At 44.7% G+C, this 56,933-nt stretch carries 59 protein-coding genes, 3 tRNA genes and 2 pseudogenes (1 of these 64 running past the window's edge); 37 read left to right on the forward strand and 27 right to left on the reverse strand.

The genetic code is table 11. The annotated features are described in order from the left end of the window. Positions 1-231: 231 nt before the first annotated feature. Positions 232-1,596, forward strand: a complete 1,365-nt coding sequence (locus PN466_RS13385) for a sensor histidine kinase (protein ID WP_271940143.1) — start codon at positions 232-234, stop codon at positions 1,594-1,596. A gap of 158 nt (positions 1,597-1,754) precedes the next feature. On the opposite strand, the gene PN466_RS13390 is transcribed toward PN466_RS13385, so the two are convergent. Both PN466_RS13390 and PN466_RS13395 read right to left on the reverse strand, forming a co-directional pair. Beyond that, positions 1,755-2,372: a hypothetical protein gene (locus PN466_RS13390; protein ID WP_271940144.1), complete on the reverse strand. Its 618-nt coding sequence runs from the start codon at positions 2,370-2,372 to the stop codon at positions 1,755-1,757. A 232-nt stretch (positions 2,373-2,604) separates the two neighbouring features. Further along, complete coding sequence (locus PN466_RS13395) at positions 2,605-4,767, reverse strand: PP2C family protein-serine/threonine phosphatase (RefSeq protein ID WP_271940145.1); 2,163 nt, start codon at positions 4,765-4,767, stop codon at positions 2,605-2,607. A gap of 270 nt (positions 4,768-5,037) precedes the next feature. On the opposite strand from PN466_RS13395, the gene PN466_RS13400 reads away from it, so the two are divergent. Then, positions 5,038-6,321: a hypothetical protein gene (locus tag PN466_RS13400; protein ID WP_271940146.1), complete on the forward strand. Its 1,284-nt coding sequence runs from the start codon at positions 5,038-5,040 to the stop codon at positions 6,319-6,321. 86 nt (positions 6,322-6,407) lie between these two features. Here PN466_RS13400 and PN466_RS13405 read toward each other — a convergent pair whose 3' ends face one another. Next, positions 6,408-7,199 (reverse strand): pantothenate kinase, encoded by a 792-nt coding sequence (locus tag PN466_RS13405; protein WP_271940318.1) that lies wholly within the window; start codon positions 7,197-7,199, stop codon positions 6,408-6,410. Between the two features lie 113 nt (positions 7,200-7,312). Between PN466_RS13405 and PN466_RS13410 the strand changes: the two genes are divergently transcribed. After that, positions 7,313-7,900: a glyoxalase-like domain protein gene (locus PN466_RS13410; RefSeq protein ID WP_278003089.1), complete on the forward strand. Its 588-nt coding sequence runs from the start codon at positions 7,313-7,315 to the stop codon at positions 7,898-7,900. A 24-nt stretch (positions 7,901-7,924) separates the two neighbouring features. Next, entirely contained in the window at positions 7,925-8,368 is a 444-nt protein-coding gene (locus PN466_RS13415; protein ID WP_271940148.1) for a DMT family transporter, read from the forward strand. Positions 8,369-8,378: 10 nt separating this feature from the next. Here the strand turns inward: PN466_RS13415 and pip are convergent, their stop codons facing one another. Further along, a complete protein-coding gene (pip, locus tag PN466_RS13420) occupies positions 8,379-9,323 on the reverse strand; it encodes a prolyl aminopeptidase (protein ID WP_271940149.1) in 945 nt (314 codons plus the stop codon). A gap of 97 nt (positions 9,324-9,420) precedes the next feature. Here pip and PN466_RS13425 point away from each other — a divergent pair, with 97 nt between their 5' ends. After that, positions 9,421-9,945 (forward strand): alpha/beta hydrolase, encoded by a 525-nt coding sequence (locus PN466_RS13425; RefSeq protein ID WP_271940150.1) that lies wholly within the window; start codon positions 9,421-9,423, stop codon positions 9,943-9,945. Between the two features lie 381 nt (positions 9,946-10,326). On the opposite strand, the gene PN466_RS13430 is transcribed toward PN466_RS13425, so the two are convergent. Then, on the reverse strand, positions 10,327-12,171 hold the full coding sequence (locus PN466_RS13430) for an NAD(P)H-quinone oxidoreductase subunit F (RefSeq protein WP_271940151.1): 1,845 nt from the start codon (positions 12,169-12,171) through the stop codon (positions 10,327-10,329). Between the two features lie 456 nt (positions 12,172-12,627). On the opposite strand from PN466_RS13430, the gene PN466_RS13435 reads away from it, so the two are divergent. The 7 genes from PN466_RS13435 to yghU all read left to right on the forward strand — a co-directional run bounded on the left by PN466_RS13435 (position 12,628) and on the right by yghU (position 18,328). After that, a complete protein-coding gene (locus PN466_RS13435) occupies positions 12,628-12,939 on the forward strand; it encodes a carbon dioxide-concentrating mechanism protein CcmK (protein ID WP_271940152.1) in 312 nt (103 codons plus the stop codon). A gap of 104 nt (positions 12,940-13,043) precedes the next feature. After that, the gene (locus PN466_RS13440; RefSeq protein ID WP_271940153.1) at positions 13,044-13,382 is read left to right on the forward strand and encodes a carbon dioxide-concentrating mechanism protein CcmK; all 339 of its coding nucleotides are present in this window, start codon (positions 13,044-13,046) and stop codon (positions 13,380-13,382) included. Positions 13,383-13,400: 18 nt separating this feature from the next. Further along, the gene (locus PN466_RS13445; protein ID WP_271940154.1) at positions 13,401-13,703 is read left to right on the forward strand and encodes a EutN/CcmL family microcompartment protein; all 303 of its coding nucleotides are present in this window, start codon (positions 13,401-13,403) and stop codon (positions 13,701-13,703) included. A gap of 162 nt (positions 13,704-13,865) precedes the next feature. Beyond that, a complete protein-coding gene (locus PN466_RS13450; RefSeq protein ID WP_271940155.1) occupies positions 13,866-15,515 on the forward strand; it encodes a ribulose bisphosphate carboxylase small subunit in 1,650 nt (549 codons plus the stop codon). Positions 15,516-15,750: 235 nt separating this feature from the next. Then, positions 15,751-16,494 carry a carbon dioxide concentrating mechanism protein gene (locus tag PN466_RS13455; RefSeq protein WP_271940156.1) on the forward strand — a complete coding sequence of 248 codons (744 nt, stop codon included), beginning with the start codon at positions 15,751-15,753 and terminating at the stop codon, positions 16,492-16,494. Between the two features lie 80 nt (positions 16,495-16,574). Then, positions 16,575-17,315 (forward strand): carbon dioxide-concentrating mechanism protein CcmK, encoded by a 741-nt coding sequence (locus PN466_RS13460; RefSeq protein ID WP_271940157.1) that lies wholly within the window; start codon positions 16,575-16,577, stop codon positions 17,313-17,315. Between the two features lie 134 nt (positions 17,316-17,449). Continuing rightward, positions 17,450-18,328: a glutathione-dependent disulfide-bond oxidoreductase gene (gene yghU / locus PN466_RS13465; protein WP_271940158.1), complete on the forward strand. Its 879-nt coding sequence runs from the start codon at positions 17,450-17,452 to the stop codon at positions 18,326-18,328. 124 nt (positions 18,329-18,452) lie between these two features. On the opposite strand, the gene PN466_RS13470 is transcribed toward yghU, so the two are convergent. The 5 genes and pseudogenes from PN466_RS13470 to PN466_RS26340 form a co-directional block, all read right to left on the reverse strand. Continuing rightward, positions 18,453-18,884 carry a DUF29 family protein gene (locus PN466_RS13470; protein WP_271940159.1) on the reverse strand — a complete coding sequence of 144 codons (432 nt, stop codon included), beginning with the start codon at positions 18,882-18,884 and terminating at the stop codon, positions 18,453-18,455. Between the two features lie 61 nt (positions 18,885-18,945). Beyond that, positions 18,946-19,293, reverse strand: coding sequence for a type II toxin-antitoxin system PemK/MazF family toxin (locus PN466_RS13475; protein ID WP_271940160.1), 348 nt, complete (start codon positions 19,291-19,293; stop codon positions 18,946-18,948). A gap of 2 nt (positions 19,294-19,295) precedes the next feature. Then, a complete protein-coding gene (locus PN466_RS13480) occupies positions 19,296-19,760 on the reverse strand; it encodes a hypothetical protein (RefSeq protein WP_271940161.1) in 465 nt (154 codons plus the stop codon). Between the two features lie 459 nt (positions 19,761-20,219). Beyond that, a complete protein-coding gene (locus PN466_RS13485; protein ID WP_271940162.1) occupies positions 20,220-20,408 on the reverse strand; it encodes a hypothetical protein in 189 nt (62 codons plus the stop codon). Between the two features lie 142 nt (positions 20,409-20,550). Next, a pseudogene (locus tag PN466_RS26340) lies at positions 20,551-20,667 on the reverse strand (type II toxin-antitoxin system PemK/MazF family toxin); the annotation flags it as partial. 151 nt (positions 20,668-20,818) lie between these two features. Between PN466_RS26340 and PN466_RS13495 the strand changes: the two are divergent. From PN466_RS13495 to thiS, 3 genes are all read left to right on the forward strand, one after another. Next, positions 20,819-21,226 carry a hypothetical protein gene (locus PN466_RS13495; RefSeq protein WP_271940164.1) on the forward strand — a complete coding sequence of 136 codons (408 nt, stop codon included), beginning with the start codon at positions 20,819-20,821 and terminating at the stop codon, positions 21,224-21,226. Between the two features lie 206 nt (positions 21,227-21,432). Further along, a complete protein-coding gene (locus PN466_RS13500) occupies positions 21,433-22,518 on the forward strand; it encodes a thiamine phosphate synthase (RefSeq protein ID WP_271940319.1) in 1,086 nt (361 codons plus the stop codon). Between the two features lie 9 nt (positions 22,519-22,527). Then, positions 22,528-22,737 carry a sulfur carrier protein ThiS gene (gene thiS / locus PN466_RS13505; protein WP_271940165.1) on the forward strand — a complete coding sequence of 70 codons (210 nt, stop codon included), beginning with the start codon at positions 22,528-22,530 and terminating at the stop codon, positions 22,735-22,737. Between the two features lie 31 nt (positions 22,738-22,768). Here the strand turns inward: thiS and dnaG are convergent, their stop codons facing one another. Then, positions 22,769-24,694 (reverse strand): DNA primase, encoded by a 1,926-nt coding sequence (gene dnaG / locus PN466_RS13510; protein WP_271940166.1) that lies wholly within the window; start codon positions 24,692-24,694, stop codon positions 22,769-22,771. A 59-nt stretch (positions 24,695-24,753) separates the two neighbouring features. Here dnaG and tftA point away from each other — a divergent pair, with 59 nt between their 5' ends. Both tftA and PN466_RS13520 read left to right on the forward strand, forming a co-directional pair. Further along, positions 24,754-26,127, forward strand: coding sequence for a hormogonium tapered terminus morphoprotein TftA (gene tftA, locus PN466_RS13515; protein ID WP_271940167.1), 1,374 nt, complete (start codon positions 24,754-24,756; stop codon positions 26,125-26,127). Between the two features lie 273 nt (positions 26,128-26,400). After that, the gene (locus tag PN466_RS13520; protein WP_271940168.1) at positions 26,401-26,748 is read left to right on the forward strand and encodes a hypothetical protein; all 348 of its coding nucleotides are present in this window, start codon (positions 26,401-26,403) and stop codon (positions 26,746-26,748) included. Positions 26,749-26,854: 106 nt separating this feature from the next. On the opposite strand, the gene PN466_RS13525 is transcribed toward PN466_RS13520, so the two are convergent. From PN466_RS13525 to PN466_RS13545, 5 genes are all read right to left on the reverse strand, one after another. After that, positions 26,855-28,036, reverse strand: coding sequence for an LptF/LptG family permease (locus tag PN466_RS13525; protein WP_271940169.1), 1,182 nt, complete (start codon positions 28,034-28,036; stop codon positions 26,855-26,857). 27 nt (positions 28,037-28,063) lie between these two features. Then, entirely contained in the window at positions 28,064-28,792 is a 729-nt protein-coding gene (lptB, locus tag PN466_RS13530; RefSeq protein WP_271940170.1) for an LPS export ABC transporter ATP-binding protein, read from the reverse strand. A gap of 147 nt (positions 28,793-28,939) precedes the next feature. Next, on the reverse strand, positions 28,940-29,404 hold the full coding sequence (locus PN466_RS13535; protein ID WP_271940320.1) for an LptA/OstA family protein: 465 nt from the start codon (positions 29,402-29,404) through the stop codon (positions 28,940-28,942). A 368-nt stretch (positions 29,405-29,772) separates the two neighbouring features. Then, positions 29,773-30,459, reverse strand: coding sequence for a hypothetical protein (locus PN466_RS13540; RefSeq protein ID WP_271940171.1), 687 nt, complete (start codon positions 30,457-30,459; stop codon positions 29,773-29,775). A 7-nt stretch (positions 30,460-30,466) separates the two neighbouring features. Further along, complete coding sequence (locus tag PN466_RS13545) at positions 30,467-32,278, reverse strand: eCIS core domain-containing protein (protein WP_271940172.1); 1,812 nt, start codon at positions 32,276-32,278, stop codon at positions 30,467-30,469. 147 nt (positions 32,279-32,425) lie between these two features. Here PN466_RS13545 and PN466_RS13550 point away from each other — a divergent pair, with 147 nt between their 5' ends. Then, on the forward strand, positions 32,426-34,456 hold the full coding sequence (locus PN466_RS13550; RefSeq protein ID WP_271940173.1) for an ATP-binding protein: 2,031 nt from the start codon (positions 32,426-32,428) through the stop codon (positions 34,454-34,456). 21 nt (positions 34,457-34,477) lie between these two features. On the opposite strand, the gene PN466_RS13555 is transcribed toward PN466_RS13550, so the two are convergent. Then, positions 34,478-35,305, reverse strand: coding sequence for a SirB1 family protein (locus PN466_RS13555; protein ID WP_271940174.1), 828 nt, complete (start codon positions 35,303-35,305; stop codon positions 34,478-34,480). Between the two features lie 198 nt (positions 35,306-35,503). On the opposite strand from PN466_RS13555, the gene thrC reads away from it, so the two are divergent. The 10 genes from thrC to PN466_RS13605 all read left to right on the forward strand — a co-directional run bounded on the left by thrC (position 35,504) and on the right by PN466_RS13605 (position 43,422). Beyond that, positions 35,504-36,808 carry a threonine synthase gene (thrC, locus tag PN466_RS13560; RefSeq protein WP_271940175.1) on the forward strand — a complete coding sequence of 435 codons (1,305 nt, stop codon included), beginning with the start codon at positions 35,504-35,506 and terminating at the stop codon, positions 36,806-36,808. Positions 36,809-36,896: 88 nt separating this feature from the next. Continuing rightward, positions 36,897-37,169 carry a MoaD/ThiS family protein gene (locus PN466_RS13565; protein ID WP_278003090.1) on the forward strand — a complete coding sequence of 91 codons (273 nt, stop codon included), beginning with the start codon at positions 36,897-36,899 and terminating at the stop codon, positions 37,167-37,169. A 759-nt stretch (positions 37,170-37,928) separates the two neighbouring features. Beyond that, complete coding sequence (locus tag PN466_RS13570) at positions 37,929-38,129, forward strand: hypothetical protein (protein WP_271940176.1); 201 nt, start codon at positions 37,929-37,931, stop codon at positions 38,127-38,129. Positions 38,130-38,205: 76 nt separating this feature from the next. Next, on the forward strand, positions 38,206-38,442 hold the full coding sequence (locus PN466_RS13575; protein WP_271940177.1) for a hypothetical protein: 237 nt from the start codon (positions 38,206-38,208) through the stop codon (positions 38,440-38,442). 222 nt (positions 38,443-38,664) lie between these two features. After that, positions 38,665-38,736, forward strand: a tRNA-Lys gene (locus PN466_RS13580). A 123-nt stretch (positions 38,737-38,859) separates the two neighbouring features. Beyond that, positions 38,860-38,935, forward strand: a tRNA-Leu gene (locus PN466_RS13585). A gap of 325 nt (positions 38,936-39,260) precedes the next feature. Further along, positions 39,261-40,691 carry a vWA domain-containing protein gene (locus PN466_RS13590; RefSeq protein ID WP_390890003.1) on the forward strand — a complete coding sequence of 477 codons (1,431 nt, stop codon included), beginning with the start codon at positions 39,261-39,263 and terminating at the stop codon, positions 40,689-40,691. Positions 40,692-40,920: 229 nt separating this feature from the next. Next, on the forward strand, positions 40,921-42,618 hold the full coding sequence (locus PN466_RS13595) for a hypothetical protein (protein ID WP_271940179.1): 1,698 nt from the start codon (positions 40,921-40,923) through the stop codon (positions 42,616-42,618). Positions 42,619-42,727: 109 nt separating this feature from the next. Next, positions 42,728-42,970 carry a hypothetical protein gene (locus PN466_RS13600; RefSeq protein WP_271940180.1) on the forward strand — a complete coding sequence of 81 codons (243 nt, stop codon included), beginning with the start codon at positions 42,728-42,730 and terminating at the stop codon, positions 42,968-42,970. A gap of 2 nt (positions 42,971-42,972) precedes the next feature. Beyond that, positions 42,973-43,422, forward strand: coding sequence for an HNH endonuclease (locus tag PN466_RS13605; protein ID WP_271940181.1), 450 nt, complete (start codon positions 42,973-42,975; stop codon positions 43,420-43,422). A 328-nt stretch (positions 43,423-43,750) separates the two neighbouring features. Here the strand turns inward: PN466_RS13605 and PN466_RS13610 are convergent, their stop codons facing one another. The 3 genes from PN466_RS13610 to PN466_RS13620 form a co-directional block, all read right to left on the reverse strand. After that, entirely contained in the window at positions 43,751-44,125 is a 375-nt protein-coding gene (locus PN466_RS13610) for a DUF433 domain-containing protein (protein WP_271940182.1), read from the reverse strand. Between the two features lie 148 nt (positions 44,126-44,273). Next, complete coding sequence (locus tag PN466_RS13615) at positions 44,274-44,474, reverse strand: HepT-like ribonuclease domain-containing protein (RefSeq protein ID WP_271940183.1); 201 nt, start codon at positions 44,472-44,474, stop codon at positions 44,274-44,276. Next, the gene (locus PN466_RS13620) at positions 44,464-44,784 is read right to left on the reverse strand and encodes a nucleotidyltransferase family protein (protein ID WP_271940184.1); all 321 of its coding nucleotides are present in this window, start codon (positions 44,782-44,784) and stop codon (positions 44,464-44,466) included. The genes PN466_RS13615 and PN466_RS13620 overlap by 11 nt, the downstream gene beginning before the upstream one ends. A 94-nt stretch (positions 44,785-44,878) precedes the next feature. On the opposite strand from PN466_RS13620, the gene PN466_RS13625 reads away from it, so the two are divergent. Next, positions 44,879-45,103, forward strand: coding sequence for a DUF4926 domain-containing protein (locus PN466_RS13625; RefSeq protein ID WP_271940185.1), 225 nt, complete (start codon positions 44,879-44,881; stop codon positions 45,101-45,103). A 28-nt stretch (positions 45,104-45,131) separates the two neighbouring features. On the opposite strand, the gene PN466_RS13630 is transcribed toward PN466_RS13625, so the two are convergent. Both PN466_RS13630 and PN466_RS26345 read right to left on the reverse strand, forming a co-directional pair. Beyond that, positions 45,132-45,485 carry a XisI protein gene (locus PN466_RS13630; RefSeq protein ID WP_271940186.1) on the reverse strand — a complete coding sequence of 118 codons (354 nt, stop codon included), beginning with the start codon at positions 45,483-45,485 and terminating at the stop codon, positions 45,132-45,134. Further along, a pseudogene (locus PN466_RS26345) lies at positions 45,452-45,845 on the reverse strand (XisH family protein). The gene PN466_RS13630 and the pseudogene PN466_RS26345 overlap by 34 nt, the downstream one beginning before the upstream one ends. Positions 45,846-46,058: 213 nt before the next feature. On the opposite strand from PN466_RS26345, the gene PN466_RS13640 reads away from it, so the two are divergent. From PN466_RS13640 to PN466_RS13665, 6 genes are all read left to right on the forward strand, one after another. Next, positions 46,059-47,066, forward strand: a complete 1,008-nt coding sequence (locus tag PN466_RS13640; RefSeq protein ID WP_271940187.1) for a hypothetical protein — start codon at positions 46,059-46,061, stop codon at positions 47,064-47,066. 63 nt (positions 47,067-47,129) lie between these two features. After that, on the forward strand, positions 47,130-48,401 hold the full coding sequence (locus tag PN466_RS13645) for a hypothetical protein (RefSeq protein WP_271940188.1): 1,272 nt from the start codon (positions 47,130-47,132) through the stop codon (positions 48,399-48,401). Between the two features lie 484 nt (positions 48,402-48,885). Continuing rightward, positions 48,886-50,691 carry a PDC sensor domain-containing protein gene (locus PN466_RS13650; RefSeq protein ID WP_271940189.1) on the forward strand — a complete coding sequence of 602 codons (1,806 nt, stop codon included), beginning with the start codon at positions 48,886-48,888 and terminating at the stop codon, positions 50,689-50,691. Between the two features lie 114 nt (positions 50,692-50,805). Beyond that, positions 50,806-51,744, forward strand: a complete 939-nt coding sequence (locus PN466_RS13655; protein WP_271940190.1) for a TIGR04168 family protein — start codon at positions 50,806-50,808, stop codon at positions 51,742-51,744. Between the two features lie 2 nt (positions 51,745-51,746). Then, positions 51,747-51,834 (forward strand) — tRNA-Ser (locus tag PN466_RS13660). Positions 51,835-51,871: 37 nt separating this feature from the next. After that, complete coding sequence (locus tag PN466_RS13665) at positions 51,872-52,150, forward strand: cupin domain-containing protein (protein ID WP_271940191.1); 279 nt, start codon at positions 51,872-51,874, stop codon at positions 52,148-52,150. Positions 52,151-52,153: 3 nt separating this feature from the next. On the opposite strand, the gene PN466_RS13670 is transcribed toward PN466_RS13665, so the two are convergent. The 3 genes from PN466_RS13670 to PN466_RS13680 all read right to left on the reverse strand — a co-directional run bounded on the left by PN466_RS13670 (position 52,154) and on the right by PN466_RS13680 (position 53,859). Continuing rightward, entirely contained in the window at positions 52,154-52,552 is a 399-nt protein-coding gene (locus PN466_RS13670; protein WP_271940192.1) for a VanZ family protein, read from the reverse strand. 80 nt (positions 52,553-52,632) lie between these two features. Continuing rightward, complete coding sequence (locus PN466_RS13675; RefSeq protein WP_271940193.1) at positions 52,633-52,893, reverse strand: hypothetical protein; 261 nt, start codon at positions 52,891-52,893, stop codon at positions 52,633-52,635. A 45-nt stretch (positions 52,894-52,938) separates the two neighbouring features. After that, a complete protein-coding gene (locus PN466_RS13680; protein ID WP_390890004.1) occupies positions 52,939-53,859 on the reverse strand; it encodes a prohibitin family protein in 921 nt (306 codons plus the stop codon). A 136-nt stretch (positions 53,860-53,995) separates the two neighbouring features. Here PN466_RS13680 and xseA point away from each other — a divergent pair, with 136 nt between their 5' ends. Together xseA and xseB are read left to right on the forward strand one after the other, a co-directional pair. Further along, positions 53,996-55,228, forward strand: coding sequence for an exodeoxyribonuclease VII large subunit (gene xseA, locus PN466_RS13685; protein ID WP_271940195.1), 1,233 nt, complete (start codon positions 53,996-53,998; stop codon positions 55,226-55,228). 334 nt (positions 55,229-55,562) lie between these two features. Beyond that, the gene (xseB, locus tag PN466_RS13690) at positions 55,563-55,802 is read left to right on the forward strand and encodes an exodeoxyribonuclease VII small subunit (RefSeq protein ID WP_271940196.1); all 240 of its coding nucleotides are present in this window, start codon (positions 55,563-55,565) and stop codon (positions 55,800-55,802) included. Here the strand turns inward: xseB and PN466_RS13695 are convergent. Together PN466_RS13695 and PN466_RS13700 are read right to left on the reverse strand one after the other, a co-directional pair. After that, entirely contained in the window at positions 55,799-56,473 is a 675-nt protein-coding gene (locus tag PN466_RS13695) for a tetratricopeptide repeat protein (RefSeq protein ID WP_271940197.1), read from the reverse strand. The genes xseB and PN466_RS13695 overlap by 4 nt on opposite strands. Positions 56,474-56,765: 292 nt before the next feature. Further along, positions 56,766-56,933, reverse strand: partial view of a DNA double-strand break repair nuclease NurA gene (locus PN466_RS13700; protein WP_271940198.1) — the 3' end only. It continues 1,032 nt past the right edge of the window; 168 of the gene's 1,200 nt are visible here — the last part of the coding sequence; its start codon lies beyond the right edge, outside the window — the gene reads right to left on this strand; the stop codon is at positions 56,766-56,768.

Below are 56,933 nucleotides of genomic sequence, written 5' to 3' on the forward strand. Positions count from 1 at the left end.
CTGACTTTTCCCCATTTTTCGCGACATCTATCAGTTCTTGACGTTGCTCTGTACTCAATTTAATGCGATACTTAAGCTTGGGGTTACTCATAGGTACCTCCGATAACTCTTACCCACAATTTTAAGCTTGCCAGTCCACTAGTCGCTATTTATAGACGATTCAAGGAAAAGGTAAAAACGGTTTTTCCTATTGCCTATTGCCTATTGCCTATTGCCTGTTGCCTAGTATCTATGTTTCAAAGGACTCGTCGCCGTTTAGCCTTATGGTACACTGCCGTGACTGCGGTGCTATTGCTGTGTTTTGCTGGGGGGATTTATGGATATGTGCGAGCGACGTTAATTGAGCGCATTGATGATACCCTGAATCATGTTGTGGAAGTAGTGGAGCGATCGCTCATTTTTGATGCTTTGTCTACCGCTAATCGTCAATCTCCCCATTTTCAGATTAATCTAGAAGCGAGTTTTCAAGACCAAGTGGAACCGGCAGAGGACGATCGCATTGATTTAGAATGGTTTAGTCCTACAGGAGAGTTATTATGGTCAACTTGGGAAACGCCCCTCAATCTTCCTCTCCATTTTAATCGTATGGGGGAAACGGTACGAATTGCGCGATCGCCCCATGGAAATCTTTGGAATTATACAGACTCGGATGTCCTCTTGCGACAAGTGACCGATCGCGTACAAGTGGATCGTGAAGTGTTAGGATACTTGCGCGTGAGCCATCCTTGGTTTGAAGTCACTAAACCCACACGCCAGTTAATGGTGGATTTGGCGGCTGTTATTAGTTTAACCATTATTGCAGTCGCGGCGATTGGGTGGTTTTTATCCGGTTTAGCGATGGAACCAGTTAGAGTCAGTTATCTCCAACTGAAGCAATTTACCTCCGATGCTTCCCATGAATTAAGAAATCCGATTGCTACGATTCAAACGAACGTTCAAGTGGCTCTTGCCGATCCCAGTTTAGATCCTCAACAACATCAACTTTTACAAGTGATAGAACGACTCACGCGCCGTATGGGACGGTTAGTTAACGATCTGTTATTTTTAGCTCGGCAAGATAGTGGTATGGTTGAACAGCACTGGCAATCTATTCCCTTAGATGCCTTGGTGATGGACGTGATTGAAGAACAGCAGTTAATTGCGCGATCACGTAATTTAACCTTAGACTTTAACCTCGACTCTCCCGATTTTCCTCCGGATCTAGACCCTTTTACCGTTGCTGGAGATTGGACTCAGTTAACCCGTTTATGCACCAATTTAATTAGTAATGCTCTGCAATATACGCCTACGGGAGGAACCATTAGCGTCTGCTTAACCCAGGGTTCTGAAGTCCAATTGCAAGTCAAAGATACAGGGATAGGCATTGCTAAAGCGGATTTACCCTATCTCTTCGATCGATTTTACCGGGTTGATCCGTCTCGGAGCCGAGATGTGCGAGATCCTGAAGGTCAAGTAGCGACAGGATCGGGGTTAGGATTAGCGATTGTAAAGGCGATCGTTGATAACCATGATGGCTGCATTAAAATAGAGTCCCAAGGCGATCGAGGAACCACTGTTACAGTAACTCTACCTGAATATCAATGCGATCGAGGATGATCTCGTATCCAGAACTTTTAATTGTACTTTAGTTATATTTCATGTCTGCTATTATTTTCTAATATTCCAATCATCGTAGGTTGGGGAGAATCAAATCTCGAAATAGCGCAAAGTACTGTATAATTTACTTACGCTAGCAAGTTCACTAAAACACATTACTAGCTATACGTTTCTAAATAAAATTCCTTCCATTGATAGCCAGTTGTGAAGTTACTGCCCATAACGACTGATTCATAATCATCGTAGTGATCTCCAAGAACATCATCCATAAAGTCAGTTAAGCCTTGATGCTCTAAAAGTAACTTCCAGAATACATTTGCAATTCTCAAACCTTGTTTATAAGGTGTCGTAGGATAAAATTCAAGTCCTGCCTGTAAGTCTTCTTCAATACAAGTGAAAGGATGAAGTGATGGAAAGCCTCTAGGATCATCTAGAATAACTGCTAAGAACGGAATATCTAGAAGATTATAACGGCAATCAATCTTAGAAGGGGATAGGTACCTGAAAGCACTGGGAATTTTAGCGCGAACCCAAATAGCATCACATGATGCATCTAATATATCTAAGTAATTCTTTGAGAACTGATAGAAGGTATGACATATTTCAGACATATTGTAGCCATTTTCATCCATGTAACTCCTAAGAGAAAAATCAAATTTGAGCGCATCTCTGTTAAAGCTAACAAATAGTTCATAATACGCTGGGATTATAACAATATTATCAGTAGATACTGATTCCCCAGCAATCCCGTATAAGACTAATTGCTCTCGTAGCATACTATAGTTTGATGAGGTAGTTTCAAGCGATTGATATTTAACTTATAATTAGACTATGTTTTGGCGGTAAGGTGACACTTTCTTTACCTGATTTTCTGACACTTTGGGCATCGGGCTGTTTGAAATTCGGATTCTATTTCTAATACTGCGAAACGTGGGATAGGACATCCTAACTCTTCTTTGCTCTGCTAGACAAGTGACCCTACTCCTTCTCCAGTGGACATGCGATATCTTATCGTTGCTTCAAAACCAGCAAAGTAATATCATCAAATATTTTTTCCTCCCTAATAAACCTCCACACATCTTCAATCACCCGTTCCCGAATCTCATGGGCAGTTTTATCTCGGTGTTCTTGCACCACTGTACACAAACGTTCTAACCCATAGTGTTCTTTCTCCCTATTTTGCGCTTCTGTAATCCCATCCGTGTATAATACCATCACATCAGAAGGATTTAACTGAATATCCTGTTGACTAATAAACTCTAAAATCTGTTCATCTAACCCAATAGGCAATCCCAAATCTATTGTATCAATCAACTCAATATCTCCGTTTAATCGAACCACAATAACTTGCTCATGTTGACCACTGAGTTTTACTCTACCCTGGTGATAATCCAAAATTGCTAGCGTTATATGTTTATCACATTTCATCCGTTGCAAATTGTCATAGAGTGTCTGATTCAATAGATCTAAAAATCGTACTGGATCGGTTTCATTCGCATTTTGCAGAGTACGAATCACGGTTTGAGTCATCAGCATTAACATCCCACTTTCTAAACCATGTCCGGTTACATCCCCAATCCCAATTTTGACTCGCTCTCCTTGCTTGAGAACGTCATAATAATCTCCACCCACTTCATTTGCGGGTTCCATATATCCTGAAATTTCTAAACCCACAATATTCTCTAATTCTTCCGCGTTTGGTAGCACCATCTTCTGAAGCTTTCTTACAACATCTAATTCCGAAGTCAAGCGCAAGTTTTCCACCTTGAGTTTGTCATTTAATATTCCAATTCTCTGATTGGCTAAAGCTAAGTCTGCGGTGCGTTCTTGAAGTTGTCGAAAAGTGTTGAGAATTCGGTCAGCCATATGATTGAAATTGTCGGCTAAATGACCAATTTCATCTTTTCCCACGATCGGGGCACGAGCACTTAAATCTCCTTGAGAAAAGGATTGAGTGGTTTTTTGTAGACGTTTAATGGGGCGAGTAATAGTGATTCCTAATAAAATAGCTAAAATAATATCAAATCCTAACGCTAAAGAGGCAACGATTCCTTGCAAAAGAAGACTTCCTCTTGTTAACTCTTCTAAGGCAGTTTCTGGAGTCCCTCTCACCAAAACACCAATGGGTTCACCTTGGTAATTATAAATTGCTTTAGCAGCAAACGTATAGTGTTTTTCTTCGAGCTTCATTCGTTGGGTGACTAGGCTATTTTCCGGGAGAGTAATTGCTTCTTGTAAAAAAGTTAGATCGGGTATTGAGAGATCTAAAATATAGGAGCCATGAACGGCTGCATAGGCAGATTGATTTGCTTTTATATCAATGGGTTTAACTGAGGTGATTAAGTTAAAGTTTTGCCTGTTTTCATCATAAAGGTAGATCCCACTATATCCGCCATCGAGAGCTTCTAGAGTAGATTGGACAATTTCTCTTTTTTTATTCACTATATCTCCCGAAACTAGAACAGCAATGGGTTGATCGGTTTGGGGATCTTTAACTGGAGTAATAGTATACCGAATCAGGATTTGTTCTCCAGGCGTTAAGAAGGAAAGATGTTCGGGAGATTCAGCTTCTAAATCTTGCCAATGGATTATTTCACTGGTTTTTATTTGTTCGCCGGTTTTCAGAGCGATCTGAACGAGATTTTTTGGATTAAATACTTCTCCGGCTCGGTTCTGATTACCATTGATAATGATTTTTAGATTCTTTCCAACCAAGGTTGCATATTCAATTTGGCGTGCTTTGATTTCATTTTCTAATATTGTTTGAACTTGCCCTTTAAAGTCCGGAGGAATGAGTTGACCGTAACGGTGATATTGGGCTACTTGAATAATCGCTAAGTTGTCAGCTTGTCCTCGAAATCCAAATCCCATTTGATCGATCTTGATATTATATTCTATCTGAGTAACTGCTAATTCGGATTTGGCTTGATGTTCTAATTGATTCCGTCCGGATTTAAAAATCAAGTATGCACCGACACCCACGAGTCCGACAATGGAAATAATTTCTGAGGTAAAAAGGCCAATGAGCTGTTTTTGACGAATGGGTAGATCTTTAAACCACTGAATTGCCCCAGGTTTAGTAATCAGAGATTGGTTAGAAGATAGCTCGGAAGATGGTTTGGTTAATGGACTGTTAGATACTCTTAATTCAGAAGAGTTGGGATCGTTCATCGTGAGTTAGGTACTTTAAGTTTCAAGGGAAGGGTTATATCAATTAACAAATTAATAATGGGTTTGGGTTGGGAACAAATTGCTTCTAGCGACGCTAATACGGCGCGATCGCCGGGACGGTGTGTTACTGCAACAAGTAACCGATCGCGTACCAGTCGGTCGCGAAGTGTTAGGATACTTGCGCGTGAGCTATCGTTAGTTAGCCATGGAACGGGTAATTGTAAAGGCGATCATCGATCAATTTTTAATTTTTAATTGAAGGTAATGGTTATGTCTTTTATTCGGGATCAATCTTATCATCAGAGGCGTTCCCCGAAGGGGTCGCGGAGCGAATCGCCCCATTCTCCTCAATTTTGGTTGCTTTTAGTTTTGGGGTCAATCCTGCTACATGGATTAGTGTTATGGATAGTGCAGCCCCTATTGCGTCTGAGGATGACGGAGCAGGATTCTGTATCCTTTATTCCTATTGAGATGCTTGAGGCTATTGTTGAGGAAACTTCAGCTCCTGAAGCCGCACCTTCTCCAGTCAATGAGACAGAACCTGAACCCCCATCCCCTTCTCCTAGTCCACCTCCAGTTGTTCCAGAGGTACAGCCTGAACCGGAAGAGAGAGTCCCTTCCTTAGAAGCTTTTCCTGAACCCTTTCCTTCTCCTACGTTTTCCCCTTTTCCGGTTCCCGAACTTTCTCCAACCCCAGAACCTTCACTTGAACCGTCTCCCACTCCAACACCTAAAGCCTCACCTGAACCGACTCCAACCCCCAAACCTTCACCTGAGTCATCTCCAATTCCAACGCCTGAAGCCTCACCTGAATCAACGCCAAGTCCAGAACCCACCCCAGAACCGACTCCAGAAACCTCTCCAACTGCAACCCCCGAACCTTCACCTGAACCCTCTCCAACGCCAAGTCCAGAACCTTCACCTGAATCATCTGTAACACCAGAACCTACACCAAGTCCAGAAAGCACTCCGGTTCCTACGCAGAGTGTCGTTCCTCGTCCTTTGGTGACTCCTTCACCGGATCTCGAGTCTGTTCCTGTAAGATCTCCACTTCCCTCTCCTCCTCCTCAAGTGTCTGCCTCTCCCGTTAACCCCTTGCCTGAAAATCCGGCTGTTGCAGAAGAAGAATTACCCAATATTGGCGATATTAAACCGGAAGAATTTTCTCCTAAACTTTTAGGTATCCAACCCCCTCCCCCAGAGCAACAAATTGATATTCCAGATGAATGGGCTAAAGCTAAATCTTTAGAAACACCTCTAATTTTAGACTCTGATAATCCCACTTGTCCCCTAGAGTCAGGTACGCGGGAATACTTTGGTCAAACCATTACTTTATTCGTTACTATTGATGAGAATGGGAGGATTTTACCCAGTTATACGCGGGTTTTAAATCCTCAAGATACCAGCATTGCCTATCAAAATTTAGTCCAATGTTTGGTCAACGAGCAAACTTGGAGTTTTGAGGCGGCGATCTCAGGCGATCGCCGAGTTGTCAGTAATGCGCAGTTAGAAGTTACCCTCGATCCCATTCTTCCACAACCCAATCTTGAATAAAAGCATATAGTGCTTCGTGCTAATAGCTTATATGGCTTAGGTTCTAAGACTTCAATCTGTACCTCACTAATTCGATAACAGCTATATCAGATTTTGTGGCTCATGCTACACCGTATCCCTAAAAAGATTAAATCGGGGTCAAAATAGAGATGAGAGTACAATTGAGGAAACTCTTGGATCAGGACTTTGGTGAGTAATTCTCCATCCCCACCTGTGAGAACAATAGGACTTTGGGGATAGTGGTTGTGCCAATTTTGAATAAAATCGTGCAAACCAGCTAAGACGGTATACAGAATACCACTGGCGATCGCCTCTTGCGTCTCCAAACTCCAGCGTTTGGGCAGTTGCTCAGATAAGCTAATTTGGGGTAAGGTGCGGGTATGTTCGGCTAATAGACTCGTTTGCAAACCTAATCCGGGTAAAATGGCTCCACCGACTAAATGGCGATCGCCATCTGCTCCCGTTAAGGTTAATGCCGTTCCTCCATCAATGACTAATACTGGCGATCGCCATTTTGCCCCCGCACCAACAACCGCTAACCCGCGATCGATGCCAAATGTGGGATACATTCCCTTCAGAGGTAAATCGGCTAACTCAATCACATGGGTTTGCGAATAGGATGTCCAGAGGGGAGTAACTTCGGGGATTACGGATGCAAGCCACAAGGGAAGAGTATTAAATAGTCTTGAATAAAATTTATCCTTGAGAGGACATCCGTCCAAGATCTGTTCTGGAATCCTTCCCTGTTCTAGTTCAGGGATGATTTTCTCTATTTCATTTACGGATAAGCTGGCTGTATTCCAGCAAGAGAGCAATGAGTGGCGATCGCCTAATCCCCAATGAAATCGCGAGTTTCCCATAACCAATGCTAACCACATCACCGTTAACTCCTCTTCCGATTGAGCGCAAAGTTGCTAGAATGATGGGCACAATGGGACATTTTCCCATGTATGCCATTATTCTTAAATAACATTGCCCTTATTTTGAGTCCATGGTCTTAGAAACACAATCGATCGCAGGTTTCACCTTCCCTTTACTCGGGTCTCTGTTTTCTTTCTTACCGATTGATTCCCTTTTTTCTACTCAGGGAATTATGGTAATGTTGCTCATGGCGTATGCTGGAGCGATGTGGATGTTCCTCACCAGTGCCCCTAAAGTTTATACGATTATGGTATCGGACTTAGAGATTGCTAGAGTATTGTACGAGGATTTACTGCAATTACCAGAAGCCGATGTACCGCTTCATTATTATTACAATTACGAGCAAACCTTGGGAACTACAGGTTTAGATCCGCTCTATCTCTCCCCAGGAATAACGCAAACAGTGCAAAAAGATATCCCGGAAGGACTGTGGTACCAATTGAAAAAAAATGCCCAACTGCATGTGATTTCTGGGGCAAGTTTAGGCCACAACGATCGCCAACGCCATGTTTGTTTCGATCGCGATTGTTTAGAACAGGTGTTAATGCGGGTACAATTGCGAGGAGTAAAGAATAAAATTCGCCGCAATAAACCCTTGAATTTTTTGGTGAAAGACCTCCACGATCGCGTAATTGAAATTACGGAAATTTCTAATTAATCCTGTCCCTATTTTAAGATCATTATGACCCAATTCGTCACTTTATTGGTCGTCGTTGCTGTCGGAGTTGCGGTAACACTTCAAGCCCAAGTTATGGGGATTTTAGAACAGAAAATCGGTGTATTTGATAATATTGTGATGACCTATGCGGGAGGGGGGCTACTCATTTTAGCGATCGCCCTATTGCGTACCGTATTGGCAGGGTATAGCTGGAGTAACTATAGCCTCTTACCCGGATATGCTATTGTGCCAGGAATCTGCGGTTTAGTGATTGTGGGTGGTATTTCCTATTGTGTATCGCGGGTCGGTCTTTTGGCGACTTTTTCCTTGAGTTTAGCCATTCAATTTTTTCTCGGTTCCCTATTGGATAGCTACGGCATCGGACTTGACCCCCGTCCGATGACCTTATCCCGTTATTTGGGGGTGGGACTCGTGCTTGCGGGTGCAATTTTGTTTCTGAAAAAATGAGGTGAATGATCTAAACTGGGAAGCGATCGCTCATTTCAATCAATGCACTACGGATACCCGGTTCTGCCATGGAATGACCCGCATCAGCAATCACCTGAAAATCAGCTTCTGGCCAAGCTCGATGGACTTCCCAAGCCGTTTTCATCGGACAAACGAGATCGTAGCGTCCTTGGACAATAGCAGTGGGGATCTGGCGAATGCGATCGAGATTTTGAAAGAACCAATCTTCGCTATCAAAAAAGCCGAGATTGATAAAATAATGGCATTCAATCCGAGCAAAAGCATCCGCAAACCTATCATCAGCAAACTTTTCCATTAAATTCAGATCCGGAAAGAGCTTGCTGGTACTCGCTTCCCACACTGACCAGGCTTGAGCCGCTTCCCGTCTCACCTGTGGGTCATCGCTAGTCAGTCGTCGATAATAGGCAGATAAAAAGTTATCCCGTTCTTCGAGTGGAATGGGTTTAACATACTCTTCCCAAGTATCCGGGAAAATATAACTGGCTCCTTCCTGATACATCCAGTTTAATTCTTGGGAGCGCAATAAAAAGATGCCTCGCAGAATTAACCCTTGACAGCGCTCTGGATGGCTCTGAGCATAGGCTAAAGATAGGGTACTCCCCCAACTCCCGCCAAATACAACCCATTGTTCGAGACCTAGATGAGTGCGTAAGCGTTCAATATCGGCAACTAAATCCCAGGTGGTATTATCTTGTAATTCTGCATGGGGGGTACTTTTACCGCATCCCCGTTGATCGAAGAGAATAATACGCCATTTCTGGGGATTAAAATAGCGGCGATAATCGGGTAAAGATCCTCCTCCTGGGCCCCCATGTAAGACCACTACAGGAGTGCCTTCTGGATTGCCCGATTGTTCATAATAGAGGGTATGTAAGACACTGACAGATAGATAGTCTTGGTTGTAGGGTTCAATGGGGGGGTAAAGCTCTCTCATGCGATGGTAATTGGTAACTTAGGGAATTGGATTAGTATGGAAACTAAAGTCAGGCTGAAATTGTCCTGAATGATTAGATTTTAATTCCATTGTACTGATGAAATCCTGGATAGCCATTTTTGCGATCGCTCTTACCTCTCCCTTGATCTCCCTTCCGGGTTGGGGTGCAGAGCGCGTTGTCTTTAAGTATTCTGTCTTTCGGCGATCGCTCTCTGTCGCAGAATTAACCACGTTTGCTGAAACTGGAGAAATGACTCCTGCTCTACAACGTAACTTACAAACCCTCGGGCAAAACCCTGAAGATTTTCGTACTGTGTTAACTGCACCTATCAGTGTTGATGTTTTATTTCTCGATAGAGCTTTAAATAGCACCATCGGGCGTAAAATTCTGGATCGGGTAGCGGAAATTGTCCATACACCTTCCCAAGGTGCAAATACTCAAGCACTCCGAGCTGCTTTAATTTTATCAGCTAGTGAAGATGGTGAAATTACTTTATTGGAAACCCTACAAAAATACCCAACACCGGAAATCGAAGTTGAAGGGGCACGGCTTATAGAAGCTTACAACGAATTGAATCGATTTGCTAAACCTGCCCAAATTTTGATCGATTTATTCAAATAAAGGCAATCTATGGAAGCGATCGCTCCTATGTTAACGTATTCTTCAACTTTCGACCCGGATTTAGTAAATCTAGCTACTGTCTTGCCCGTAATCTTATTGGTAATCTAGAGTGTGCATTTAATTATGTCAATCCAAATATCTTGTAGCAGTAGATCTCTGAGCGGAAAGTGCTGTAACCGTTTTGCGCTATGCAATAGGGAATAGGCAGTGTTCTACCGGAACAATGTAGGAGTGGAAACGCACTGTACATAATTAAACTGATTACTCGGACTTGATATTATCCTTGCGTCTGGAATACAGCACTTTGCTTGCGTTATGAAACACATGCTTGAATCCTCTCTCTCCATGTACCAAAACCCTATTCCCCAACGCTGTGCGCTGTTAAGGATGCACATAGACGAACCAACCGATCAGTGTGACCAGAAAGCCAACGCTAAAGATAATGGTCAGAACATAAAGTTGGCCAATCCCAACTGAACTATACTTTAGACCTTCTCCACTAAACAGGGTAACCACACCCACTAGGTTGACTAAACCATCGATGATATAGCGGTCGAACCAAGAAGTGAGTCGAGCAGATTGTTCTACAGCAAAGACAACGGTCATGCGATAGAGGCGATCGATATAAAAATCATACGCTAGTAGATCCTGGATAAATTTAAGCGGTTTGATAATTGATCGGGCTAATGTTCTGGGTAGGGAAATGATGGCACCAACGAGACATCCGGCTAAACCTGATATAATCACCAGCATAACTGTAATTTTGTGAACATAGCCCCAATTGGGAATCAGGGATAATTGATGTAAGAGCCAGGGACAGACTAAGGTGATGATGATTAAACTCACCATTGGTACGGCCATGGGCCAAGCCACTTCAGGTGCCCGTCGGCTTTTGGGTTGGGTTTCTCCAGCAAAGACGAGACGATAAACGCGTGTTAAATTCAGGGCGCTCAAAGCATTGACTAAGAGCAGGACGACCAATAACCAAGGTTCGTAGTACCAAAAGTTATCCGCACCCAAGCGCAAAGCCCAAAAACCACCGAGGGGTAAAATTCCGATTAAACCTGCACTACCAACCAGAAATGAAGTGGTGGTCACAGGCATTTTCGACTGTAGTCCCCCTAGCTCGGTTAAGTCTTGGCTATTGGTGGTGAGGATAATCGAACCAATACTCATAAACAATAAGGCTTTGGCGATCGCATGGGCAAACAGTAGCATCAATGCAAAGCCTGTCCACTGCGTTCCCACGGCAATAAATACCAATCCCAAATAAGCACTCGTGCTGTGGGATAGAGCGCGTTTAATATCTACTTGTGCTAAAGCGACTAAAGACGAGCCGATCGCCGTTAAAATACCAATGACGACTAATGTAGCTGAAGCCACTGGAGAGAGCGCTAAAATCGGTTGTAGCTTAATTAACACATAAGCCCCACAGGCCACCACTACCGAATTCCTCAAAATCGAAGCCGGGTTTGGCCCTTCCATGGCCTCATCCAACCACATATGCAAGGGGAACTGGGCGCATTTTCCCGTTGGCCCTGCAATCAAAGCTAATCCTAGGAGAGTGGCAAACCAAGGGGATAATTCAGCCGTTTCAGCCCAGATATAGAGGCGATCGAAATCCAAGGTTCCTGCGGTTGTTCCCAAAGCGACCAAGCCCATGAGTAATAAAATATCACCCACTCGTTTGGTCAAAAATGCATCTCTTGCCGCCGTAACCACCAAAGGTTGAGCATACCAAAAGCCCACTAAGAGATAGGTTGATAGGGTCAACATTTCCAGCAAACCATAGGTCAGCAAGAGAGAGTCACTCAGGGCAATTCCACTCATCGCTGCTTCAAAAAAGCCCATTATGGCAAAGAAACGTGCCAGCGCCCAATCTTTTTCTAGATATCCCAGAGCGTAGATTTGGGACAATAGACTTAATCCCGTAATTAAGGACATTGCCCCTAAACTCACGGCAGAAATGGTCAAGGTTAGGGAAAAATCAATATCAATCACCTTTAACCAGTGAAAAACAATTAAATGGGGTTCTCTATCCCAAACCAGATTAAAGACAATTAATCCATGCACGAAGGCTAAAACTGTCATCAGCAGATTAAAGTAGGCTGCTGGTCTAGGCCCAGTACGACGGACCATCCGAGTTGACCAAGGCAAGGTGAGAATGCCTCCGATCAAACCATAGAATGGAATGTACCAACTTGTTTCTAGGAAATATTCAGACATAGGTTACGTTAATGGTCTAATTGGCTGTATTTTAATAATTTGGTTAAACTTTTAATCTGAGTTTCTTGACATTTGCAGACTCTTGATCCCTGCCTTACCTTACAGCTAAGAGATGATCCCATCCCTTAGCCTACCCCAAAATGCTGTTGCGATCGCGTGGCTCATCACTGGCACAATACTTGTCCCTTGCCAACTTCCTTAAGTATATTTACATATCTTATCTCGTGAATTAAGTTGGTCTATCATTGTATCTTAAGTTTTTTAATAAAAAATTAATTTCTGTTAAGACATCACAAAAGTTAATTAATCAAATCAAGGGTTATTATGATTAATTCTATTGCCAGGAGAGTCATGCTTCCCATATCCTTAATAGAGAAGCAAAAAACTCTTTTGCTTTCCTAGGAAAATTGGGTGTCCTAGTGCTATCTTTCGCTTTTTCAGATCAGGAGATTAACAATGCCCATAGCCGTTGGAATGGTAGAAACATTAGGCTTTCCTGCCGTCGTCGAAGCTGCTGACGCGATGGTAAAAGCTGCTCGTGTGACCCTTGTTGGATACGAGAAAATTGGGAGTGGTCGGGTAACCGTCATTATCCGGGGAGATGTATCGGAAGTTCAAGCTTCAGTTGCTGCGGGGATTGAATCCGCCAAGCGGGTTGATGGAGGACAAGTTTTATCGACTCACATTATTGCCAGACCCCACGAAAACCTAGAGTATGTTCTTCCAATCCGTTACACCGAAGCGGTGGAGCAGTTCCGAAGCTACTAGCACCGTTGAAAGCCAAAACAGGACGAAGTTGAGTTAGTAATTATTACTCAACTTCACCCTCACACTTACCCATCTCTGTTGAAAACATTAGGAGTTTTGAATCAATGTCAATTGCAGTTGGAATGGTAGAAACCCTAGGTTTTCCTGCCGTTGTAGAAGCAGCCGACGCAATGGTAAAAGCCGCTCGTGTCACCCTGGTTGGATATGAGAAAATTGGTAGTGGTCGAGTAACCGTGATTGTTAGAGGTGATGTATCTGAAGTACAAGCTTCTGTCGCTGCGGGAGTAGATAATATCAAGCGCGTCAATGGCGGAAAAGTTCTTTCTACCCATATCATTGCTCGTCCCCACGAAAACTTGGAGTATGTACTCCCCATTCGTTACACCGAAGATGTACAGCAATTTGCCGAAAGTACCAATGCTATTCGGTCAAGTCGTTCGTAAGGATCTGATATTCGATCCATGCAAGTTGCTAAAGTTTGTGGCACAGTCGTTAGCACCCAAAAAGATCCGAGTCTTAGAGGGTCTAAATTTTTACTGTTGCAGTTGATAGATGAGCAAGGCCGCCTTCTTCCTGAATATGAGGTAGCCGCAGATCCAAGTGTGGGAGCTGGGTTAGATGAATGGGTTCTGGTGAGTCGTGGTAGTGCAGCTCGCCAAATTGAAGGAACCCAAAATCGTCCTATAGATGCAACCGTTGTCGGAATCATTGACACGGTCACAGTGGGAAATTCACGAATCTATAGCAAAAAAGATACCTATTAATGTTCAGTCCTCAAGGGTCAGGGTTGGTCGAGGGCGGTATCCATTGTATCTATCTCAGTTTAATCAATCAGAACCCTTTTGAGGTCGGATAACATCCGAAACTCGACCCAATTAATCCCATGACACCAGAGACAAAATCGCTATAGGAGGAAAATCATTATTATGGTTGTGCTTAACCAGACACGGAGCAGTGCGGCTCCCCCCACCCCTTGGTCGAAGGACTTAGCGGAACCGCAAATTGATAGTAGTGCTTATGTCCACTCTTTCTCGAATCTAATTGGTGATGTCCATATTGGAACGAACGTCTTAGTAGCGCCCGGCACTTCTATCCGAGCCGATGAAGGCGCTCCTTTTTATATTGGGGATTATACCAATGTACAAGATGGTGTGGTCATCCATGGTCTAGAGGAAGGCCGAGTGGTTGGCGATGATGGCCAGAAATATTCCGTTTGGATTGGTAATCATTCTTCTATTACCCATATGGCGCTGGTACATGGGCCAGCCTACGTGGGAGATAATTGTTTTATTGGTTTCCGCTCTACAGTATTCAACGCCAGAATTGGTCACGGATGCATTGTGATGATGCACGCTTTGATCCAAGATGTGGAAATCCCTCCAGGAAAGTATGTGCCTTCTGGATCGGTGATTACCAATCAACAGCAGGCCGATCGCCTGCCAGATGTGCAAAAAGGTGATGTGGCCTTTGCCAGCCATGTGGTCGGTATTAATGATGCTCTCAGAGCTGGGTATCGATGTGCCGACAATATCGAATGTATTACGCCCATTCGTGATGAATCGGGTGATTTATCGGGCAATTCTAGTAATGGTCAAGTACAAAGCAATATGACAACTCTTAATTCAGAAACCGTAACCCAAATTAAAAGTTTACTCGCCCAAGGCTATAAAATCGGGGCAGAGTATGCCGATCAACGCCGTTTCCGGACTAGCTCTTGGAAGAGCTGCCCGGTAATCGATTCAAATAATACTACAGCCGTATTGTCAGCAGTTGAATCTTGTATGGCAGAGCATGGGGGTGAGTATGTGCGCCTGATTGGTATCGATCCGAAAGCAAAACGGCGTGTCCTAGAAACAATTATTCAAAAACCAGGCGATCAACCCGGTACTCCTAGCACCAGCGCTCCAGTCACCTCAAGAGTTCCGGCCAGTCAAAATGGTTCATCCTCCAATGGTGCAGGTGTGCCTGCTGATTTGAACTCAAAAGTGAAACAATTGGTTAATCAAGGCTACCGAATTACAACAGAACATGCGGATAAACGACGCTTCCGTACCAGTTCCTGGCTGACTGGCGCTCCGATTACAGGAACGAGTCCCACAGCCGTTTTGAATGGCATTGAAGCGGTCTTGAGAGATTGTGAAGGTGAATATGTACGCTTGATTGCGGTTGACCCCAATGCCAAACGTCGGGTTTTAGAGGAAATTATTCAACGACCGGATGGTCGAGTTACTGCTAGCAGTAATGGAACCTCTAGTATTGCAAGTTCCGCTGCTCCAGTGGCTCGCGCGAGTAGTCCGGTTGCCTTTGGTTCTGGAAAACTGAGCGCTGAGGCGATCGAGCAAGTGCGTGCCTTGCTGGCCCAAGGCTACAAGATTGGTACGGAACATGCAGATAAACGGCGCTATAAAACGGGATCTTGGAAGAGCTGTACCCCAATTGAATCAAACCGTGAGTCAGACGTAATTGCTGGTTTGGAAGCTTGCCTTGCGGAACATGCAGGGGAATATGTACGCATGTTGGGCATCGATACAACGGCGAAACGGCGTGTAGCTGAATCGGTGATTCAACGCCCGTAAGTCCGGATTGAATAGGCTTCTTGCAGAAGTCAGGCTAGCAATGGTCATAAAAATTATGATGATGACCGCATTACTATTGACTAGCTGTCAATTGATGCAAGAGGTCTAATGTACTGAAGAGAATCAGCAGACGGAAAAATGGGGGAGGTTTTTCTCCTCCAAGGAATGGATTTCGGACTGAGGTTCGATCTAAAAATGTGCTGCAACGATGAGGTTCAATAGTATTATGGCGGTTATGCCTTGGCAACCTCTTCATAACCAAAAGTCTTGTATTGATGGGGAGGTGAGCATTGACCCTAGCGCGGTGGTAGCTCCTGGTGTGGCCCTGATTGCCAATCCTGAAAGTCGGATTGCGATCGCCGCAGGTGCTTGTATTGGTATGGGGGTGGTTCTCCATGCTGATGGGGGAACCTTAAGGGTTGAGGAAGGAGCGATCTTAGGCGCAGGAGTCTTAGTGGTGGGTTCGGGAACCATTGGCGCTAGAGCTTGTATAGGCCCGGTTTCAACCGTGTTTAATTGCTCAGTGGACTCAGAGCAGGTGGTTCCTCCAGGTTCGTTATTGGGAGACCAGGGACGTTCGGAAACGGAGAATCGGCAGATGGAGGAGCCAGTCGAGGCTGAACCTGAAGTTGAAGTTGAACCTGAACCAGAGGTTAAACCTCAAGCTCAAGAGTCTAAAATTACAGGTGAAGTGCCTCAATCTAATCCTTCGGCAACTCAAGCTTCGATTCATTCGGCGATCGCCCGTAATTTAATTGCTAATCCACCCACAACTCGTACGAACGGTAACCTGGATACTCCTAACTCAGACCAACCATCACCCGATTCCTCGACAGAAGACTCGACTTCGGGATCGGTCAATTCCCCGGTTTATGGGCAGCAGCATCTGCAACGGTTAATGGCGACCTTGTTTCCCCATCGTCAACAATTGGATGGAAATATACAAGATTCTCCAGTTTCTGAGGATAATGGTAAATAAATCGATGGAGTTCCACCATTGGGCCTCTATACTAATAGTAGAGGAGTGCAGATGATGGATATCCCTCTCAAGTCAAGAGCATGAGTAGATTCGATACTCTCAATGGAAGTGCATTAGGTTTGGTGTCAACCCGGAGCTTTCCGGCTGTAATTGCGGTTGCCGATGCCATGATTAAGGCGGCAGAAGTGGTTTTGGTGGGCATTGAAAAGATTGGTAATGGATATTGTACGGCGATCGCCAGGGGAAGAATCGCAGATATTCGATTAGCCGTAGAATATGGTGCGGAAAGAGCCAAGGAATTTGGCCCCGATCAACTGGTCACCAGTAGCGTCATTCCCAGACCTTTACCCAATCTGGAAGTCATTTTTCCCATTAATCCCCAGTTTATGGAAGTGACGGCTCATAACCGAGAAAACCGGTATAGCCGTCAAGCCGTAGGATTACTGGAAACCGTTGGCTTTCCTCCCATGGTGGGTGCGGCCGATGCCATGCTCAAATCAGCGAATGTGGAACTGATGTCTTTTGAGACCATTGGCTCTGGACTTTGTACCGCAATTATCCGGGGTTCAGTGGCTGATGTAGCCATGGCTATTGAATCTGGAGTCTATGAAGCTCAACGGATTGGAGAACTTCATGCCATTTACATTATTCCTCGACCTCAAGACGACTTAGAGCAAATTCTCCCCGTTGCCAGTGCTTTGATCCAAGAAGAATCAGAACCGTTGATGTTACCGGTGAGCATCGAGCAAGAGGAAATGGAAGAAGAATTGGTCAAGTTACCAGAGCTGGAAAAAGTGCCGCTTAAAATTGAAGAAAAGTAAGAACGACAGTACAGATATGGTGGGGGAGGGCGGGTTTACTTGCAATAGTTGTCAGTCTACAAGATTTGGGTATAACCCGCCCCTACAACAATATCTCATTGTTAATCCCATTCACTATAATTGTTAATTGACTTATGGACACACCATCATCTTATACCCCTCCCAAAGTCTGGCAACCGGATACCGACAGTGGCGGAACTTGGTCAAAAATCAATCGTCCCATTGCCGGGCCTACCCATGAGAAAGAGTTACCGGTAGGCAGTCATCCCCTGCAACTCTATTCCCTGGCCACGCCCAATGGTCAAAAAGTAACTATTCTGCTCGAAGAATTGTTGGCCCTGGGTATTTCTGAAGCCGAGTACGATGCTTATCCGATCAAAATTCAGGACGGAGATCAGTTTGGCAGTGGTTTTGTGGCCATTAATCCCAATTCTAAGATTCCGGCTCTGGTTGACCGCAGCACTACCCCGGAAACTCGGATCTTTGAATCTGGCTCTATCCTGCTCTATCTGGCGGAAAAATTGGCCGCGTTCCTACCTACTGAGGCGGCTGCACGCATAGAATGCCTATCCTGGCTCTTTTGGCAGATGGGTTCAGCGCCCTATGTTGGCGGTGGGTTTGGGCATTTTTATAGTTATGCACCGACGAAAATTAAATACTGCATTGACCGTTTTGCGATGGAGACGAAGCGTCAGCTTGATGTCCTCAACCGGCAATTAGCAGATAAGCCGTATATTTGCGGTGAGGATTATACCATTGCTGATATTGCCATCTGGCCCTGGTATGGGTCGTTGACCTTGGGCAAGCTTTACAATGCAGGTGAGTTCCTAGAGGTACAGTCTTATACCCATCTGATGAGGTGGGCCGAGGAAATTGCCTCCCGGCCAGCCGTGCAACGGGGACGCAGGGTTAACCGGACATGGGGGCCAGAGGAGGAGCAACTCCACGAGCGACACTCGGCAAGTGATTTTGGAAGGCCTAGTGCTTCGCCTGTCCACAAAACATCCTTATAATAAGGGACAAAGATGACAAATAATAATCCACAAAAACCATTATGGGAGAGAATTAGCACAACAACAAGTGTTTTACTAGTCCCTATTGTTATTGCATTCGTAGGTAATGCTTATACTCAAGCTGTCAAAGAACGAGAAATTCAAGGAAGATTTGTTGAACTTGCTGAAATACCTCAGAATGAAGTTCAAACTCCGTCCGAATAACCGTAATTCCAATGGCTCTTTCTCTGTTTAACCGAAGTGGCCGTTTTACCAACTTTTTCCGATACTCCCAAGGTGGAACCGAGTCAGGCTGACTCCAAATCTCCTTACCCTGCTCCTTGGTGATCGCCTCTCCATCGGAGATCGCCTCTCCATCGGAGATCGCCCCTTTCTCACTTTTACCCATATCTTCCAGTTCTTCTGCGAGATGCTCCAAATCGATGCGATCGAGTTGGCGATCGCGCAACAACTGTGATGTCGTTTCCAACCACAGGTAATAGTCGCGATCGTAGAGATCGGGTAGAAGAGAGCGATCGCGCCAGCGATGCGGAGCATTATCGGTTAAGGCTTCCATAACGCTTGTGTTGTTGTATTGTGCGCTACTCTAGCACAGGTTTGGCGATCGAAGGGTAAACTTATAAACCCAGACAGTAGCGAACCGTCTCTTCAACTTCCAGCATTTTTGCAGAGGATAAACGACCTGTCGGTTGTTCTGGAAAGCGATCGCGATCGAGAGAACGGATTTGAAAACACAGAAAAACAGTTTCTAACGGAAGTCCACTCTCTTCTGGAGATACTCTAACATTGGTTGGGAAGTTACGAGTAATATTTTCTCCCTTTGTCCCCACAATTACAGTTACCACTAAAGGGAGTTGGTTAATATCGTCTACAGAAAGGACTAAAACAGGTCTCTTTCCCGCTTGTTCCTTCCCTTGTACTGGGTTGAGATTAACCAAATAAATTTCCCCTCTATGAATGGTCATCTTTAAGCTAAACCATCCCATTCAACTCCATTAAATTCGCGATCGATAGCGGCAAGCTCTTGTTGAATTTCCGGGTCATATGCCATGATCTCCAGTTGCTGTTGAATCATCGCTTGATCGGAAAACTTACTGTCATTTTGCATCTGATATTGACCCAGGGTTTGATAGTCTCCCGTTCGGTAAGCCATTCTAGCTCCTTCGATTTCCTGAAGAACTGTTGGATCATCTTCTAATTGGTCTTCTTCTAACTGAGATATTTCGGTTTCTAGAAGATTGAAAAGTTTAACTTTTTCTTCAATTTCCAGGGCGGTAATCGCATTCACTAAGGAATCAAAGGGAATGTTTAATTGAATGCTTTGTTCTGTCATTTGAGAATTAATGAATTGCTCTTGCTTTATTATACATTGAAAATGAGAGGCGATCGCTTCGATCGCCTCTCCATCCGTGATCGCCTTCCATAACTTCATCCTCCATTCTATACCTCATTCTCTGGCCAATACTCGCTATCCAAGGTTTCGGTGATCGCAAAGGGACACAGTTCTGGAAACTCATCCCTGTTCATTCCCGTTTCTAGAGCTGCGATCGGTTAAGGCTTCCATAACGCTTGTTCTGTTGCATTTTTGGCTACTCTAGCACAGGATGAATGGTTATCTTTGAGCTAAACTATCCCATTCAAGTCCATTAAATTTCGAGATCGATAGCTGCAAGCTCTTTCAGAATATTGCTGTGGGCTCGATTTATTGTAGCAAAACCTTCTGCATGGATGCGATCGCTCTTGATTAAGCTATTCTGAAGTGGCTTAAGTTAGCTCAAAACCGATTGATAAATTGATCGGGAGTAAGAATTTCTATAAAGCACTAATGACAATATTAGTATCGATCGCCAATCTATTCGTCATTGTCACCCGCTAAAATCTCTTGCAAAATTTATGACGTTAAGCCTCTCTGTTGCGCTTTGTCAGAAATCTCCGCCATCACCTCAGTTAAGCTCTTGCTGTATAACTGCTCGCGCAAGAATAATTGAACGAGATCGCTTAATTGTTTTTGAATATCGGGATTCGCCCGTTCAAATGCTGCTTTTATCTCCGCATCAACTTCTAGGGTAATACTAGCCATAGTTTATTGAGTCAAGATGATATTGCCTAATGAAATCATCGCATAATATTATTGGCTTGTTAAATAGACTAAGTTTGCGATCGCACTAGCGATGGGTCGCATTATGTTCTCCCTTTGTCCCTACAATTATAGTTCCCACTCAAGGGAGTTGGTTAATATTGTCTACAGAAAGCACTAAAACAGGTCTCTTTCCGGCTTGTTCTTTCCCTTGTACTGGGTTGAGATTAACCAAATAAATTTCCCCTCTATGAATGGTCATCTTTGAGCCAAACCATCCCATTCAACTCCATTAAATTCGCGATCGATAGCTGTAAGTTGTTGTTGAATTTCTGAGTTATAAGCTACGATGCTCAGGTGCTCTTGTAATGACATTGAGGTGGGTTTCCAGACAGAGCAAGATCGCGCCCTCGTTGGCATCTGCCTTTACAGTGCTTTACGATAGTGTTTTCCATATATGTATAGAGGCGATCGCCATGAAACTCCAATTGAAACAGCATTTATCTTTGCTCATCTTTAGTGGGGTATCTACCTTTGCTCTGCTCTATGGTTGTGCGTCATTATCCCAGCCTCAACCCTCTCAAGAAATGCTAATGGACGTTGCGACAAATCTAGTTACCCAAAAATTCGTAAATTCCTCTTGCGAAGATTTATCACAAATAAAGTCTACCGATCCGAGTCAGGCTACAGGCCCGGAAGCTGCATTGCAAAAGAAAGCAATAGAAATGCTGCGGAACAATCCACAAGTGCGCGAAGAATTTATTAATCGTGTTGCTCCACAAATTGCTAATCGGATGTTTGAATGCGAGCTGATTCCCTAGTTGGGGTAAAACCAGCGATCGCCCATTATTTTTGCTGAAGCCAAGGTTGAACATTTTGATCAAAATACTCTTCTGGGGGTTAATCTCAAGTCAGTATAATCAGCTACAATAAAAAGGCATTGATTATCCAGACTTGAGATTACCTATTACCAGCGCTTCGCGCTATATGGCAGGATATCCTAATGGTGAATCATCAAAACGGGGTAATGGCGGAGCTATACAACGGTCAAGTTATGGAAAAATCTGTTATCTATCGCATTTTAGATGCCAATCTAGACCGCGCCAGGGAAGGATTGCGGATTATTGAGGAATGGTGTCGGTTTGGGTTGAATAACCCAGATCTGACCCAGGAGTGTAAGCGGTTGCGCCAGGAGTTGGCCCAATGGCATACAGCAGAAATTCGGGCAGCTCGGAATACACCAGACGATCCGGGAACCCAGTTAACCCACGAACGGGAGGAGTATCGAGGAACGATTCATCAGTTGCTCCAGGCCAATTTATGCCGGGTTGAGGAGGCACTGCGGGTTCTAGAGGAGTATGGCAAGCTCGAAGATCGGCAAATGGGCCGAGTGTGTAAGCAAATGCGCTACCGAGTGTATACTCTGGAGAGCCAATTAATGGCCTATAGTCGCCATCAGCAGCTTTTAGAGGCGCAATTGTATTTGGTGACTTCTCCAATGCCGGAGTTGTTGGAGGTGGCCGAAGCGGCTTTGCAAGGCGGGCTGAAACTGATTCAATATCGGGATAAGAATACAGAGGATGGGGAGCGTCTGGTTTTGGCTCAGAAGTTGCGGCAATTATGCGATCGCTATGGCGCTCTGTTCTTGATTAATGACCGCGTAGATTTGGCGTTGGCGGTCGATGCGGATGGGGTTCATTTGGGACAACAGGATCTCCCCATTGCTGTAGCGCGGGAAATTTTGGGGCCCCAGAAAATTATCGGCCGTTCGACGACGAACCCGGAAGAGATGAAACGGGCGATCGCCGAAGGAGCAGATTATGTCGGTGTGGGGCCGGTGTTTGCGACTCCCACGAAGCCGAATAAGGCGGCTGCTGGCCATGAGTATGTGCGCTATGCAGCCCAACATTGTCCCATTCCTTGGTTTGCGATCGGTGGCATCGATGTGAATAATTTTAATGAGGTGCTAGAGTCGGGCGCAAATCGCATTGCTGTCGTGCGAGCGATCATGGAAGCAGAACAACCCACACTGGTGACCCAATATTTCCTCTCCCAATTGATTCGGATGGAAACGATGAAAGCAATTCAAAAGCCTCAAGCAGTGAGGGGGTAGAGGTTGAATATGACAGACGTAACCTTACAGGTCAATGGGGAATCCCAAGCTTGTACTACAGGCATGAGTTTACCCCAGTTCTTAGAGTCCATAGACTTAAATCCGCGCTTGGTAGCTGTGGAATATAACGGCGAAATTCTCCATCGCCAGTTTTGGGATACCACTGAGATGAAAGAGGGCGATCGCCTGGAAATCGTTACCATTGTGGGTGGAGGATAGGAAGATAGGGGGATGGAGTCCCCTTACTTCCTCAACTCCTGCCAACCAATTCAGTAACTGTGGCACCCCGTAGGCGCTCGCATTCTTTTTCTCGTTGCTTATTATAAACTAACTGCTCCGTAAAATATTCATAACCTCGCTGATCGAGTTTAGGATCGATCTTAGCCAGGCGCTCGGCAGCGTAACTTCTGCGCTTACTACACAAAATTTGCTCTAAAGTTAAGGCGGCTTTGTTAATCGATAAAATGGGTTTTTGAATATCACGAATATGCTTTTCTTGCAAATAAAGTAAGGGATGAAATTGAGTACTATAATTGGGAAATTGCCCGACTCCATCTTGCAGTTTAGAGACTAAATCCGAAGAATCTACAGGTAGGCTTTCCCGTAAACTTTCAATTTGCGACCAGAGAAACCGATGGGGGGCACATTGGAAGAGGAGATTGCGATCGCCCATAATCTGCAAAAAATACTCTCTTGCCTCGGGTGCATGAAGATAAATGCGTAAAATCAGGCTCTCTGTCTCAAACAGCAAGCGGTCTTCTGGGGTAATCTTGACCTCAATTTTGGGAATTTTGGGAGGGGTCTTGGTTTTGGGGGTGCGCCGCAGGCGTTGTATCTGTTTGACTAAGTCTTCGGCAATGAACTTGAGGCGATCGCTATTTCCTTGACTAAGATATTCGGCACAGAGATTAATGTAGTAGGTGCGCGTGGTTGGATCTTCAATTTTACTCAGGAGTTTCACCCATTCTTGAGCAACCTGTTGAAAGCGATCGGCCGCTTTGAGGTCTTTTCCCTTTAAGGCTTGTTCAATTTTCCAATCGAGCCATAAAGGAGCTTGTTGGACTAAGTCTAAATAGGGTTCTGGACTCCCGGCTGATTTCAGGAATTCATCGGCATCCTTGCCTTGGGGAAGATTCAGGATTCTCAGTTGAATTTGGCCTTGATAAACCAAATCGGAAATTTCAGAAATCGCCCGCTCTGTCGCGGTGGTTCCAGCTTGGTCGGCATCAAAATTAAGGAGAATCGATTTAGAGGGTGTATAGCGCACCAGTTTCTTTACTTGAGAAGCACTTAAGGCCGTTCCCAGAGAGGCGACCACTTCGGAAATACCGGTGGCATGGAGGGCGATCGCATCAAAATAACCCTCAACTACGATCGCCCGATCCTGCTTAGAAATGGCTTTTTTGGCCCGATCTAAGCCAAATAATAGATTGCCCTTATCAAAAATGGGCGTTTCTGGAGAGTTGAGATACTTGGGTTGTGCTTCGCCGAGCGATCGCCCCCCAAACCCCACCACCCGTCCCTGAACATCGCTAATGGGAATCATCAGGCGATCGCGAAAGCGGTCATAATAACTCGCTCCTGACTTACGCTCGATCGCCAACCCCGCTTGCTCCACAACCTTCACCGAATAGCCCTTAACCTCCACCAAATAGCGATATAAGGTCTGCCATCCAGCCGGTGCATATCCCAACCCAAACCCCTGGATCGTCTCCTCAGATAAGCCTCGCTGCTCCTTCAGATAGGACATTGCCTCCTGTGCTTCCGGTTGATGGAGGGCATGTTGGAAAAAACTAGCGGCGATCGCCACCACCTCATACAATTGTTCCTGAAGTGATAACTGGCGTTGAAACTCTTCCCGTTCCTCAACATCCAACGTGCGGATCGGCACTTCATAGCGCCGCGCCAGATCCAGCACCACCTCCGAAAACGAGCTATTATCCAACTGTTTCAGAAAACTAATCGCATTTCCCCCCGTTCCACAGCCAAAGCAATAAAACATCTGCTTCGTGGGACTGACGGTAAAACTAGGACTTTTTTCCTCATGGAATGGACATAACCCCACAAACTCCCGTCCTTTCTTCTTCAGAACCACCCGTTCCGAGATCACCTCAACAATATCAACTCGTTGTTTAATCTCTTCGATCGTATCTGGATGGAGTCTTGGGGTACTCATGGCTGGCAAAACCAACGATAATATTCACAGTTTAGTGGCAATAGAGAACGTAAAGGATTATGGGAAGAATCTTTCTATCTGCGGGTCATGGAGGATTTGAAAACGGAATGCGCGATCCAGGGGCGATCGCCGGAGGAACCACGGAAGCGCGGGAGATGATCCAACTGCGAGATTTAGTCGTGGCCGAATTGCGATCGCGCAATCTCGAAGTTCTCAGCGTTCCCGATGACCTCAGCGAGGCGCAAACCATTACTTGGATCAATAGTCGCGCTCGCTCTGGAGATATTGCTCTCGAAATCCATGCTAACGCCTTTTATAATCCTTCCGTTCGTGGAGCCAGCGTCTTTTACATCGCCAATAACGAAGAACGCCGGGCCCATGCCGAATTAATGCTCTTAGCTCTGTTGCGTCGCGTTCCCCAACTCCCCACCAGAGGCGCGAAACCCGATAGTAATAGTGGTTTAGGTAGACTCGCTTTTATTCGTAATATTTATATTCCCTCACTGTTCATGGAAGTTGGGTTAATTACCAACCCAGAAGACCGCGCTCTCCTGCAAAATCGTCGCCGGGATATGGCCTTGGGAATCGCCGATGGCCTATCGGCTTGGAACCGTGGGGTTAATCCTTCTCCGAGTCCTGCGCCCAGTCCTTCACCCACTCCGTCATCCCCAACCTATCCCCCCATCAACATTAATATCAATGGTCAAATTTACGGGGAAGAAGGCATGATTATTAACGGAAACTCCTATATTCCCATTGATCTAGTTGACCAATTAGGCATTGATTTAAGCCAGGACCCCGATGTACGCCGGATTAATTATCGCAACATTGTTTATATTAAGGCGATCGAGCTACGAGACTATAACATTTCTGTAAGCTGGGAAAACGCAACTCGGACTGTCGTTTTGCGATCGATTTTGAAGCTCTGTCCGGGTGAGCTAGACCGGATTATGGGCCACGGTAAAACCACTGAAGTTCAACTGATGATGTTCCTCAAGGCTAATGATGAAAAAGGACTCCAACAATTTCCCGATCTGCCTCGTCTCTATCGAGAGGAAGGAAGCATTGAAGGAGTCAATTATGATATTGCCTTTGCCCAAATGTGTTTAGAAACTGGGTTCTTAAGATTTGGCGGAGAAATTCAACCCAATCAGAATAATTTTGCTGGTTTAGGGGATGTGGGGGGGAATGCTGCGGGTGCATCCTTTCCTAGCGCTCGGATCGGTGTAAGGGCACAAATTCAACAACTCAAAGCCTACGCGAGTACGGAACCTTTAGTCCAAGAATTAGTGGCTCCCCGATTTCGATTTGTTACCCGTGGTATTGCTCCTTTGATTGGTCAACTCAGTGGCCGTTGGTCGGCTGATCCCCAATATGGACAGAGAATCCTAGCCATTTTGCGTCGGTTGTATGAATCCGCTGGTTTGATTTAAATCACAGACAAAAATAAATTAATTACGTAGAATCCTAGGGGGTTTTCACAAATATTTCAGGAAGATTAAGAATACATAAACAAATACGGAGATACCGCAATGAATCACGATAATTGAATCATTCAAGGGATCGTAACACTTGGATTAAGTATTGGATTAAATAGTAGTGAATAACACAATTTTCACAAAGTTAAATTGCTAAAATAACACAAAAATTAACAATCTGTAAGATTGCTCAATCCAGGTGCAACATAACTCAATAGAGGTATAAACATGTTAAGTATTGAAGACAAAAAAAAACTAGAAATTCTTGGGTGTAAATTTAAAGCATCTAAAGCGCCCTATCACATGATGATCGACAGTTTGCTCAGTCCAGATACAACATTGCTGTATATGGCTTGCTTACATGATGATGGTCACATAACCGAAGATGAAAGATCGCTCTTAGATTGGTTTAAGCGGTTTTCGGTACAATCGGCTGAATTATCTCTTTCAGATCAAAGAGAAATGATCAATGCTGCTTTCCATGGTTATTATTCCTACCGCTATCAAGGACAGAAAACTAAAGCAGTCAGTTTAGAAGCAGCAGAAGTAGAATCTAATCAATCTTCTGTGGCTTAACTCTAGTGCTTCGCGCTAGGGAATAGGGAATAGGTTATTTCCCAGGGTTTCTGTGTCTTTGCATCTCCACGTCTCCACGTCTTTGATCCCTACATCTTTCGTTCCCCTAGCGGACAACTCGCCAGAGGAGTAGAACCCCTACACTGAAGGCGGATAGGGTGGGTAACCATCCAGCTATGACGGTAGGCATCGCTCCGCTTAAGCCGAGAGCATCACCCACAGACATCAGGAGATAGTAGCTAAAGATAATTAAAACGCTTATGCCAAAACCGGTGGCTCGTCCGGCTGTGCGTTGGGGACGAGTCCCTAGGGCAGCTCCCATTAAGCCAAAGGCAATACAGGCAAAAGGAATGGCGAAACGCTGTTGAATGCGGATTTGCAGTTTGCGAATTTGCTTTTGATCGCCACTCGTTTTAACAATTTCTAGGTAGTTGAGGGATTGGGCAATGTTCATTTCTTCATAGTTTGTCCCAATGGAAGCGAGATCGAGGGGAGCGCGGGGAAGTTTGAGTTGTTGGCGATCGAATTTGACGATATTTTTGAAGGAGCCGGATTGATCGACGACGTAGATCGTGCCGTTGAAGAAGTCCCAGGTACTTTCATCTTGGTTCCAGGAGGCGGCTTCGGAGATGATGATTTGTTTAAATTGGGATTGGGATCGATCGAGGATAGTCAGTCCTTTCATTTCTTTGCCGTCGAAAAATTCGGCATAGAATAGGCGGGTTAAAACACGTACTCTTTTCCCATCAGCGAGTTCTTTGCGCTGGTATTCGGGATAAAAGATGTTCATCGCCTCTTGTAGAGGCGTTTCTTGTTTGAGCGCTCGCTCTAGGGTGAGGGTGGCTTCTCGTTTGGCAGCAGGAACAACGAGTTCATTGAAGGTGAAGGTAATACCCGTGAGAAAGATACTAAAGATGAGGGTGGGAAGAAGGAGACGGTAGAGGCTTACCCCACAACTGCGCAAGGCGATCAGCTCGCTGTCGCTGGAGAGGCGACTGTAGGCGATGATGCATCCGAGAAGGAGGGCAGTCGGGATGGCGAAGGAGATGAAGTAGGGCAGTTGGAGAAAAAAGACTTTGAGGGCGATCGCCACGGGGAGTCCGGCTTCACTCACTTGGCGGACGAGATCGAAGACAGTACCGATCGCCACTCCTACGGAAGTAAAGGCTCCGAGTCCAAAGAGAAACGGGGAAATCAGTTCCTGGATCAGATACCGATCCATAACGGAAACGAGGGAAAATTTGGGGCGTTGGAGTTTGATGTCTTCCTGAGAAACGCTTGAAGTCATATAGGCGGTTAGGAGTTAAGGATGAGGTTACCGTTGGAAATTATCACCTAAATAATATTGTCGCACTCTGGGATCTTCATAGAGTTCTTCCGCATTACCAGAGGCAAGGATTTCCCCATCGCGCATGATGTAGGCTCGATCCGTAATGGCGAGGGTTTCGCGGACGTTGTGATCGGTGATCACAATTCCCAGATGGCGATCGCGCAGCTTGGCGACGAGGGTTTGAATTTCGGAGACGGCGATCGGATCGACACCAGCGAAGGGTTCATCTAAAAAGAGAAATTTAGGCCCATCTTTACCCGCCGCTAGAACTCTAGCTAATTCGGTGCGTCGGCGCTCTCCTCCTGAAACCTTAATCCCTTTAGTCTGGGCAACGGTTTGTAGACGAAACTCTTCGAGCAGTTTTTCCGTGCGCCAGTGCCATTCCCGGCGCGGGACTTGGGTTTGTTCCAAAACCAGTAAGATATTCTCACGCACGGTGAGATAGCGAAAAATACTCGCCTCTTGAGGCAAATAGCCAATACCGAGTTTAGCGCGTTCGGAAATAGAGAGGGCGGTAATATCGCGATCGCCGAGCCAAATTTTACCTTGACTGGGTTTTTCTAAGCCGGTTCCCATATAAAAGGTGGTGGTTTTTCCAGCTCCATTGGGCCCAAGTAATCCCACAACTTCTCCTTGTGCTACAGAGAGATAGACGCGATTAACCACCATTCGTTGTCCATAGGATTTATGAACGTTATCCAATACCAACTTCACAATATTTGCCCATAAAACTTGTTTTGAATTGCCAGCACTGACCGATTAACTATACCAGATCGGGTTAAAGTATCTGTACAGAAGCTTTGTGTACTCCTAACTCATAATAGAACCCATAACCTATTCCCTATTCTCTAGCGCATAGTGCTACAAATCGGGAGTTGGGGGTAGGGGAGCCGGATTACCTGCGTTATCGGTGGATTCCGGAACAATATAAATTGCTTCGACTTGTTGCCCTTGGCTCTGGGGTAGGGCGACAAAACGACCTTCATCAATTAGATAAGTAACCGTTTCTCCTCTGATGCTATTGCCTTCTTGGAGAACATAGACGTTACCACTCAGGACAATCCGCCGTTCGCGGCTAAAATATTGAGCTTGGGCGGCTGTCGCTTGAATATTGCGGGCTGGATAGAGGACTTGTACATTACCCCTGGCGGTAAGGACACCGGTTCTAGCATTGGCTTCTTGGATGTCTGCTCGCAAAGTGATAGCCCGATTTTGGCTATTTTGGGAATAGGCAGCCGGTAGGCGAGTGATTCCTAGAGCAATGGGGATCATTAGGGCTAATGTGCCCACTAAGTGACCCCAATGGGGCGATCGCAAGGTTTTCATAAGCACTATGTTCTCTTGGCTGGGTTGGTTTCTCTTTTTCTTTACCTAGGATACTGTAACCGGAAAGGGAGTGTGGAGTTTCGGGGGTTCACATCAATAGGGAGAGGGTGCAAAACTCAGTTACGCTGAAAACCTTGACTCGAACTTTTGGGCTATCCCCATTTGAACTGAGTATTTTACTCAGTTGTACTGGACAAGCTATTAACGGGACTTGAACAAACACTTCATCTAAAATCACCTGTAATCCTTGCCCTGACTCGATGGGTACTCGATCGATGTGAAAGCCTTGTTCTGTAAGCTTTGAACCAGATATCAGCGCTGATTTTTGTCTCAGTTCTGTTAGATGAAACAGCCTACTACGGACTCACTCAATCCAAATAGTCAGGAATATAGGCCAAAGACGGAGCGCCTAAGCTGCTCATCAGTAAAGCTTGCGAAATCGGCAAGCCTCCCTCGCACAGCTCACTGAGTTCGGCAAAGCATCTTTCACTATATGTTCTACTTGAGTCATCAATTGCACCCGAGCAGGCGGCTTGGTAAATAAGGTCAAGTGCCTGTTGAACTCCAAAGACTTTGACTAAAGCGACAAGGGCATTATGGCGCAGTAAGTCATCCGGTTTGTTCAATTGATCGAGTAACTGTTCCACATCTTCAGGTTGCAAAAGTTCCAAAACTGAGACGCTCGCACGAGCTGCAAGCACTTGGCTGCCCTCTTGGATTTCAGAGATCAGCAGTGTTTTCAGCTTAGTGCGATCTGCTGACTCTAGGTTTTGGACGTTGATGTCTTGCACGCCAACGATCGCCGCCAGTCTTAAGTAAGCGTCTTCATCCTGTTCGAGACCTCGGATTAAGGATTTGACCTGATCCTCTGTAGCCAGTAGCTCCGGGTGAAACAAAAGGTTCGCTACAGCTTTAGAATCATCCCAACGGTTCATAATAGAAGCGATCGCCGCTCGATCATCCGGGTCTGGATTGCCCAAAGCTATACGAGCATCTACGGCTGTGGAGCGATTTTCTGCTGACAAGAAAGAATGCAATACTGTTGATATAGCCACTAGGGTACTACTCCTCGTTTCCATGCATAGACTCTAAGAACTTAGGTAGGCCTGTGTACTTATTACCATCTTTATCTTCAATGGTTACGTTCGTCATGTCGATCCCACGCGCTTGCATCGCCAGACATAGCCGGGCAAGATGGGCCGTTGTTGGTTTATAGTGTCCGCTGAAGCCCCGCACCTTTTCCAGTGTCCCTGCGTTTGCTACGATCATTCCAGCCGTATCTACAGGCAATCCACTGAGGAATGATGAGTGTTGAATAACTTTTTTCACGTTATCCTGAACACTAACGTCGCCCTTCTTAGCCGAGAAGAGTTCTCCATCCGACATAACGATTGCATCGCCACCGCCATCAGTTGTAAGGAGCGTTTGCTCGGTCCCTTTATAGACCATTCCACCCCCGAAGTGAAGCTGGGTGTCCGCACGGGCTTGGTCATCTAGATATTCAGTGCTATGGGCAGTTGTGTTAGGATTGAATTTCTTGCGCTTTTCTAGAGCTTGTTCCATCTCCCGATCTACATACTCGTTTAGGCTCAACTCTGAATCGGACGCAACCCAATTTTTCACATACCTTGTTGCCCCTTGCCATTGCCGAGTTAGTACAGCCTCCATCACATAGTTGAGGTTTGTCAGCCTCAACTGTCCCCCTTGGTTTCCAAGCACCTCACAAATTCGAGAGCGCAGCGTCTCTTCTTTATTCCAAATGCCCGCCATCGTACTCTGTTCATCTTCCTTGAGGTGCGCCCATAAAACAGCAGCTTCGTCGGCTCCACTTCGCGGCGTTACCTCCGGTGCTTCATCTGTGGACAAACGAACATGCAAGATCTCGCCAACAAGCTTCATTTCTTGTATGAGTTTAGCTTCGAGGGGCCTGAAATATTGCTCCTTGAGTCGGTTACTCTTCCAGTAGTTATCTCCTTTTTTATCGAGTTCGGTGAACCTCTTGCGAAGCTCGAGGAGAATTTTAAAAGCACCTGCGTTATCGTTGTCTTGCCTCTTTTGTTCGTAACTGTTTTTCTTCTTGCCATAGTTCTTGGCTGAAAGTGTTCCAGACCACGTAGTTTTTTCTTTACGGGCATTCGCTTTCATCGTCGTGTATTCTTGGGTGGTAGCCAGAGCGCGTTGGATGGTGGGCTTTGTACTACTTTGCTGAACTACATGGGTTAACTCATGGGCAATTAGCTTTTGTCCTCTCTGGCTCCCTGGTTGATATTCCCCACTCTTAAAAAATACATCTTGCCCTGTTGTAAATGCTTTGGCTTGAATCGATTCATTTAGGCGATCGGCACGACTATCGGTATGAACACGCACCCCAGAAAAATCTGCGTTCATAGCGGTTCCCATAGAGCGCTGTAAGCCTTCCTGTAAGGGTTTTCCAGTTCCTCTAGCTCGATGAATGGAAGATTCTAATTCTGTTGATGCTTCTCCTGTAGCGATCGCCTCTTGCCGTTGTACCATCGGTTTCATTTGCATCTCCTCATCCCCTTCTGGTCCCATTTCCCGTTGCAGAGTGGATGGGGTTTGAGGCGTATGTATCGTTTCTACTACATCTTGCGCCACTTGATCGGCTTGTTGTTCATAGGGATCGTGGGGTTGTCCGATCTCTAATTTGGCTTGTACTCCGGCTGAGTACCGCAGTCGCTCTAGAGGACTAGATTTGCGACTCTCACTGGGTTTCCACTCCGGGAGTTCGCTGCCTGTTTTCCTCTGTATCTTGGGTTGTACAACTGGGGGAACAGCATACTGAGGCGCTTTTTCTTTTTGTGCCAATAGAGATTGGCGGGGCGAAATTCGGGTTTGGCGGCGGCGAGGATTCATGATGAAGATGAAGACAGAGGAGTTTACCCTTTAGTATAAGGGATGATTTAAGCATTCTCCAAGATGCGAAATTCATCGATTGTGTGTCGAGCTATTAAGTCAATGCAACAGATATGATGGGAAACAGATAAGACTGCAATCTGGATTATGAAAGTTGAGCCAATGAGCGATCTCCACCCCCCCCTTACAGACGCTCAAGACCTGGAAACCCAGGTCATTAAGAACCCAGAATCTCTGATCGATCCTTTGATTGAAGCGATCTCCATTATTCGATCTTTTCTCCATCTCTACATTGCCCAGAAACAAGGGGAAGAGGGGGTGGAGTTTCTCGATCCTCTCCCGGATCTCGAAGCAATCAAACGAATGGTGCAAAACTTAGGTACTCTCAAAAATTTAAGCCAAACGTTTGCCCTATCCCCATTTGAAGTCAGTATTTTACTCTGTTGTGCGGGACAAGCCATCGATCCAGACTTTCCGAATCTGTTGGCGATCGCCCACAATAATCCTGACTGCAATTATCCCACATTTCAACTCGCCCTAGAGTGTTTGCCCCAACCCCATTGGGATGCTTTTACCGAAACTCGTCCCCTGCGAAAATGGCAACTGATTCATTATGCTACCAGTCCAGAAGTAACCCGTGCCTGTTTGCAAATTGATGAAGCCATTTTGCACTATTTAATGGGAGAATCCTATCACGATCCCGTTCTGGCAGCAGCCCTTAACCCAGTTCAAACCTTAACCACAACGGTTCTGCAACCTTCTTATGAGACGATTATCCATCAAGTGGTGTCTGTATTTGAGGGGAATTCTAGGACTCAACCGATTATCCAATTATGTGGCCCGCTCAGGGAATCACAGGCAGAAATAGCGACCCAGATTAGCCAATCTTTAGACTTTCCCCTCTATCGTCTACCCAGTGATGCTATTCCCAAAGAGCGGCAGAATCTGCAACGGTTAGTGATGCGTTGGCAGCGCTGGTGTGCCCTTTCACCGAGTTTGTTATGGGTAGAGGTGAATGAATCGGAAACAGCAGAAAGCCGCCCCTCACTTTTGTCTCCCTTTTTACAGTCTCTTCAAGTCCCAGTTCTCGTTGCTACCGATGAACGGTTACCCCTCCCCCATACCATGAACTTTGATGTAGAAGCCTTGCAATATGGGGAACAACTGGGACTGTGGCAAAAAGCATGGCAAGATTATCCAGAAGATTTAGAGCCATATTTGTCATCCTTAGCGGCTCAATTTCGCTTATCGGCAATGATGATTGAAACCGCTAGTGCAGTCGTGCGATCGCAGCTCGATTTATCTCCTAAAGTCATCAGTGAGAGACTTTGGGAGTTTTGTCGGTTGCAAGCCAGACCGGAATTAGAAGGATTAGCGCAACGTATTGACGTGAGAACCACTTGGGAAGACTTCGTACTTCCGGAGCGAGAAAAAGGGCTTTTGCAGCAAATTCTGATTCATGTGCGCCGACAGGCAACCGTCTATCAAAATTGGGGGTTTGCGGCCAAAAATCAGCGCGGGTTGGGGTTAACGGCGTTATTTGCCGGAACCAGTGGCACAGGCAAAACAACGGCGGCTGAAGTGTTGGCGCATGAACTACATTTAGATTTATTTAGGATTGATTTAAGTGCGGTAATGAGCAAGTATATTGGCGAAACGGAGAAGAATTTACGCCGTATTTTTGATGCCGCAGAAAAGGGGGGAGGGATTTTACTCTTTGATGAAGCGGATGCCCTATTTGGTTCGCGCACGGAAGTGAAAGATAGCCACGATCGCCACGCCAATATTGAAGTAAGTTATTTGTTACAGAGAATGGAAGCTTATCAAGGATTAGCGATTTTAACCACTAACTTTAAGGATAACTTAGATCGAGCTTTTATACGTCGCCTACGTTTTATTGTTAATTTCCCCTATCCAAAAGCGCCAGAGCGCAGTCAAATTTGGCAGCGTGTTTTTCCCAAGCAAACTCCGACAGAGGGCTTGAATTTTAAGAAATTGGGACAATTGGATGTTACCGGCGGAAATATTAAATCGATCGCGCTAAATGCAGCCTTTTTAGCTGCTGATGCTGAAGAACCGGTAAAAATGAAGCATATTTTGGAAGCGACGAGAACAGAATATTTGAAATGGGGGCGATCGCTCACTCGTGCTGAAACTCAGGGTTGGGATCTCTCTTGAGCTAAGGTTCATTTTGCTCCATTATCCCTGATTGGCTTCCATTTTGGCTAAAATTTGTCGAATCATCATTTTATCTTGGGCTTGGGGGAGATAGTACAAATAGTCTTCTAAATCTTGGGTGGCTAAACTCCAGTTGCCTAATTCATAGGAGATTAAACCGCGATCGCGCAATTCCATAGGCGCTTGGGGAAATAACAATAAAATCCGTTCAATGGCAGCCAAGGCGCGATCGATTTGATGATTGTGCAGATAAATCACTTTCAGATTCGTCAGCATTCGCGCTAAAAACTGTCGAGGACTGACAGGGGCTAGATATTTAGGTTTTAATTCTATCGGTTGTCCATAAATCTGGGCTAACCGCTTGGCACAATCTTCAGGAAATAAGACTTCTCCTCGATCAAAGGCATCAACAAAAATTCCTACCTCTTCAAAATCAGGACGAATCAAAAAATGACCCGGCATTCCAATGCCCACCATAGGAAATTCTAGCCGTTGGGCAAGTTCTAAATAGACTAAAGCCAGGGTGATAGGGATACCCGTACGTCGGTTAAGGACTTCATTTAAGAAGCTATTGCGCGGATCGTAATAGTCTTCGGTATTCCCTCGAAAACCGAGCTGCTCATACAGATAATCGTTAATCGTTTGGATAACACGCAAGGGATAGCGCTGACTCGGTAGCTGGCTTTGGATCTCTGCTGCCATGCGATCGAGTTGTTGCAGGTATTCAACCGGGTTGAGTTCAGGATAGGCTTCAGCAGCAATGTAAAGGGCTGCCTTGGCTAGGGAGATGGAGGCTTCTGGTTGCTGTATTTCCTGATAGAACTGTTGTCTGGTTCTAGAAAAGTCCATGATCCAAAATTTATTTTTTTCATTTTGTCCTAGTGTGGCATACCTGCACCCATCTGTTGTCTGAAATGCTTGCTAATTATAGGCTTTGTTAATCCAGACTAAAAAAGTCTGGATTGTTTGACGACCCTTGACCCCCGGTGATACGATGCCAATCGAGGATCAGAAATCGCACGTTAAACAAAGAGGAAGACAAAGCTTATGACCCTTGCCACTGAAACCCTAAATCAGAGTTCCCAAGCTGCCTGTGAAAAGTTAGTCTGTAAAGAGTGCGGCACAACCTATAAACTCGAAGCCAAGCATGTGTGTGAAGAATGCTTTGGCCCCCTAGAAGTAAGTTATAACTATGACCGTTTGCGCCAGCAAGTTAGCCGTGAAACTATTGAAGCCGGCCCCAACTCCATTTGGCGTTATCGTCAGTTCCTTCCTCTACTGAGCGATAACGTGATTGATGTGGGTACAGGGATGACTCCTCTTCTGAAGGCGAATCGCTTGGCGCGGCAATTGGGTATCAAAAATCTTTATATTAAAAATGATGCGGTAAACATGCCGACCCTGAGTTTTAAGGATCGGGTGGTCTCGGTTGCCCTATCAAGAGCGAGAGAATTAGGGTTTTCCACCGTATCTTGTGCGAGTACCGGAAACTTAGCGAATTCTACTGCGGCGATCGCAGCCCATGCTGGTTTAGACTGTTGCGTATTTATTCCTGCCGATCTCGAAGCCGGTAAAGTATTGGGAACCCTAATTTACAATCCCACCCTCATGGCCGTCAAAGGCAACTACGATCAAGTCAATCGCCTCTGTAGCGAAGTTGCCAATACCTACGGCTGGGGATTCGTCAACATTAACCTGCGCCCCTACTACTCCGAAGGCTCCAAAACTCTAGGCTATGAAGTCGCCGAACAGCTCGGTTGGCAACTGCCCGATCATGTCGTTGCCCCTCTAGCCTCCGGTTCCCTCTACACCAAAATTTACAAAGGCTTCCAAGAATTTATCAAAGTCGGCTTAGTTGAAGATAAATCGGTACGCTTTAGTGGCGCTCAAGCCGAAGGCTGCTCTCCCATCGCCTCCGCGTTCCGGGAAGGACGGGACTTTATCGCCCCAGTCAAACCCAACACGATCGCCAAATCGATCGCCATTGGTAACCCCGCCGATGGAGTCTATGCCCTCGATTTAGCCCACAAAACCAATGGTAACATCGAATCGGTTACCGATCCTGAAATCATTGACGGCATTAAACTCTTAGCAGAAACCGAAGGCATCTTCACCGAAACCGCAGGCGGAACCACGATCGCCGTCCTCAAAAAACTGGTCGAAGCCGGTAAAATTGACCCCGATGAAACCACCGTCGCCTACATTACCGGCAACGGCTTGAAAACTCAAGAAGCCGTTCAAGGATATGTTGGCGAACCCCTCACCATTGACGCAAATCTAGAAAGCTTTGAACGGGCAATGGAGAGGGCGCGCACCCTCGATCGCCTAGAATGGCAACAAGTATTGGTCTAAATCCTTAGCCCAATGATTCGTTAAATCCGGAACGGGGAAATTATTTTCCCCGCTATCTCCAAATCACAAAAAGAACAATACTGCAATCATGGTTAAAGTTTTAATTCCTACCCCTCTACAAAAATACACCAAGGATGAGGCAACCGTAGAAGTACAAGCAGCAACAGTTGCCGAACTTCTTGACGCTTTAGAAACAAAATGCCCAGGGATTAAACCCCGTATCTGCGACGACTCTGGAAAACCTCGCCGCTTCTTAAATATTTATGTGAAGGAAGAAGACATTCGCTTCTTAGATGGCACAGCAACACCACTCAACGAAGGGGATGAAGTAAGCATTGTCCCCGCAGTTGCTGGTGGCTAATCTTCTTCTGATCTCACGTGCATGAACTCAACTCCATTTTCCACAGCCTAAAAAGCTGTGGTTTTTTTATATAGGGTTTGCTGAACAAGTGATCTATGGAGGCTCAGGAACAGGAAACGATATGTATAGCAGAAAAGGAGTTGGTTCGGACAGTTAGATGATGGTTTAAGGCAATAGGCAACAGGCAATAGGCAACAGGCAATAAGCAATAGGCAATAGAAAATGTCCTAACTCTCCTTTTCTCTACTATACGAAACGGTCACGGTGTACTCTAGAACAGCACTTCGCAGTCTATAGCAAGGCGAGATGGCATTCTCCTGTATTACCGATTGCCTATTGCCTAGCGCGAAGCATAATCTTCAAACCCTTATAGGCAAAGCTTTTTAGCTAAAGCGATAGAGCCATACAAAAATTTTTTTGCCATAACCCTTGACATTCTTGTATTATGCTGTGTAGTATAGTGAATGTAGAGAGCAAGGAAGTCAGATGTGTCCCACCTGAACCCTTGCTGTTGAACCTTGAAAACTGAATAACCGAAATTTTTCTTTAAGGGTTTGTTAATGACTGTTTAGGAGTCAAAACAGTGTTCCTATTGTATCAACGACTGTCGAAAACAGTCAAAAAAGATCCACCGAATCAATCAAACTCTCCGGCTCGAACAAGCAAGCCATCGGAGGGTTTACAAACCAAAACTCAACTTATATCCATCTATTTTTTAGAACGTCGATTTCTTTTGTAATCCCCAAAGGAGGTGTCAAGATGGTACATATTCGATTTGAAGGACGCTCCTATGATGTGACTGAAACCCAACTAGAAATTAACGGTAGTATGAATGATACAGTCCTCAAGGATCGAATTGCACGTCATCTTGAAGTTGGAGTTTATCGCTTAAATGACTATGTTATCGATCGCCGCCCTAGTGGTGACATTATTATCCGTCCTGAAGCGGTTTATGGGTAAAGTTTAAATCTTCTCAACTCCTGAACCGCAGGCTTTGGACAATCTACTCCCAAACAAGAATCGCCAGAGGTGAACCATGAAAGCACCAAACTGTAACGAAATTTGTCCCTGGGTTCGCAATACCCAAAACCTAGATCACTACGTTTGCCTCAAGTGCGGTCAGGAGCGTTTCTTAAACGAAATCCAATCGAATAAACCGCCATTAGGGTTACTGGTTCTGATGCTAATGGCGATCGTTCTAACGATCTTTGTTCAAGAAGGAAAAACCCCCGAACAACCAGCACCCCAACTGGACGCACTCAGCACCCCTTGAAAAACAAGATTTAGAGGGATATAACTGTACCGTACCCCAACAGGTTCAGCATACATAAATGGTGTCTCTTAAAAAGACAATGTGGGTTCGATTCCCACCATCCGCCCTTCATCTTGGCGGATGTCGCTCAATTGGTAGAGCAACAAAACAAATATTGCTGAGTTGACTTGTACGGTACAGTTTTGAGGAATAAATTCGCACCGCGCCCTAACTCAAAAAGCTTACATATTAGCTCATTGGTAGAGCATTCGACTCTTAATCGACTGGTAGCAGGTTCAAATCCTGTATATGTGCCCCAACGCTTTTTGTGACTTGCGCGGTGTGCTCTTCATTCCTTCCCATTTTTCTTTCCTCCTCCCCTATTTACAGGGTTACAAAATATAAAAATTATCATTTCGCGCCCCGACTCATCAAGCTTACATATTAGCCAAATGGAAAAAGGCGCTTGATTTAGGCTCAAGAACATGCGGGTTCGATTCCCGTGTATGACCCAACAGCTTGTTGAACTTGCGCGAAATGACCTTTTTTTTAAGCGCTGTGCGCTGGTAATCGGTAAAGCGGTTTTACCTTACAAATCATTATTAATTGTTTAATTACAATCGCGCCCCAACTTAAATCGCCTACATACTCTCCACCAACTAAACCGGTGCGTACTTGGAGTTGTACGCTGCGAGCCTGAACCGATATTAGCAGGCATAAAAAGCGATTTTAACTTGTGCGGTAATGTTATTCTTAGAAACCCGGTTTCTAGCGACAAGTTTATACGAATTATCTATAAAAGTTTGTCTTATATGTCTAGGAGATGAACCATGGTAAACGTGAAAAATGCAGAGCAAGATCTGCGTTTGGAGATGCTGAACTCCTTGCTCACCACTCCCCACCGGAAATTGCAAGAAGTGGCTGAACTCCATGACCTTTTAGTTCAACTTGACCCAATTTTTTATGGCCACTTGGCCGTATGGTATCAGCACAATGGGGATGTGCGCGACCATAAAGAAGTGTTTGTGGGTTCTTTGCTCACCAGCCAACTTCCCGAACACCGTAGTGCTGGCTTTGTGATGTTGCAACAGTTCCCTCCTTACCAAGTGGCGCGGATTGTGGACTTTATGAAGCAATTTCAAAAGAAAGTGCCCCGGTGTGCGCGGACGGCAGTGACTCGCTATCTGCGGAAGCGGGAAGGCAACCCGAAACAATTCGATCGCGCCGCTCTGCGAGGTCGCAAAGCGATGAAGCATCTCTATGCTACATTGCACATTAAGCCCAATGAACGGGCGAATGCGGTGTTGTTTAAGGACAATCCGCCAGATGATAGTTTGGCGTTTGCCCTGAAGCAAGTGGCAAAGGCGGCAACTCCCACAGAGCAAGCACAACTGATTGTTAAGCATGGCATTCCCTATACCATTGCCATTGGTGCGGTAAAACAAGTTACCCCGACGGTGTTGGTGGCGCTGATTCATGCCATGTCTCCTCAAGAGACGATCAATAACCTGAACTCTCTGAAACAACGGGGAGCCATGAATCACCCAGAGGTGAAGGCGCTGATTGATGAGAAGCTCGAAGCGGCTCAAAAGGCGAATCGGGTTTCGGCACTGAAGGCGCAGGTGGCATCGGATGCTACGGAACTGGATGGGGAAACTGTGGAGAAGCTGGAGGCGATCGCCAACACCCAAGTGAAAAAGCGGGGCAGCATTGTTAAACCGACGGCTTTACTTGTGGACAAATCCGGCTCTATGCATCGCGCGATCGCAGTCGGTAAGCAGCTTGCCGCCTTGATTTCCGGCATTACCACCGCCGATTTGTTTGTTTACGCTTTTGATACCGTACCCTATGCGGTCAAAGCGCAAGGTAAAGAACTCACCGACTGGGAAAAAGCCTTTAAGCACATTAACGCTGGAGGTGGAACCAGTATCGGCTGTGCGGTGGAAGCCATGCGGCGCAACCGTCACCGGGTAGAACAAATCATCCTGGTCACTGACGAAGGTGAAAACAGCCATCCCTACTTTGTAGATGCTTTAGATGCCTATCGTCGAACCCTGGAGATTCTCCCCAATGTAATCATTATGCGCGTGAACTCTAGCTATGATTTCGTAGAAGCGCAGTTGAAGAAAAAGCAGTTTCCTGTAGAAACCTTTAACTTCAAAGGGGACTACTACTCCTTGCCGAACTTGGTTCCCCTGTTGTCTCGTCCCTCTCGGTTAGAGCTGTTGATGGAAATCCTTGAAACCGCTCTACCGGTACGTCAAGACTAATCGGAAAACCTCCTCATTCACTGGGGAGGTTTTTTTATGCCATTGTGAGTTTTTGTAAAATTTAAATCCTGTTCGTTAAATCACTATGATACGGTAGTGAATAACGAGAGAGCATTTTTAAATGATTTTCAACTGTGTGCCCCTTCTCGATTTTGATTCACCTCACTTATAGCGCTTTGCGCTGTAACGGATTACAGTATTATTAAGATTAAATCAAGGATTAATAGATATGCCACTTAAATTAAAAACCAAAAAACCTATATTAATAGACTCTGAAGGTTACGCCTCTGGGAAAATAATAGCGATAGAGTTTAGACTTAACACAAAAAGGTATAACCCTTTAGAAGGTGTAGAATACGAAACCGGCGATCGTTATAATTGGTTAGTGAAAACTACAACAAAGAGTTTGAGTTTCCGTAGGAATCTAGACTTTTTTACGCAAACAAGAATAGACCATAAAAAACATACATACACTGACTCATGTAATTATAATAAAGAGAGAGAAGACTATAATGAATTAACAAGGGTTTTACTTAATTCAGGGGCGTTTCCCGAAGAATTTTTATTTTCTGAATTGATCGATATAGCGACTATTAAATATGATTCATATGGATTTGAGTACAAGGAAGAGATAGACTTTTATAGGTTGAATAAAGATTTAATAGGAAGGCGTATTAAATTTCAACTTTATGATTGTTTAAACCCCAAAATAAAAACCTACTCAATTAAGCTAGACGAGCGCTACGATAACCCGACCATAATACTCCATAAAAAGTCTTATTCAATGGGAAAATTAGTCAGCGATCGCTTACCTCATGAGTCACCTCAACGCACTGAAGACGATATCAAGAATTTACAACTACTCACCTTCGGTGTAGACTCAGAAAATCTCAAACGACAGGAAACTCAAATGAACCCCCAAGCTAAAGAACGTAAAAAAACCATCAAAGCAATACAAAAGCGGGAAGACTATAAAGAATTAATCAAGCATACCCCACTTAATAAATTGGAGTATCACCAGGTTGACGGATACTATCCTTTTAATGAGTTTAAGGATGATTTTTTGTTTTATTATTACACCCAAAGCAAAGGCATTATAGATTATGCAACTTCGTTAGCGAATGAGGATATAATATCTCTGCGGTTGGGTATTGATAGTATCATCGCTACTGACTGTAAGTTCCTCTGGCTTAAGGATGAACTACTATCCGCATTTAGGCAAACCTCAATACCACCATTAGCGGAAATAAAAGAGGTTGTGCCCATTATTTGTCTTTTTCCTCCACTTGATTCATTTTATGAGTACCGCATCCGCTATATTAAAATCTTGACTACTAAGCTCAATAAAACAAATTACGCTCGACTTTATGATAAAGAAAGAGTTCATTTATTTCCCGACCCGATACCACCAAGCGATCTACAAAAAGATGTATTGGCAACTACGATTAGAATCTACACCACGACTTACGACTTCTTTACTACATTTCGAGTAATTGATGGGGTCTTACATAAGAACAATAACCAAATAGAAACGGGTGTATACTACGAAGAAAAAGATAAAGCGTTTATTAACTCAGTCAATGATATATTTTTTAATCTTTTGCTTTATCTATCTACTAAGCCAGAGCTAATTGAAGCGCCACTAAAAATCTCCACTAAAGCAGGCGGGAAAGGGTTTGGCAAGACGCAAAAACGCTTGTTTGATCCTCAAGTTATCGGCTCCGATTACCGTCAAGTTTACGATTACGAAGCCCCACCAGACGTATACGATATCACAGAAAGACACCCTACACCCCGTACCCACTGGAGGATGGGACACTGGAAAAGAGTAGCTTACGGCAAGGACAGAACAGAGAGACGCTGGCAGTGGATCAAGCCCGTTCTTGTCAATCCTGGCGCTTACCCCTCTCAAGATCGATTGTTTTGAGACATTATGGCAACCATCACCTTAGAAGTTCCCGATGCACTCGTTCCCCATCTTAATGCTTTAGGCGATCGCCACTAACACAGCAATAACATAGCCTCTGAGGTAAACCATGAATGCACAATTGATGATCCAACCCTCCTCTTTTATTGATGCTGGTATTCAAATTAAGCCAGTTCGAGGGTTATTCTTATTCAAATTTAGTGAAGACCTGCAAGAGCGACTGGAGGGCCTGAACGAAAAACAGCGAGAGTCACAGCTATCACCCGATGAAGCAGTAGAATTGACTGGAATGTTGGAACTAGACCGAATTTTCACGCTGCTTAATGCAAAAATTATTGCTGAGTACGAATAAATATGGCAATTTCAAAAGAGATTCGGCAACAGGTTCGAGAACGAGCTAAATACCTGTGTGAATACTGCCATTCCTCTGAAGAAGCCAGTGCAGCACGGTTTGAAATCGATCACATCCAACCGCGATCGCGTGGAGGGGCAGATACATTTGAAAATTTGGCTTTGGCTTGTCAGCGATGTAATGGCTACCGTTACAATTTCACAGAAGGGACTGACCCAGAATCTCAAATTTCTACTCAGTTGTTTAACCCACGGCTGCATCAGTGGAATGAGCATTTTGTTTGGCAGAAAGGCGGTCTAGTAATTCGAGGCAAGACTTCCATGGGGCGTGCAACGTGCGATCGGTTAGATTTGAATGACCAAGAGCATAATGATGGGGCAATTGTTAAAGCCCGTCGTTTTTGGATTCGGGGCGGTTGGCATCCACCATCAGATGACACCATTGAATCCTGACGAACTCGTTCCCCATATCAATGCTTTAGGCGATCGCCTTCCCACTGTACTACAACAAAGCTTACAAGCCCCACTCCCCAACCACGTCTATCACTACATCCTCAACTTCCTTTCATTGAGGCGAACAGAGTTGGGGACGATCTCTGAGGTTCATGGTAGGATTAGGGAAACTATCTCAATTCCCCTTAAAGTGTTGAAAAGTGTAATACCATTTCTCTATGATACTGCGCTTAATGAAATGCTCCAGACCGTTTCTTCTAGAGAAATTATTAGTTGCAAGATTAAAGAGAAAGAGCCTGTCCATTGAGATTATGGTCGATCAAAAAAATCATGCTTTAACTTCACGTTTGGCTTTGGCTGCTCGCAGTTTTTCCCATGCTGCTTCAGTTCCGAGTTTCGGGGGCATGGCAGCAATTTTCGCAATCAGATCCCGATTTTTTTCTTCATAATATAGACGCAGTTCTTCCGCTTCCTTAAGAACTTGCTGATATTCCGCTTCCACCAGAGCGCAATTTTCTTCAATGTACGTTAAAGCGCTGTTTATTTGTGCTTCTGTTAGGTCAAATAATCCCCGGATAAACTTAGACGGATATTGAGCAGTCACATAGTCCATGATATCGTAGATCGTGATCCGTGTTCCGGCGATGGTCAGTCCTCGTTCTGTACGGATAATCCCAGTTTGTTCATCGGATGGGTTGGTCATGATTTTTTCCAAAAAATCTAGTGCCTGAAGGTCAATTTCATTCTATCCCTTTATTCGTCTGCAAACTCTGCCTCTATCATTCGCTGTACCACTTCCAGTAAAAGTAAGCATGAGCCAAAATATCGCGCAAGCCAGCAATTTTACGCCATTAAGCTTCTGGATGTTGCGATCGCATTTCTTCAGGAATATTTTTGACCGCTTCTCCGATAATCTCCAAATTCCGTACCACCGCATCATAGGTGCGTTCATCGGTTGGGAACTCTTCAAACGTCATTCCTTGGCTGTATCGCTTGACTTTAGCACAAGACGTGAGGATATCTTCCAAGTACAGACGCACACTACGCGACATAAATTGCCTCCTGTTCTACCGTAGAACGAATCAGAGGTTTGAGCATTACTCTACTCACCAAATCTACTCGCGTTCCTAAACGATCTTCCAGATAAAACTTGACATCCATATAGCGATCGAAGCTCACCAATCCATCAAATTCTACTAAAATATCCACATCACTATCCGGTGTGGCTTCATCCCTAGCAACAGAGCCAAATATCGCCAGCGAAGTTACGCCAAACTCTTTTAAGGCTTGCTGGTGTTGTGCCAAAATCCCTAATACTTTGTCACGGATAATCCCAGTGGGTTTGTTGGATGGGTTGGTCATGATTTTGTCAAAAAAACATGATGGCTAAAAATCAATTATAGCCCTTCTTCCTTGGGACAGGTTATCAATATAGAAATTCCTCAAGTTATCGAAAATGATTAGTGAATTAGATCGAGTTGTTTTAACCACAGATTTACCAGAGTATTATTTCAAAACTGGCGATATTGGCACGGTGCTGTTAGTCCATCAAGAAGGTTTGGGCTATGAAGTAGAATTTATCACCATCACCGGAAAACCGCTTGCGATCGTTTCTTTGTTTAATTCTCAAGTTCGGGCGATCGGTGACAGAGAAATTGCCCAAGCACGAGTTTTGACCTAATTATTCATTTATATTTTAAACCAACAAATTAAGCTGTGGCAAATTCGGTGAAATGCCGTTTGCTAGGATGATGGAACCCTAAAACAATATCATTTTGAGGAATGCCCGCAGCGAGTAAATCATCGACAATGCAGAAATTCGTTACGTCTTGTTCCACCCAAACTTTGCTATCTTTAATTTTCAAATAGATAATGATATGCTGCACTAGCTTTTCAGCCTGCCAGCCAAAGCGAAACCAAAGATATTCATCTCTAATTTCATCTAAAGCTAGGCGATCGCTGACTTCACATTCAGGATTTTTCTGAACTTGATGGATCTTCATACCATAATATTCGGTCAAAATTCGTTTTATGATCGAGCGGTAATTTTCCAAGTCAGCCATTTGACCAGTTCCTCCTTCACTGTATCTACTACCATTAAAAAAACTCGATTATCTTTAATCACTGCTTGCACAGATTTTCTTTGAAAAAAATCTTCATAGATCAGACGATCAATCGCTAAATACAATGTATTGTCCCAATGCCCCATGAAAGTCATACATTAGGGATTTTCCCACAAAACTTTTGACTTCAACAACTATTTTTTTGCCTTCTCGTTCTGCGGCAATTGGTTTTTCGGCTGCTAGATCCGCATAAAGTTCAGCATCTTCATATTTGATGAAGTAAGGATCAGCGGTAATGAGCCAACCTTCTTTAATTAAGGCGTTCTTGACCGCATCATGATAAATGTCTTTGGCAGGCATAGTGTAAGGGAATCCATAGTAATTTTAGTTTACACTACATAGGGTAGTTTCAGTGTGGCGATCGCTAATTTACCCGCACCCGAATTAAAACCTCCTCATTCACTGGGGAGGTTTTTTGGGGCCATTGCGATCTTTTGTAAAATTTAAATCTTGTTCGTTAAATCACCGTGATAAAGTAGTGGCTGAAGAATTCAGCTAGTCCAAGCTACAATCATGCAAGAATTTGGTTTAACTCTACCCCAAACCCAACTCATGTATAGCTTAGAATACAATTTGGTACTCACGGATATTAAACTAGAGGAACATAACCACAAAAAGCTGTTAAAGATTACTTGGCTGGAAAAATGGCGAGATTCCATGAATCTCATCCTGCAAAACCAGCAACTGAGTAACCCCTCTACAGAAGTTGTAGAATTAATAACTAATTTCGACCACCTGAAAGTCAAGGCTAGAGAACAAGCCCAAGAAGTTGAACCTAAATTTTCACTCTATTTGATTTTATTAGAATCAACTCTATTTGTCCCTTATTATCCTATCCTCGGAGAGGCTAGAGATGGACAGTTTAAGGGTTTGAAGTTTGCGAATCCAAACCTGATTGAAGATAAGCTTAAATCCTTTGCCCAACTGTTTAATCTAGATTCCCAATGTATTAAACGCTTTCAATCTCATCACAAAGAAGCGCTTGACGGGATTAAGGGAGGATTTAATCCATGGATTACCGGCACAGTCGGAGCGGTGTTTTTAGCCGCAGTTGCTGCATTGGGAACGCCTATTATTGCTGGTATTCTTGCCCCCATTATTGCCCCTGGTTTGTCAGGAGCGGCGGCAGTTTCTTCGGTATTGGCATTTTTAGGTGGAGGGGCGATCGCCGCCGGAGGCTTCGGAATGGCAGGTGGTGCTGCTGTTATTGCCGGTGGTGGAGCCATCTTGGGCGCAGGTTCAGGAGTAGGCTTGGGGTCATTATTTGCCCAATCTCCCACCACTGCGATTAATGAAGCCGCCAAATTAGAAGTGGTAATGAAAGAGCTAATTTTTATCCAGAAAGATATCCGGTTAGCTCAAGAAATCATCAAAGAACAACGGCAAGGCATTCGCGCCCTAGAAGATGAACGAGATGAATTAATGTACAATAAGCAAGCGAATGAGGAGAAAATCAAGAAATTAGAAGAAGCCTTAGATTACTTGAAACGAGCCTTACAGCGCAACCAAGATTTGTTGTGATTCTATGACTTCAATCCATAGGATTTGCAATTAAGTGATTACCGATTCCCAGCGCATAGCCCTATGTCAGACTTATTTAACTTCAAAGATGATTTTTCTGTATCCCATCAGAAAATGTCAGGTATTCATCATGATTTCAATGCTCTTCGCCAGATTCAACAGCAAGAATCAAAACATTTAGAGCGTCTCAAAAAAGACATGCAAGACATCGCCGACATTTTAGGGGTTTCAGTCGATGAAATTTCATCCAACAATTCTCCCAAGTCTCCCCCTCTTAAGTCTGCCAGTTGGGACGATCAATTTTTCCTCAATAATCCTCTGGTTACCCTGGAAGAGCGGGCTAAACAAGAGGTATTGAAAAAACCAAATTTATTACCGCCCCTGTCTCAATTAGATTATGCAGTGGTGGGGATAACCGGTTTGGTAGCGACGCTCCTAGATTTCTTCGTGGTAGCCATTCCCAAAGATATCAATTATTTGGGAAAATATCAGCAAAAAGGTAGTCAATTTACTCGATGGTTGAGAACGTTGGGAATGGACAATGGAAAGTTACACCCATTTCTGAAATGGTGTGAAAAAGTCTGTAAGGTTCCCTATGATAAAAGTATTAGCTCCGATATTCCCGGATTAACGCCAAAAAACCATCGCTTACTGAGTTTAGGTCATGACCCCCTATTCGGGTTAATTTTTGGCATGTTTGATATCTTAAATGGTTCCCTGACGGCGTTTGATGTCCAAGGAAACCTAAAAGTTATTAAAACCTGGAATAGGGTTGGGGAAAATAAAATTTTTGCTCCCTTAATTTGGTTGGGGCATATTGTTTCAGATCTGTGTACATCGATGGGAGTTCCAATTCCCGGATGGGGGTTTACTCAGCTCTTGCAATTTGGCTCAATTGGCCCCAAGAATATGAGAATCGCCCAAACGGCCAACTGGATGTATGTGAATGGCTATGAATTGCGCCATTTATTGACCCTTTCGATGCCTGTGGCGGCGATCGATCTGGTGATTCGCAGCTATCATTATTTTTCCATCCTGAAGCCAGAACCCTCTGAATTAAAGGCTTCTATGGGTTATGGAGAAATAGAGAAGATTCAAGCCAACCTGAAGTTAAATAAAATGTTGCTGCTCTCACGGGCGATCGCCGTCAGTGGGAATGGGTTAAAAGTCTTCACCTATACCGGAAATCCCTTAGCAGTGAACCTCACTCAATGGCTGTTCCTGATTAAAGATAGCGTAGCCGTAGTTCAAGGGATGATGCGCGATAAGGCTCCCGAACAGCTCGTCAGAAATCGTCAGCAAATTAATCTCACTTGGCAGGATATTCTGGGGTAATCGAGTCCTGATGAATTGGACTTGAGATCCTCACCATTTTCATCCCTTTCTCCTGAGCCGACAAGACAGAGAAAGCTTCAAAAGCAAATATCTCATCTAAGCCTGTCCGATCAACTCTCAGTCTGCATAAATGAAGGCAATCTCAGCATCGGGGAGGAGGTAAAGTCTCTCACGGCTGTTGCTATTTCCTTTCTTCGAGAGTATCCACCACAACACGGGAACGATCATCATCGGCGATCGAATTCTCCTCAAGTATTTACCAACAAGTCATTCAATCAACCAAGTCATTCAATCAAGGTCAAAATTAAATGAATACAGATAAGTGAAAACTTTCAAATTCTAAAATTAGATATTCACTCTATGGGCACTTTTTTGAAAGGTTGAGTATACTGGGGAAGGGAAAGCCACAATTCCAAAATTTTTCCTTGGTTCTCCTTCAGGAAATTCGCTTAAATCTGACCATTAAATTTAGGGGCTAATTCTGATGTCAATCCAGCCGCGAAAATCTTCAATTTTTCGGTTTTATCAACGCGTTCCCTTACAGGTCTTTCTGATTTCAGCCTTTGTCATCCCCATTGTAACCGCCGTTGGTTTGGTAGCATGGATCTCTTTTGAACACAGCCGTCAAGCTGTTAACGAAGTGGCTACTCAATTGCGAAACGAACTCAGTCTTCGCATTGAAAAAGAGGTAGAAACTTTTTTGAAAACACCTCATCTCATTAATAATCTCAATGCCGATGCTATTAATCAAGGCTATATTGATGAAGAACAACAGCCCATTGATACCTCTCCTCGAGCTTGGCTTTACTTTAAGCAGCAGCTCAAACAGTTCCCCTACATTACTGCCGTTTATTATGCTAATAATAAGGGAGAATACATGGACTATCACTGGGGAGCGAATAATGATTTGCGGTTGGGGATATTCGGGCAATCGACAGGCTCAACCTATGAAGTCCATATGACTGATAGCGAAGGAAAACCTATAAAACGGCTGAGTAAAACTAGCGATGATTACGATTATCGAGAACAGCTATGGTACAAAGATCAAATTACCGCAGGCAAAACGAATTGGACACCAGTCTATAAATGGATTGATTCTCAGACCATTAATATTGACTTGGGGACTCCGGTTTATCAAGCCAATGGAGAAATCAAAGGAATTGTTGGTAGCTCTTTTTCTTTAGAACGGATCAGTCAGTTCCTGTCTAGTTTGGAAATTGGCGAATCCGGTCAGACTTTCATTATTGAAAGAAATGGGGCTTTTATCGCTACATCAACTTTAGAACCCTCTATTCAGAAAGGAATAAAGGAAGGATCTCCGCTTTTAACGTTAGAAGATCCGAGCGAAGGACCTTACAGTAGAATTACAGCAACTCAAAGCAAAAATATTTTAACTCGAAAGACGGCTAACTTTTTACTCGAAACCTTTGGTAATTTCGATAATATTACAAGCGGATGGCAATTGGAATTCGAGCTAGAAGGCGATCGCCAGTTTGTTCAAGTCACGCCAGTTCAAGATGAAGGGGGTATTGATTGGCTGATTGTTTTGGTTGTTCCCGAAGCTGCCTTTATGGGACGCGTTAACGATAATGCTCGCAATGCGGTTTTCCTTTGCATTGCCGCTTCTGTCAGCGTGGCGATCCTAGGCATTTTTTCTGCCCGCCGAATTGCTCAACCCATTCTTAAACTGAATGCAGCAGCAAAAGATATTGCCAGAGGAGAATGGGATAAAACAGTCAAGATCGATCGCACCGATGAAATCGGAGAACTGGCCAAATCTTTTAACCAAATGTCGGCACAACTGAAAGAATCTTTTACGACCTTACAAAAACGAGTCGCCGAACGCACTGCCCAATTAGAAGTTGCCAAAGAAAAAGCTGAAGTTGCCAACCAAGCCAAAAGTACCTTTATTGCCAATATGAGCCATGAGTTGCGCTCTCCTCTGAATGCTATTTTGGGATTTACTCAAATCTTAACTCGCTCTCAAACGCTCTCTGGCGAGCAACAACAAAGTATCGGCATTATCAACCGCAGTGGCGAACACTTGCTAAATTTAATTAATAACGTTCTCGATCTCTCAAAAATTGAGGCAGGGCGTATTTATCTCAATCAGGCGCTCTCACCCGAATTACAACAGCGACTGCGTCAAGCTACCCTCACGGGTAACAAGCAGAAAATGGCTGAAGTGATTTGCGCTATTGCTGAAAACAATCCCGATTTTTCTGAGGCGATCGCGATCTGTTTCCATAATTTTGAATATGATAGAATTCTAAGTCTAATTCCCCAATAGTACAGTGAAGCAGGATTGTAAGGCCGAACGACCGATCGCGGCTAGAGTCTTCCTGAACGAATCGTACATTTGAATCGACTATAGTATACTTAATTGACGTGATTAGAGAATTCCATGAATGAAGCCAAGCAACCTTCCCTGAAGATCGCCGTGGTAGGAGATGTACACGATCAATGGGAAAGTGCCGATGCACAAGCACTACATGCTTTAGGAGTGGATTTAGTATTATTTGTGGGTGACTTTGGCAATGAGTCAATTCCGGTGGTGGAGGAGATCGCCGCGTTAGACTTACCGAAGGCGATCGTTTTAGGAAACCATGATTGTTGGTATACTGCCTCTCCTTGGGGTCGGAAGAAATGTCCCTACAATCGTCAGTTAGAAGACCGGGTAAGCGACCAGCTCAAGTTACTCGGCGATACCCATGTGGGGTTTGGTTATCTCAATTTTCCCCAATTTCAGCTCAGTGTTGTGGGCGCTCGGCCCTTTAGTTGGGGTGGCCCCGTCTGGCAGAATGGAGGCTTTTATCAAGAGCGTTATGGTGTGAATAGCTTTATGGAATCTGCGGATAAAATTATCGCGGCTGCCCAGAAAACCGCCTATGAGACAGTCATTTTTATGGGTCATTGTGGCCCCCAAGGTCTTGGAGATCAACCAGAAGATATTTGTGGCAAAGATTGGAATCCTTTGGGGGGAGACTTTGGCGAGCCGGATTTTCGAGCAGCGATCTTGGGAACTCGAGAGCAGGGAAAACAGATTCCCTTGGTGACGTTTGGCCATATGCATCACCGTCTGCGCCACACCAAAGCACAATTAAGAGAGGCGATCGCTCAAGATAATCAAGGTACAATTTATCTTAATGCAGCTAGAGTCCCCCGGATTATCACCACTGCAACCGGGAAATCCCGCAACTTCTCCCTCGTTACCCTAGAAAACCAAACGGTTACCCAAGCGAGCTTAGTGTGGGTCAATCACCAGTTCAAAATAGAAAGTGAAGAAATTCTCTATACATACCGCCCATCTGCTGCCCAAATAGGCTATACTAATAGACTGTGACTGGAGAGGTGGCAGAGTGGTCGAATGCGCTCGACTTGAAATCGAGTGGGCGTTAACAGCGTCCCGGGGGTTCGAATCCCCCCCTCTCCGTTCCCTTGTCGGTTGAGTGAATCAGGTTTGCCCTCTTATGACTTCTACGATACAAATTGAGCATCAACCGAGCCGCGAATACCTGGATCAACTGGGAATCTGGGATTGGCCAATTTGGACAAAAGAAGTCTCTGAGTTTCCCTGGACTTATGACTGCTCAGAAACCTGTTACTTACTTACCGGCCAAGTCATCGTCACTCCCGATGGCGGAGAACCGGTCAAATTTGGTGAAGGGGATTTAGTTACGTTTCCCGCTGGACTCTCCTGTAGCTGGAACATTCTTCAACCGGTTCGCAAACATTATTCCATGGATTAATCCTTATTCTCTGACTGGTGCAAGCAGTCTACGGATGATGACCAAGAGCCAATAAAACATCCAGATACCGATCCAATTCGCCATCAGATCGATCAAGCTATAACTGCGGGCTGGAGAAAAAATCTGTAAGGTTTCATCAATGAGCGAAAAGATGGTGACTAAAATTGGCCCTAGGGGAAGAGATATTTTTCCCAGTTGAATCATCCGTTGTCCCAGGGCTTGATGGCTTAGAATTCCAGCAGTACCAATGAGAAATAAATGCCCGAATTTATCGTAATCGGCTACACGGGCAGGAATCCAGCGTAAATAAGCAGCTAGGGATATGAGCAACAATACGCCGAAATAGATCCAGAAGGCAATGATCCATCGGCGATCGGCTTTTTTAGGAGTAGGCGTTCTCATAAGGGAGCAGTAATGAGTCGGTCTGTATACAGACGCTCAATAGCGCGATCGCAGTTCCCTAAATTGTTCTGGTTTTTATTTTATCCTTGACGGTTAATTTCTTCTAAGAGCCACTCTTCTACAGGTTCTCCATCTTTGCGTTCAACGTGAATGGCGATCGCATAAACCTCAGCCGATCCCGGAGGTGCTGGAATTTGCTCAAACTCTATATTGTAGTCGTTGGGGTCTTGGTTATGCTCCTTGAGCCAATCATTCACTTTAATTTGGGCAAACAACGATTGTCCATCCTGGAACATACGGGTAATTTGCATTTGCAAGGTATAGGGAGTAAAACGGGGCATAGGCTAGTAATAAGGGATAAGAAAATAGGGGGATAGAATGCATCCTTATTCTGATTGTTGCAGAATTAAGGGTAAGTTGTCCTTGCCTCCACCAATAATAATCACTTTGCTGTTTTCAGATTCAGCTAATTTTTGCGTCGCTTCAATGGACTTAAGCTGTATAATTTGTGGCGTTAACCCTTGAGCCAGCAGTTTTTGGGCATCGGCAATGCCTTGGGCTTCTATTCGTTGTCTTTCTGCTTCTTTTTGCGCTTTTTCGATCTCAAATTCAATCTCTTGGCGCTCTTTTTCATTAATAAATTCCTGGCGCTCGCTTTCTTGTTGGGCAGCTAGTTTTTCCTGAATCGCCGCTTGAATGGAGTCAGGAAGGGTGACATTTCTGAGCAGAGCTTGATCGACGGTGAAGCCTAACGGTTGTAGTTGACTAATCAAAGAGTCTTGTAGCGTTTGGGCAATCTCTTGGCGCTTTTCTCCATAAATTTCACGGGCTTCATAACGGGCAGAAATTTCTCGAATCAGCGATCGAAAGCGAGAGATGATGATTTCGGTCTCATCTGTGCCAATATTTTCATAAACGTTGGCAACTTGTTGAGGGTCAAGTTTATATTGTAAACTGACATCCATACTTAGATTTAGACCTTCTTTTGAGGTTGCACTTACTGTTTCTTTAATGTCTTTGAGGCGAGTAGAAAACGTTGTGATTTTGGCCATAGGATTGGTCAAGTGTACGCCAGGTTTCAGGGGCTTTTCTTGAACTTTTCCAAGGATTTCGACAACAGCGACTTTACCCGTTGACATCACAACCAAGCATTGGGATAAAGTCGCCAAAAAACCAATTACACCAATCAGAAGAGAGATGACTCTGATTTGACGTTGGCGATGTTCGGGAATAGCATCAATAGAGGTACTGCCTAAGGCGATCGCCAACGCTAACAATGACGTGAGGAGATAGGGAATAAACATGATTGTTGCGAAGATCAGTACCTTTATAGGGTAGTTCAGGGTCGTTAACCTCTAGGGCAAAGGTAAAGAAAAGTTCACTATCTGTTATCTTGTGAAAAGAATACCTCAGTTCTCTTAAACTTCCCTTAAAACAACTCCCATGACATTTCCCTTACCCAACTTGTTAGTTCCTGAACGAGCGGTTTCCGTAAATGAATTCACCCGATATTTACAAATGCGCTTAGAAGGAGATGAACGCCTTCAGCAAATTTGGGTTACGGGTGAAGTGTCAAGTGCTAGCCAATATAGCAGCGGATTATTTTTCACGCTACAAGATCCGGAAGTAAAAGCAAGTCTCAATTGTGTGGTGTGGAATAATGCCTTATCTCGACTGATGACTCAACCGACTGCGGGGGCTAAAATTGTGGTACTGGGAACCCTGCGGATTTATCCCCCTAGAGGACAATATCAATTAATGGTCTATCAGGTGCTTCCGGGAGGGGAAGGTTTACAAGCCCTTCGATATCGACAATTGCGCGATCGCCTAGCGGCTGAAGGCTATTTTGACCCCGATCGCAAACAACCCATTCCGTCCCATCCAAACATTGTGGCCGTAATTACCTCACGTCAAGCCGCCGCCTGGGGGGATATTCAACGCACTCTCAAGCGCCGTTATCCTGGGTTGCATGTCCTCTTTTGTCCAGCTCTGGTACAAGGCGAACAATCCCCCAGTTCTATTGTCAGAGCCATTCAACAGGTAGAAAGTGATGGTCGGGCTGAAGTAATTATTCTAGCCAGAGGGGGAGGAGCGACGGAAGATTTAGCCGCGTTTAATGATGAGCGAGTGGTTAAGGCGATCGCCGAGTGTCCCATTCCCATTATTTCCGGTATCGGTCATCAGAGGGATGAATCCCTCGCCGACTTAGCTGCCGATCTCTATGTCCATACCCCTACCGCTGCGGCCAATCGAGCTGTCCCAGAACTCTCTACCCTCTTGAATGAACATGAAGACCGTTGTCTAGCGCTGATCGACGTTGCTCACACCTACTTCAACCAACATCAGCATCAACTTAATCTCTTGCGAAACCGCCTCTATCGTCTGCAACTCGATCGCCAAATTACACAGGAAGAACAAACCTTAGACTGGAAGCGCCGTCAATTAATCCAACTCAGTCTACAAGCACTACAACAACAAACTCAAAAATGTGACTATTTGCGCCAAAAACTGTCTACTCTCGATCCTCATAATGTCTTGAAACGGGGATATGCTTTAGTCCGCAGCGAAAACGGAGAAATTGTGCGCTCTGTAAGTTCCCTAAAGTCAGACCAAGAACTATCAATTGGATTGGGTCAAGGTCAAGTGAAGGTCAAAATTGTAGAAATTCTCCCTTGATCATTCTGTAATTCCTGATTGAACAAGGTACTGCATAATAGAGGAAACTACTGTATAGTGATGGTCTGTTCTATGGAGTACAGCTTGGAGCCTTAGATCTAACCCATACAAGCTTTTGCTGATTGCTATTCGTGCCTATTCCTAGAGTGCAAAATGCTCTATGTAGCGAAAGAGAAGAGGAATGTATTCCTGATTACCTACTGGAAGCAACTGAGAGGCCTAAGCTATTTCTATGAGCAACAACCGATAGGGGTACAGTTATAACCACCCACGTCCTAATCATCTCCTGTTCCCTATCCATCGTTCACTAGACCCTCACTCGTTCAGGTTTATTATGCCTAAATCCTCCAAGAATAACTCTACACCTCAATCGGATTGGAATTATGAAGAAACCGTTGCCCAAGTTGAAGCTATTATTAACCAAATGGAAGCGGGAGATATGGACTTAGCGGAAGTCTTCAATCAATTTACTCGGGCTGTAGAATATCTTAAAGAGTGTGAGAGCTTTCTCGCGCACAAGCGATCGCAAATGGATTTGATGATCGAAACCTTAAGTGAAGATCCAGACTTCTAATCGCTTCGCTTGCTTTTCGATATCCCTCGGATCAACAGCAAATTAGCATTCAACGCCTGCCTATAATCTTCTGCTGCTCCTTGATAATCGCCCAGTTTCATCAAATAATCGCCGCGATTATAATACGCTTGTGCAAACTGAGGATTCAATGCCAGGGCATAATTAAAATCAGCTAAGGCTTTAAAAACCTCATTTTGAGCGGCATAAACTAATCCTCGGTTATTATAGGCGGCCGCTAACTCAGGATTCAATTCAATGGCGCGGTTAAAATCCTGTAGTGCTTCTGACTCCTGCTGCAATTCCCAATACACGGCTCCTCGACTCAGATACCCTTTTGCTGATTCGGGATCTAATTGGATTACCCGCTCAAAATCAGCTAACGCTTGATTCCACTGTTTGAGTTTGCGGTAAGTATTCCCTCGATTGTAATAACTTCTCACATACTCAGGATTCAGGGTAATCGCCCGATCGAAATCCGCGATCGCCTCCTGATAATCTCCTAGATTATAGCGACTTAAGCCTCGGTTATTATATCCTTTGGCGTAATCAGGGGCTAATTGGAGAACCCGATCAAAACATTCAAAAGCATTTTGGCGATCGCCCATTCGAGCAACTACGACACCATGGTTGAGTAACTGTTTCGCCTGCATCAGGTTAGATCCGATATTCATAGGGTTAATAGAGTAAGACTGAGCCAGAACAAAATGAACCCCAAGAGTCTAGAGTTTCGTTCTATTCAAACCCAGTCCCCCAATGTGGAATTCACTTATAGCGCTACGCGCTGATCGTGGGTAATCGGTAACCCGCAAACCGGCTTTTCCTTCAAAAGACCCCATTTTTAAGGTTTTTCGGGAAAGTTTTTGCGTGAATTTACAGTTACAATAACCCATTTTCCTGAGTATTGCATCCGTAGGGAGTTGAGAGTTAAAACTCAGTGTCTATTGCTATTACTGATTACCTAATTTAAGCAATCGAACCTCGCTTACGGGCTTCTTTATAAGATGTACCAATATTTTTCAGACCTGCCTTAATCATCTGCTGTTCCAACAAGAGGAAAAACCGATGGCGATCGCCTCCCCGCACCACCGCTTGATTATGAGCTTCGGATAAGGCGATCGGATAACCATAGCC

The sequence above is a fragment of the Roseofilum reptotaenium CS-1145 genome (genome assembly GCF_028330985.1).
In the GTDB taxonomy this organism is placed as follows: domain Bacteria; phylum Cyanobacteriota; class Cyanobacteriia; order Cyanobacteriales; family Desertifilaceae; genus Roseofilum; species Roseofilum reptotaenium.

Coding starts and splice junctions, on each gene's coding strand:
- PN466_RS13385 (WP_271940143.1), top strand. CDS start 232: ATGTTTCAAAGGACTCGTCGCCGTTTAGCCTTATGGTACACTGCCGTG.
- PN466_RS13390 (WP_271940144.1), bottom strand. CDS start 2,372: ATGCTACGAGAGCAATTAGTCTTATACGGGATTGCTGGGGAATCAGTA.
- PN466_RS13395 (WP_271940145.1), bottom strand. CDS start 4,767: ATGAACGATCCCAACTCTTCTGAATTAAGAGTATCTAACAGTCCATTA.
- PN466_RS13400 (WP_271940146.1), top strand. CDS start 5,038: ATGTCTTTTATTCGGGATCAATCTTATCATCAGAGGCGTTCCCCGAAG.
- PN466_RS13405 (WP_271940318.1), bottom strand. CDS start 7,199: ATGTGGTTAGCATTGGTTATGGGAAACTCGCGATTTCATTGGGGATTA.
- PN466_RS13410 (WP_278003089.1), top strand. CDS start 7,313: ATGGTCTTAGAAACACAATCGATCGCAGGTTTCACCTTCCCTTTACTC.
- PN466_RS13415 (WP_271940148.1), top strand. CDS start 7,925: ATGACCCAATTCGTCACTTTATTGGTCGTCGTTGCTGTCGGAGTTGCG.
- pip (WP_271940149.1), bottom strand. CDS start 9,323: ATGAGAGAGCTTTACCCCCCCATTGAACCCTACAACCAAGACTATCTA.
- PN466_RS13425 (WP_271940150.1), top strand. CDS start 9,421: ATGAAATCCTGGATAGCCATTTTTGCGATCGCTCTTACCTCTCCCTTG.
- PN466_RS13430 (WP_271940151.1), bottom strand. CDS start 12,171: ATGTCTGAATATTTCCTAGAAACAAGTTGGTACATTCCATTCTATGGT.
- PN466_RS13435 (WP_271940152.1), top strand. CDS start 12,628: ATGCCCATAGCCGTTGGAATGGTAGAAACATTAGGCTTTCCTGCCGTC.
- PN466_RS13440 (WP_271940153.1), top strand. CDS start 13,044: ATGTCAATTGCAGTTGGAATGGTAGAAACCCTAGGTTTTCCTGCCGTT.
- PN466_RS13445 (WP_271940154.1), top strand. CDS start 13,401: ATGCAAGTTGCTAAAGTTTGTGGCACAGTCGTTAGCACCCAAAAAGAT.
- PN466_RS13450 (WP_271940155.1), top strand. CDS start 13,866: ATGGTTGTGCTTAACCAGACACGGAGCAGTGCGGCTCCCCCCACCCCT.
- PN466_RS13455 (WP_271940156.1), top strand. CDS start 15,751: ATGCCTTGGCAACCTCTTCATAACCAAAAGTCTTGTATTGATGGGGAG.
- PN466_RS13460 (WP_271940157.1), top strand. CDS start 16,575: ATGAGTAGATTCGATACTCTCAATGGAAGTGCATTAGGTTTGGTGTCA.
- yghU (WP_271940158.1), top strand. CDS start 17,450: ATGGACACACCATCATCTTATACCCCTCCCAAAGTCTGGCAACCGGAT.
- PN466_RS13470 (WP_271940159.1), bottom strand. CDS start 18,884: ATGGAAGCCTTAACCGATAATGCTCCGCATCGCTGGCGCGATCGCTCT.
- PN466_RS13475 (WP_271940160.1), bottom strand. CDS start 19,293: ATGACCATTCATAGAGGGGAAATTTATTTGGTTAATCTCAACCCAGTA.
- PN466_RS13480 (WP_271940161.1), bottom strand. CDS start 19,760: ATGAAGTTATGGAAGGCGATCACGGATGGAGAGGCGATCGAAGCGATC.
- PN466_RS13485 (WP_271940162.1), bottom strand. CDS start 20,408: ATGGCTAGTATTACCCTAGAAGTTGATGCGGAGATAAAAGCAGCATTT.
- PN466_RS13500 (WP_271940319.1), top strand. CDS start 21,433: ATGGCGGAGCTATACAACGGTCAAGTTATGGAAAAATCTGTTATCTAT.
- thiS (WP_271940165.1), top strand. CDS start 22,528: ATGACAGACGTAACCTTACAGGTCAATGGGGAATCCCAAGCTTGTACT.
- dnaG (WP_271940166.1), bottom strand. CDS start 24,694: ATGAGTACCCCAAGACTCCATCCAGATACGATCGAAGAGATTAAACAA.
- tftA (WP_271940167.1), top strand. CDS start 24,754: ATGGGAAGAATCTTTCTATCTGCGGGTCATGGAGGATTTGAAAACGGA.
- PN466_RS13520 (WP_271940168.1), top strand. CDS start 26,401: ATGTTAAGTATTGAAGACAAAAAAAAACTAGAAATTCTTGGGTGTAAA.
- PN466_RS13525 (WP_271940169.1), bottom strand. CDS start 28,036: ATGACTTCAAGCGTTTCTCAGGAAGACATCAAACTCCAACGCCCCAAA.
- PN466_RS13535 (WP_271940320.1), bottom strand. CDS start 29,404: ATGAAAACCTTGCGATCGCCCCATTGGGGTCACTTAGTGGGCACATTA.
- PN466_RS13545 (WP_271940172.1), bottom strand. CDS start 32,278: ATGAATCCTCGCCGCCGCCAAACCCGAATTTCGCCCCGCCAATCTCTA.
- PN466_RS13550 (WP_271940173.1), top strand. CDS start 32,426: ATGAAAGTTGAGCCAATGAGCGATCTCCACCCCCCCCTTACAGACGCT.
- PN466_RS13555 (WP_271940174.1), bottom strand. CDS start 35,305: ATGGACTTTTCTAGAACCAGACAACAGTTCTATCAGGAAATACAGCAA.
- thrC (WP_271940175.1), top strand. CDS start 35,504: ATGACCCTTGCCACTGAAACCCTAAATCAGAGTTCCCAAGCTGCCTGT.
- PN466_RS13565 (WP_278003090.1), top strand. CDS start 36,897: ATGGTTAAAGTTTTAATTCCTACCCCTCTACAAAAATACACCAAGGAT.
- PN466_RS13570 (WP_271940176.1), top strand. CDS start 37,929: ATGGTACATATTCGATTTGAAGGACGCTCCTATGATGTGACTGAAACC.
- PN466_RS13575 (WP_271940177.1), top strand. CDS start 38,206: ATGAAAGCACCAAACTGTAACGAAATTTGTCCCTGGGTTCGCAATACC.
- PN466_RS13595 (WP_271940179.1), top strand. CDS start 40,921: ATGCCACTTAAATTAAAAACCAAAAAACCTATATTAATAGACTCTGAA.
- PN466_RS13600 (WP_271940180.1), top strand. CDS start 42,728: ATGAATGCACAATTGATGATCCAACCCTCCTCTTTTATTGATGCTGGT.
- PN466_RS13605 (WP_271940181.1), top strand. CDS start 42,973: ATGGCAATTTCAAAAGAGATTCGGCAACAGGTTCGAGAACGAGCTAAA.
- PN466_RS13610 (WP_271940182.1), bottom strand. CDS start 44,125: ATGACCAACCCATCCGATGAACAAACTGGGATTATCCGTACAGAACGA.
- PN466_RS13615 (WP_271940183.1), bottom strand. CDS start 44,474: ATGTCGCGTAGTGTGCGTCTGTACTTGGAAGATATCCTCACGTCTTGT.
- PN466_RS13620 (WP_271940184.1), bottom strand. CDS start 44,784: ATGACCAACCCATCCAACAAACCCACTGGGATTATCCGTGACAAAGTA.
- PN466_RS13625 (WP_271940185.1), top strand. CDS start 44,879: ATGATTAGTGAATTAGATCGAGTTGTTTTAACCACAGATTTACCAGAG.
- PN466_RS13630 (WP_271940186.1), bottom strand. CDS start 45,485: ATGGCTGACTTGGAAAATTACCGCTCGATCATAAAACGAATTTTGACC.
- PN466_RS13640 (WP_271940187.1), top strand. CDS start 46,059: ATGCAAGAATTTGGTTTAACTCTACCCCAAACCCAACTCATGTATAGC.
- PN466_RS13645 (WP_271940188.1), top strand. CDS start 47,130: ATGTCAGACTTATTTAACTTCAAAGATGATTTTTCTGTATCCCATCAG.
- PN466_RS13650 (WP_271940189.1), top strand. CDS start 48,886: ATGTCAATCCAGCCGCGAAAATCTTCAATTTTTCGGTTTTATCAACGC.
- PN466_RS13655 (WP_271940190.1), top strand. CDS start 50,806: ATGAATGAAGCCAAGCAACCTTCCCTGAAGATCGCCGTGGTAGGAGAT.
- PN466_RS13665 (WP_271940191.1), top strand. CDS start 51,872: ATGACTTCTACGATACAAATTGAGCATCAACCGAGCCGCGAATACCTG.
- PN466_RS13670 (WP_271940192.1), bottom strand. CDS start 52,552: ATGAGAACGCCTACTCCTAAAAAAGCCGATCGCCGATGGATCATTGCC.
- PN466_RS13675 (WP_271940193.1), bottom strand. CDS start 52,893: ATGCCCCGTTTTACTCCCTATACCTTGCAAATGCAAATTACCCGTATG.
- xseA (WP_271940195.1), top strand. CDS start 53,996: ATGACATTTCCCTTACCCAACTTGTTAGTTCCTGAACGAGCGGTTTCC.
- xseB (WP_271940196.1), top strand. CDS start 55,563: ATGCCTAAATCCTCCAAGAATAACTCTACACCTCAATCGGATTGGAAT.
- PN466_RS13695 (WP_271940197.1), bottom strand. CDS start 56,473: ATGAATATCGGATCTAACCTGATGCAGGCGAAACAGTTACTCAACCAT.